General features: G+C 32.4%; 50 protein-coding genes and 1 tRNA gene (1 of these 51 running past the window's edge). 30 read left to right on the top strand and 21 right to left on the bottom strand.

The window, feature by feature from the left end:
* Positions 1-211 carry the final stretch of an oleate hydratase gene (locus tag Q0807_RS16960; RefSeq protein ID WP_299112040.1) on the top strand. It extends 1,364 nt beyond the left edge of the window, so the window shows 211 of its 1,575 coding nt (coding positions 1,365-1,575); its start codon lies off the left edge, out of view; its stop codon occupies positions 209-211.
* 276 nt (positions 212-487) lie between these two features.
* Here Q0807_RS16960 and Q0807_RS16955 read toward each other — a convergent pair whose 3' ends face one another.
* From Q0807_RS16955 to Q0807_RS16940, 4 genes are all read right to left on the bottom strand, one after another.
* Positions 488-1,507, bottom strand: coding sequence for a hypothetical protein (locus Q0807_RS16955; protein WP_299112037.1), 1,020 nt, complete (start codon positions 1,505-1,507; stop codon positions 488-490).
* A 42-nt stretch (positions 1,508-1,549) separates the two neighbouring features.
* Entirely contained in the window at positions 1,550-3,946 is a 2,397-nt protein-coding gene (locus Q0807_RS16950) for a protein-disulfide reductase DsbD (protein WP_299112035.1), read from the bottom strand.
* A gap of 138 nt (positions 3,947-4,084) precedes the next feature.
* A complete protein-coding gene (locus Q0807_RS16945; protein WP_299112033.1) occupies positions 4,085-4,495 on the bottom strand; it encodes a rhodanese-like domain-containing protein in 411 nt (136 codons plus the stop codon).
* 17 nt (positions 4,496-4,512) lie between these two features.
* Positions 4,513-4,830, bottom strand: coding sequence for a rhodanese-like domain-containing protein (locus Q0807_RS16940; protein ID WP_299112031.1), 318 nt, complete (start codon positions 4,828-4,830; stop codon positions 4,513-4,515).
* A 337-nt stretch (positions 4,831-5,167) separates the two neighbouring features.
* On the opposite strand from Q0807_RS16940, the gene Q0807_RS16935 reads away from it, so the two are divergent.
* The 13 genes from Q0807_RS16935 (at position 5,168) to Q0807_RS16870 (ending at position 16,499) form a co-directional block, all read left to right on the top strand.
* Positions 5,168-5,626, top strand: a complete 459-nt coding sequence (locus tag Q0807_RS16935) for a MarR family winged helix-turn-helix transcriptional regulator (RefSeq protein WP_299112029.1) — start codon at positions 5,168-5,170, stop codon at positions 5,624-5,626.
* 2 nt (positions 5,627-5,628) lie between these two features.
* Positions 5,629-6,198 carry a YceI family protein gene (locus Q0807_RS16930; RefSeq protein WP_299112028.1) on the top strand — a complete coding sequence of 190 codons (570 nt, stop codon included), beginning with the start codon at positions 5,629-5,631 and terminating at the stop codon, positions 6,196-6,198.
* Between the two features lie 269 nt (positions 6,199-6,467).
* Positions 6,468-7,868, top strand: coding sequence for an anthranilate synthase component I family protein (locus Q0807_RS16925; RefSeq protein WP_299112026.1), 1,401 nt, complete (start codon positions 6,468-6,470; stop codon positions 7,866-7,868).
* Between the two features lie 340 nt (positions 7,869-8,208).
* Complete coding sequence (locus tag Q0807_RS16920; protein ID WP_299112214.1) at positions 8,209-8,775, top strand: aminodeoxychorismate/anthranilate synthase component II; 567 nt, start codon at positions 8,209-8,211, stop codon at positions 8,773-8,775.
* A gap of 277 nt (positions 8,776-9,052) precedes the next feature.
* Complete coding sequence (gene trpD, locus Q0807_RS16915; protein WP_299112024.1) at positions 9,053-10,045, top strand: anthranilate phosphoribosyltransferase; 993 nt, start codon at positions 9,053-9,055, stop codon at positions 10,043-10,045.
* Positions 10,042-10,827 carry an indole-3-glycerol phosphate synthase TrpC gene (gene trpC, locus Q0807_RS16910; RefSeq protein WP_299112022.1) on the top strand — a complete coding sequence of 262 codons (786 nt, stop codon included), beginning with the start codon at positions 10,042-10,044 and terminating at the stop codon, positions 10,825-10,827. Before trpD ends, trpC begins: the two co-directional genes overlap by 4 nt.
* 106 nt (positions 10,828-10,933) lie before the next feature.
* Positions 10,934-11,554 carry a phosphoribosylanthranilate isomerase gene (locus Q0807_RS16905; protein ID WP_299112212.1) on the top strand — a complete coding sequence of 207 codons (621 nt, stop codon included), beginning with the start codon at positions 10,934-10,936 and terminating at the stop codon, positions 11,552-11,554.
* 308 nt (positions 11,555-11,862) lie between these two features.
* Complete coding sequence (gene trpB, locus Q0807_RS16900) at positions 11,863-13,044, top strand: tryptophan synthase subunit beta (protein WP_299112020.1); 1,182 nt, start codon at positions 11,863-11,865, stop codon at positions 13,042-13,044.
* A gap of 1 nt (position 13,045) precedes the next feature.
* Positions 13,046-13,807, top strand: a complete 762-nt coding sequence (gene trpA / locus Q0807_RS16895; protein ID WP_299112018.1) for a tryptophan synthase subunit alpha — start codon at positions 13,046-13,048, stop codon at positions 13,805-13,807.
* Between the two features lie 313 nt (positions 13,808-14,120).
* Complete coding sequence (locus tag Q0807_RS16885; protein WP_299112016.1) at positions 14,121-14,507, top strand: DUF805 domain-containing protein; 387 nt, start codon at positions 14,121-14,123, stop codon at positions 14,505-14,507.
* Positions 14,508-14,594: 87 nt separating this feature from the next.
* Positions 14,595-15,047, top strand: coding sequence for a tRNA (cytidine(34)-2'-O)-methyltransferase (locus Q0807_RS16880; protein ID WP_299112014.1), 453 nt, complete (start codon positions 14,595-14,597; stop codon positions 15,045-15,047).
* A gap of 83 nt (positions 15,048-15,130) precedes the next feature.
* Positions 15,131-15,475: an EF-hand domain-containing protein gene (locus tag Q0807_RS16875; RefSeq protein WP_299112012.1), complete on the top strand. Its 345-nt coding sequence runs from the start codon at positions 15,131-15,133 to the stop codon at positions 15,473-15,475.
* Positions 15,476-15,608: 133 nt separating this feature from the next.
* The gene (locus tag Q0807_RS16870; RefSeq protein WP_299112009.1) at positions 15,609-16,499 is read left to right on the top strand and encodes a YitT family protein; all 891 of its coding nucleotides are present in this window, start codon (positions 15,609-15,611) and stop codon (positions 16,497-16,499) included.
* A 19-nt stretch (positions 16,500-16,518) separates the two neighbouring features.
* Here Q0807_RS16870 and Q0807_RS16865 read toward each other — a convergent pair whose 3' ends face one another.
* From Q0807_RS16865 to Q0807_RS16850, 4 genes are all read right to left on the bottom strand, one after another.
* Positions 16,519-16,752 (bottom strand): VF530 family protein, encoded by a 234-nt coding sequence (locus tag Q0807_RS16865; protein WP_299112006.1) that lies wholly within the window; start codon positions 16,750-16,752, stop codon positions 16,519-16,521.
* 1 nt (position 16,753) lies between these two features.
* Entirely contained in the window at positions 16,754-16,969 is a 216-nt protein-coding gene (locus Q0807_RS16860) for a DUF6500 family protein (protein WP_299112004.1), read from the bottom strand.
* Between the two features lie 47 nt (positions 16,970-17,016).
* On the bottom strand, positions 17,017-18,309 hold the full coding sequence (locus Q0807_RS16855; protein ID WP_299112001.1) for a DEAD/DEAH box helicase: 1,293 nt from the start codon (positions 18,307-18,309) through the stop codon (positions 17,017-17,019).
* Between the two features lie 102 nt (positions 18,310-18,411).
* Entirely contained in the window at positions 18,412-19,218 is an 807-nt protein-coding gene (locus Q0807_RS16850; RefSeq protein ID WP_299111998.1) for a tryptophan-rich sensory protein, read from the bottom strand.
* Positions 19,219-19,382: 164 nt separating this feature from the next.
* Between Q0807_RS16850 and Q0807_RS16845 the strand changes: the two genes are divergently transcribed.
* Positions 19,383-19,922 carry a GNAT family N-acetyltransferase gene (locus Q0807_RS16845; protein ID WP_299111995.1) on the top strand — a complete coding sequence of 180 codons (540 nt, stop codon included), beginning with the start codon at positions 19,383-19,385 and terminating at the stop codon, positions 19,920-19,922.
* 28 nt (positions 19,923-19,950) lie between these two features.
* On the opposite strand, the gene Q0807_RS16840 is transcribed toward Q0807_RS16845, so the two are convergent.
* The 4 genes from Q0807_RS16840 to Q0807_RS16825 all read right to left on the bottom strand — a co-directional run bounded on the left by Q0807_RS16840 (position 19,951) and on the right by Q0807_RS16825 (position 23,362).
* Positions 19,951-20,673, bottom strand: coding sequence for a hypothetical protein (locus tag Q0807_RS16840; RefSeq protein ID WP_299111992.1), 723 nt, complete (start codon positions 20,671-20,673; stop codon positions 19,951-19,953).
* Positions 20,674-20,703: 30 nt separating this feature from the next.
* Positions 20,704-21,462, bottom strand: a complete 759-nt coding sequence (gene yaaA / locus Q0807_RS16835; protein WP_299111988.1) for a peroxide stress protein YaaA — start codon at positions 21,460-21,462, stop codon at positions 20,704-20,706.
* Positions 21,463-21,766: 304 nt separating this feature from the next.
* A complete protein-coding gene (locus tag Q0807_RS16830) occupies positions 21,767-22,804 on the bottom strand; it encodes an RluA family pseudouridine synthase (RefSeq protein ID WP_299111985.1) in 1,038 nt (345 codons plus the stop codon).
* Positions 22,805-22,813: 9 nt separating this feature from the next.
* Entirely contained in the window at positions 22,814-23,362 is a 549-nt protein-coding gene (locus Q0807_RS16825) for a PASTA domain-containing protein (RefSeq protein ID WP_299111982.1), read from the bottom strand.
* Between the two features lie 162 nt (positions 23,363-23,524).
* On the opposite strand from Q0807_RS16825, the gene Q0807_RS16820 reads away from it, so the two are divergent.
* The 3 genes from Q0807_RS16820 to Q0807_RS16810 all read left to right on the top strand — a co-directional run bounded on the left by Q0807_RS16820 (position 23,525) and on the right by Q0807_RS16810 (position 25,651).
* Positions 23,525-24,502, top strand: a complete 978-nt coding sequence (locus Q0807_RS16820; protein ID WP_299111979.1) for a D-alanine--D-alanine ligase — start codon at positions 23,525-23,527, stop codon at positions 24,500-24,502.
* Positions 24,503-24,586: 84 nt separating this feature from the next.
* Complete coding sequence (coaD, locus tag Q0807_RS16815) at positions 24,587-25,045, top strand: pantetheine-phosphate adenylyltransferase (RefSeq protein ID WP_299111975.1); 459 nt, start codon at positions 24,587-24,589, stop codon at positions 25,043-25,045.
* Between the two features lie 159 nt (positions 25,046-25,204).
* Positions 25,205-25,651, top strand: coding sequence for a HEAT repeat domain-containing protein (locus tag Q0807_RS16810; RefSeq protein ID WP_299111972.1), 447 nt, complete (start codon positions 25,205-25,207; stop codon positions 25,649-25,651).
* A 9-nt stretch (positions 25,652-25,660) separates the two neighbouring features.
* Here Q0807_RS16810 and Q0807_RS16805 read toward each other — a convergent pair whose 3' ends face one another.
* Positions 25,661-26,614 carry a GSCFA domain-containing protein gene (locus Q0807_RS16805; RefSeq protein WP_299111969.1) on the bottom strand — a complete coding sequence of 318 codons (954 nt, stop codon included), beginning with the start codon at positions 26,612-26,614 and terminating at the stop codon, positions 25,661-25,663.
* A gap of 38 nt (positions 26,615-26,652) precedes the next feature.
* Positions 26,653-29,265 carry an alanine--tRNA ligase gene (gene alaS, locus Q0807_RS16800; protein ID WP_299111966.1) on the bottom strand — a complete coding sequence of 871 codons (2,613 nt, stop codon included), beginning with the start codon at positions 29,263-29,265 and terminating at the stop codon, positions 26,653-26,655.
* Positions 29,266-29,396: 131 nt separating this feature from the next.
* Between alaS and Q0807_RS16795 the strand changes: the two genes are divergently transcribed.
* The 5 genes from Q0807_RS16795 to Q0807_RS16775 are packed head-to-tail and all read left to right on the top strand — an operon-like array spanning position 29,397 to position 32,587.
* Positions 29,397-30,368: a M23 family metallopeptidase gene (locus tag Q0807_RS16795; RefSeq protein ID WP_299111963.1), complete on the top strand. Its 972-nt coding sequence runs from the start codon at positions 29,397-29,399 to the stop codon at positions 30,366-30,368.
* Position 30,369: 1 nt separating this feature from the next.
* Complete coding sequence (locus Q0807_RS16790) at positions 30,370-30,699, top strand: MerR family transcriptional regulator (RefSeq protein ID WP_299111961.1); 330 nt, start codon at positions 30,370-30,372, stop codon at positions 30,697-30,699.
* 12 nt (positions 30,700-30,711) lie between these two features.
* The gene (locus tag Q0807_RS16785) at positions 30,712-31,311 is read left to right on the top strand and encodes a LemA family protein (protein WP_299111959.1); all 600 of its coding nucleotides are present in this window, start codon (positions 30,712-30,714) and stop codon (positions 31,309-31,311) included.
* Positions 31,312-31,319: 8 nt separating this feature from the next.
* On the top strand, positions 31,320-31,757 hold the full coding sequence (locus Q0807_RS16780; protein ID WP_299111957.1) for a TPM domain-containing protein: 438 nt from the start codon (positions 31,320-31,322) through the stop codon (positions 31,755-31,757).
* Complete coding sequence (locus tag Q0807_RS16775; RefSeq protein ID WP_299111954.1) at positions 31,757-32,587, top strand: YgcG family protein; 831 nt, start codon at positions 31,757-31,759, stop codon at positions 32,585-32,587. Before Q0807_RS16780 ends, Q0807_RS16775 begins: the two co-directional genes overlap by 1 nt.
* A gap of 29 nt (positions 32,588-32,616) precedes the next feature.
* Here Q0807_RS16775 and Q0807_RS16770 read toward each other — a convergent pair whose 3' ends face one another.
* The 3 genes from Q0807_RS16770 to der form a co-directional block, all read right to left on the bottom strand.
* Complete coding sequence (locus Q0807_RS16770) at positions 32,617-35,394, bottom strand: outer membrane beta-barrel protein (protein ID WP_299111951.1); 2,778 nt, start codon at positions 35,392-35,394, stop codon at positions 32,617-32,619.
* Between the two features lie 86 nt (positions 35,395-35,480).
* On the bottom strand, positions 35,481-37,916 hold the full coding sequence (locus Q0807_RS16765; protein ID WP_299111949.1) for a T9SS type B sorting domain-containing protein: 2,436 nt from the start codon (positions 37,914-37,916) through the stop codon (positions 35,481-35,483).
* A 6-nt stretch (positions 37,917-37,922) separates the two neighbouring features.
* Positions 37,923-39,227, bottom strand: coding sequence for a ribosome biogenesis GTPase Der (der, locus tag Q0807_RS16760; protein ID WP_299111947.1), 1,305 nt, complete (start codon positions 39,225-39,227; stop codon positions 37,923-37,925).
* Between the two features lie 379 nt (positions 39,228-39,606).
* Here der and Q0807_RS16755 point away from each other — a divergent pair, with 379 nt between their 5' ends.
* From Q0807_RS16755 to Q0807_RS16735, 5 genes are all read left to right on the top strand, one after another.
* Positions 39,607-41,712 carry a LysM peptidoglycan-binding domain-containing protein gene (locus Q0807_RS16755; RefSeq protein ID WP_299111945.1) on the top strand — a complete coding sequence of 702 codons (2,106 nt, stop codon included), beginning with the start codon at positions 39,607-39,609 and terminating at the stop codon, positions 41,710-41,712.
* A 192-nt stretch (positions 41,713-41,904) separates the two neighbouring features.
* Positions 41,905-48,051: a gliding motility-associated C-terminal domain-containing protein gene (locus Q0807_RS16750; protein ID WP_299111943.1), complete on the top strand. Its 6,147-nt coding sequence runs from the start codon at positions 41,905-41,907 to the stop codon at positions 48,049-48,051.
* Between the two features lie 5 nt (positions 48,052-48,056).
* On the top strand, positions 48,057-48,995 hold the full coding sequence (locus Q0807_RS16745; protein ID WP_299111941.1) for a type IX secretion system membrane protein PorP/SprF: 939 nt from the start codon (positions 48,057-48,059) through the stop codon (positions 48,993-48,995).
* 10 nt (positions 48,996-49,005) lie between these two features.
* On the top strand, positions 49,006-50,889 hold the full coding sequence (locus Q0807_RS16740) for an OmpA family protein (protein WP_299111939.1): 1,884 nt from the start codon (positions 49,006-49,008) through the stop codon (positions 50,887-50,889).
* 20 nt (positions 50,890-50,909) lie between these two features.
* Positions 50,910-51,413 carry a GTP-binding protein gene (locus Q0807_RS16735; RefSeq protein ID WP_299111938.1) on the top strand — a complete coding sequence of 168 codons (504 nt, stop codon included), beginning with the start codon at positions 50,910-50,912 and terminating at the stop codon, positions 51,411-51,413.
* A 41-nt stretch (positions 51,414-51,454) separates the two neighbouring features.
* Here Q0807_RS16735 and era read toward each other — a convergent pair whose 3' ends face one another.
* The 4 genes from era to proS all read right to left on the bottom strand — a co-directional run bounded on the left by era (position 51,455) and on the right by proS (position 54,549).
* Positions 51,455-52,336 (bottom strand): GTPase Era, encoded by an 882-nt coding sequence (gene era / locus Q0807_RS16730; RefSeq protein WP_299111936.1) that lies wholly within the window; start codon positions 52,334-52,336, stop codon positions 51,455-51,457.
* 276 nt (positions 52,337-52,612) lie between these two features.
* Entirely contained in the window at positions 52,613-52,864 is a 252-nt protein-coding gene (gene rpsT, locus Q0807_RS16725; RefSeq protein ID WP_299111934.1) for a 30S ribosomal protein S20, read from the bottom strand.
* 25 nt (positions 52,865-52,889) lie between these two features.
* A tRNA-Glu gene (locus tag Q0807_RS16720) sits at positions 52,890-52,961 on the bottom strand.
* 109 nt (positions 52,962-53,070) lie between these two features.
* On the bottom strand, positions 53,071-54,549 hold the full coding sequence (gene proS, locus Q0807_RS16715) for a proline--tRNA ligase (protein WP_299111931.1): 1,479 nt from the start codon (positions 54,547-54,549) through the stop codon (positions 53,071-53,073).
* A gap of 100 nt (positions 54,550-54,649) precedes the next feature.
* On the opposite strand from proS, the gene Q0807_RS16710 reads away from it, so the two are divergent.
* Both Q0807_RS16710 and Q0807_RS16705 read left to right on the top strand, forming a co-directional pair.
* Positions 54,650-55,660: a hypothetical protein gene (locus Q0807_RS16710; protein ID WP_299111928.1), complete on the top strand. Its 1,011-nt coding sequence runs from the start codon at positions 54,650-54,652 to the stop codon at positions 55,658-55,660.
* 35 nt (positions 55,661-55,695) lie between these two features.
* A complete protein-coding gene (locus Q0807_RS16705) occupies positions 55,696-57,222 on the top strand; it encodes an OmpP1/FadL family transporter (RefSeq protein ID WP_299111926.1) in 1,527 nt (508 codons plus the stop codon).
* Positions 57,223-57,671: the final 449 nt, after the last annotated feature.

The following is a 57,671-nucleotide window of genomic DNA, read 5'->3' as shown; positions in this document are numbered from 1 at the left end:
ACCAGTACCAGAAAGTTCTAAAAACCTGGCATTTGTAAGTCAGTTTGTAGAACAACCTGATGATGTTGTTTTTACAGTAGAATACTCTGTGAGAGCTGCTCAAACTGCAGTTTATCAATTACTAAACATTGACAAAGACATACCTAAAATTACTAAACACGATAAATCCTTTAAAGTACTTTTAGATTCTGTATTTAAATCTTTTGAGTAGATTATTTTGTACCTAGTAATTTTAAAAAAATCTCAAATAATATGATAACCGAAGTTAATAGCTTCGGTTATTTATTTTTACAAAAAGATGGTTTTCATAAATTTTAAATACCGATATCTTCTTTCCACCAGTTTTATATTTCCATATATATAACAATGGCTATTAAAAGTATTCCTTCATCAAATTACAACGTTTAATTAATTTAGAATTATTGTAAAAAGTGTCGAAAAATTAGGTTCTGTTTTTAATTTGGTGTTTTAGAATACCAACATAGAATTATTTTGCGCCTAATTTTAACTTCTTAACACCTACTAATATTAATTCCCTAATGGTAATTATATTCAGCGGAAACTCCAATACAACATGTAACAAACTTAAAAAGAACAAAGCAGTAAGTCCTGTTACATAATCATAGAAATATAAACCTACAGCAGCTAACCACAAAATGATTATATATTTTATCCTTTTACTTGTTAGACTAGATTTCCAACCAATAATTGAAGTTTTTGAAAACCAATTTAAGTAATGATACGTGTAGGCAAAAGCAATAAAAATCTGAACCTTTATCGCTATAGAAGATAACGAATTAAAATACCCTTCGTTTACTTCTCCAAAGAAATGAGCAATTGTTGTGTTGAGAGATAAAAAGCCACTTCTAGAATACGTATTCTCAATAAAATCCGACAATGAATAAGTTGTGGGTCTTATATCTAAAAAGAGAATAATTAATGGAGCAACTATCAGTAAAATAACACTTACTATTCCTGGATTACTTTTCGCTTTAATCTGTCCATAAATCATAAATAGTAGTGTAAATATATAGACATGAACCAATGTAGGTAGAAAAACACCAATGACTATAACCAACTTTGGGATGTAGAGATTACAAACTATTGAAAATAAAACACTAAAAATTAATGCCATTACCAATTGCCTAATCTTAGTTAAAAAAATCAAACTTACTGAGAACACAAAACCAGATAAAAGGACTATGTTTTTCTGGGAAGTAAGAAAATTAATGACAGTACTAAGACCACTATTAGCTTCTAAATCTAAATATATTAGAAAAGGATAGATGCTTATGATAATAGCCAAAACCACAAATAACTTATAGCCTTGCGTTTTTGATTTTATGAAATTTCTTTTATTATCGAGCCAATTAATTTCTGTTAAATAATGTAGTGGTCCTAAAATAGCATATGAAAACAAAAAAAGCTCAAAAGGCAAGAATATTGCAACTATAAAAGAGATTAGTAACAACCAAATATTTAAGTAATCAACAGACTTACTATTCATATTATAAAGGTAATACCAATTAAGTCAAATAAAACAGAGCAATTAATTTTTCTTAAAATTACCAATGCCTTCTTTAAGCCATTTAATATATTCAATATGATCTGGTGTATATGCTACAGGAACGTTTAAATTCTCTTCATTATGATCCATTAACACATAATAAGGTTGTGTATTGGTTTTATATTTAATGGTTTGCATTTCGCTCCATTTCTGACCTTTGTTTCTCAGTTTTTTTCCTGGTCTTAATTTAGAATCTGGTGCTTCACCTTCAGGAAAATCAATCTGTTCATCTACATACAATGAAATTAAAACAACATCATTCTTCAACTGCAATAAAACCTCTGGCTTTACCCAAACATTTTGTTCCATCTTTCGGCAATTTACACAAGCCCAGCCTGTAAAATCTAACATCACAGGTTTACCAACTTTTTTAGCATAAGCCAAACCTTGGTCATAATCATTAAATGCTAAAATATCGTGAGGCGCTAATAAATGTGCGCCTTCAGGCAACTCTGCATGGCTAGCAGAACTTCCTCCTCCTTTTGCATTACCTACACCATAAGGAGACTCCGAATAATCTAATGGTGGTGGAAATGCGCTGATTAAATTTAAAGGCGCTCCCCAAAGTCCTGGAATCATATAAACCGTAAACGACAAAGTTAACAAGCCTAACAGTAGGCGACCTACTGAAATGTGTTTTAATGGAGAGTCATGAGGTAATTGAATTTTTCCTAAAAGATAAAGGGATAGTGCACCAAAAATAGCAATCCAAATAGCTAAGAAAACTTCACGTTCTAAGAAATGTAATTGTAATACTAAATCCGCCTGAGATAAGAACTTAAATGCTAACGCTAATTCTAAAAATCCTAAAACAACTTTTACAGTATTTAACCAACCTCCAGATTTTGGCAATGAATTTAACCAACCAGGAAATGCTGCAAATAATGCAAATGGTAATGCAATAGCAGATGAAAAGCCCAACATACCAATTACAGGTGCAACGCCTCCCTTAGAAGCGGCTTCAACCAAAATTGTACCAACTATAGGTCCTGTACACGAGAACGAAACAATAGCTAATGCCAAAGCCATAAAAAATATTCCAACAAGTCCTCCTCTATCTGCTTGTTTATCTGCTTTATTTGCCCAAGAGTTTGGTAATACAATTTCAAAAGCTCCTAAGAACGAAATAGCAAATACAACTAGAAGAATAAAAAATATAACATTAAACCATACGTTCGTTGCCAATGCATTTAAAGCATCTGCTCCAAAAATAGCTGTAATAATGGTTCCTAATAAAACATAGATTACAATAATTGATAATCCATAAATAATAGCATTTCTAATTCCTTTTACCTTAGACTGACTTTGTTTTATAAAGAAACTGACCGTCATTGGTATCATAGGAAATACACAAGGTGTTAATAAGGCTACAAACCCAGAAAGGAATGCTACAAGAAAAATTGACCATAAACCTTTACTTCCCTCTTCTTTTTCGGACTGAAACTTATCTTCGTTTTTTTTTACAGCTACACTTTTAGTTAAATCGTAATTTAAATCTAAATAAGTTGGTGCTAAACAGCGTTCATCATCACAAGCCATAAAGCTAACTTCTGATGCTACCGAAGTCGTATTTTTATCTGAAATTTTTATTTTTTGTCTAAACTCAGCACTATTTTTAAAGAATTTAATCTTCATCTCGAAGACCTTATCCATAACTTCCTTTCCTTTTTCTTCTATGGTGTTTCCTATTAACTCAGTACCATTTTCTACTTTATACTCAAATCCTGTTGCTATTGGACCACCTTCTGGTACTTTTTGAGAATACAACTTCCATCCATCATCTATAGTTGCTTTAGAAACAAGAACGTATTCTGTATCGTTAATCTTTTCAACTGAAGTATTCCATTTTACAGGTTCAAATATTTCGGTTTCAGTTGCATTAAAATCTAAAGTAGTAGCTGTTGTTTCTTCTTCAACTTGCTTAGCCTCTTTCAAATTAAAGACAAGGTCAATGTAATTTGGTGGCATACACTTTTCATCATCACAAACCATGAATTCAACTTCACCTTTAACTATGGATAATTCTTTATTTAAAACTTTAATACGTTGCTTGAACTCTGCTTTGTTTTCGAAAAATTTAATTTTCATTTCAAATACAGAATCATCTACAGTATGACCTTCTTCCTCAATGGTTTTAGCAATAAGCTTAGCGTCAGAATCTGTTGTATAAGAAAAACTCGTCGCAACTGGACCACCTTCTGGTACAACTTGAGAATACAAATGCCAACCTGCATCTATTGTTGCGGTTGATATAAGATTATATTCTGTATCAGAAATTTTTTCTGTTTTAGTCTCCCATTTTACGGGATCAAAAACTTGAGCATTTAAATTAAAAGCAAATGCAAAAAGGCAAAGTAGAAGTACTTTATTAAAATTCATAAACAACGCGTTAGTACACAAATATAAATGATGTGCTTTTGTTATTAGTTAACAGTCGTCTAATTTATAAAAACCTTAAGAGTTATGGAAATGAAATAGAGCAATAAAAAAACCGAACGTTAAGTTCGGTTTTAATTATTAAAGACTCTCGTTAATCTCTAGCTTATCAGAATGTTTCCATTTAGAAATTCCACCTTCTAAATCGTATATTTTTTCAAACCCAGCTTCTTTCATTCTTTTTGCACATTTAGCACTTCGTCTGCCAGACTTACAATATAGAATAACTGGTTTATCTTTATTAAGTTTCGTTATATCAACATCAAAGGTTGGTGACATAAAATCGATATTTTGTGAGTTTGCAATATGAATCTCTTTATATTCCTTTGGCGTGCGAACATCTACCAATTGTACATCTTCTAATTCTAAAATAGATTGCATTTCTTCAGCAGTAACTAATTTTACTTCATCACTATCTAGTTTATTATCTATACAGCTTACACTTAAACTAATAGCAACTAAAAGACAACATATTGTAAATATTCTTTTCATAATTATTTAGATTAAAATTAATCTTGGTTGGTAACTTCACCTTGCCATCCCATAATACCACCAACTAAATTATAAGCATTTTTAAAACCTAACTGGTTCATTATTCCACAAGCTTGTCCGCTACGAGCACCAGATCTGCAATACACATAATAGTTTTTAGTTTTATCTAACGCTTCTAGTTCGTAGATAAAACCTTGTCCTTTATGAATATCTATATTAATTGCATTAGGAATAATCCCTTCATCAACTTCATCTTGTGTTCTAACATCTAAAATAACAGCATTATCGTCTGCTTCTAGTTGCTTTTCCCATTCCTCTTGTGATAAATCAGCCATATTATAATTTTAATTTTCGGTAAAATTAACATTTCCTTATGATATAGACGAAAAAAAATCCGAAGTGTTACATTTTGGGTTCAATATTTAACATTTTTATCCGAAATTTCAATTTTAGAGTCTCGTCATTAAGAATTTATATTTACCTTATTATACTACAACTAAACGCTTCAATTGTTGAATTATTTTTACATGACCTTAATTTCAGCATGATAAAAAGCACCAAATACATCCTTGAATAAATGTATTGTTCAAAATTTTCAACGTATAAATTTTAACAAAATATTAATTTAATATTCCAATAAAACACATACATTTGTATATACAACTATTGTACATGAAAGAATTAAACGACATATTAAAAACGAAAGCTAATTTATCCTTACCGCAGGCGACTGTAATTAATATTTTTCATTCAAGTATATGGATTAAAGATGATTTTTTATTACAACTAAAACCTTATGATTTATCCTTAGAACAATTTAATGTTCTTAGAATATTGAGAGGTCAAAAAGGAAATGCCATTAACCTGCAAGACATACAAGAACGTATGATAAGTAAAATGAGTAATACTACTCGGTTAGTAGACAAGCTCATTAAGAAAAAATTTGTAAAACGCACAATTTGTAAAACAAATAGAAGAAAAGTAGAAATTTTGATTACAGATTTGGGGTTAGAAACACTAGAAATAGTAGATCCTATAATTGATGAAACAGAAAAAAATATAACAAAAAATTTAACTCAAGAAGAGTTAACACAATTAAATACCCTATTAATAAAACTAAAAAATAAGTAATTATGAAAAAGAGAAATTCAAAAATCGGAATCCTTTTAATTTTAGCCGTATCACTTATGTCATTTACAGCTTTAACAGAAAAAGAAGTTAATATCGAAAACAGCAAAGTTATCTGGAAAGGTTACAAAGTAACAGGCCAACATGAAGGTACCATAAGCTTAAAAAGTGGCTCATTAACTTTTGATGATGAAACCTTAACGGGTGGATCATTTGTAATGGACATGACCTCAATAAACACTACAGATTTAGAAGGTGAATACAAAGGTAAACTAGATGGACATTTAAAATCCCCAGATTTCTTTGGTGTAGACAAATACCCAACAGCTACACTAGAGTTTATCAACGTTTCAGGAAAAGACGGTTCTTATAAAATCAAAGCGAACTTAACAATTAAAGAAACTACTAAAGCTGTAGAGTTCTCAATGACTATTAAAAATAATATTGCAACAGCTAACTTGGAAGTTGACAGAACAGAATACGATATTAAATATGGTTCTTCTAGCTTTTTTGATGACTTAAAAGACAAAGCTATTTATGACAACTTTGATTTAAATATAACATTAGAGTTTTAATACCCTAAGAACTATTAATAGCAATGTTTAAATTTTGATTCCTGTTTTTGTGAAAATTCACTTTTACAGGAATCTTTTTTTTAAATTTATCTTAATTAATTTGATTTCCAACATTTCATTTCTATATTTGAAAATATTATGAAAACAAATACAAATCATACTTGGTGGTGGAATTTCTCAAACGTTAGTTAGTGAAACCATCCTTGTTATGTAATTATATAAAAAAAGGCTTGTCATTCACGACAAGCCTTTTTTAATTTAAAAATTTTATGAAAACATTTAGTTTATACACACATTATAAAAAAATCTTAGCAGACACCATTACACCTGTTAGCATCTATCTTAAAATTAGAGATAAATTTCCTAACAGTATTTTATTAGAAAGTAGTGACTACCATGCTAATGATAATAGTTTCTCTTACATCTGCTGTAATCCTATTGCTTCTATTAAGGTTGAGGGCGATACTATTCACCAAACCTATCCAGATGGTAGTTCTAAAACTAATTTTATAGAAACTGTTGGTGTTGTTGAAGAAATTCACAAATTCACGCAACGTTTTAAAGTCGAAACACATGAGGAATTCAAATTTATAAACAATGGTATTTTTGGTTACACATCTTATGATGCTGTAAAGTATTTTGAAGATATAGAGATATCTAAAAAGGAAAAATCTGTTAATATTCCAGATGTGTATTATGCGGTTTACCAAAACATAATTGCTATAAATCACTTTAAAAACGAAGCTTATATTTTTGCGCATTGCTTTGATACGGATAATAATATTGATGATATTCTGCAGTTAATTCAGACCAGACAATATGCCTCATACGACTTTAACACCAATGGTGATATTGATTCTAATCTTACAGATGAAGAGTACAAAGAACATGTAGAGTTAGCAAAAAAACATTGTGGCAGAGGTGACGTTTTTCAATTGGTTTTGTCTAAACAATTCTCACAAGGTTTTAGTGGAGACGAATTTAATGTTTACAGGGCTTTAAGAAGTATTAACCCTTCACCCTACTTGTTCTATTTCGATTACGGAAATTTTAAAATATTTGGAAGTTCTCCAGAAGCACAACTCGTTGTTAGCGATGGAAAAGCCGAAATACACCCAATTGCAGGCACATTTAAACGAAGCGGAAATGACCTTAAAGATGCAGAACTTGCTGAAGAATTAATAAAAGACGACAAAGAAAATAGCGAACATGTAATGTTAGTTGATTTAGCCCGAAACGACTTAAGTAGAAATGGTAGTAATGTTACTGTAGAGAATTATAGAGAAGTTCAATTTTTCTCTCATGTTATCCATTTAGTGAGTAAAGTGACCGGAACCATTCATAAAAACACAGATACCATGCAAGTTGTTGCAGATACTTTTCCGGCAGGTACATTGAGTGGTGCGCCAAAACATAAAGCGATGCAACTGATTGAGAAATATGAAAAAACCAGTAGAGGTTATTATGGTGGAGCCATTGGTTTTATGGATTTCAATGGTAATTTTAATCATGCCATTATGATTAGAACATTTTTAAGTCAGAATCATAAATTATTCTGGCAAGCTGGAGCTGGATTGGTGGCTAAATCAAATCCTGAAAGTGAATTACAAGAAGTATATAATAAACTTGGAGCCTTAACAAATGCAATAGAACTGGCAAAAGACATATGAGTTAGCAGTTAGCAGTTAGCAGTTAGCAGTTAGCAGTTAGCAGTTAGCAGTTAGCAAAAAATGAAAAACAAATTGGGATAAAAACAAAATTTAGCAAATATGAATGTCCCAAATTTCGACATAGTCGGAAGTAACGATTTTTAGAAATAATGAGCGAAAAAGCGGAACTGCGAAGCGAAGCTTCAAGCATGTAGCTTTGATAGCGAATGGTGCTTTAGCAATTTCATAATAAATCGTTTTGAATTTTTGGTTCGTTTTGTTTCAAGACAAAATGAACGTAGAAGAATTTAGAAACAAAAAGAAGTTTAACAATTATATCCCTGTTTCCACAGGCATTGAGATGAAAAAAGTATTAGTAATAGACAATTACGACAGTTTCACATACAATTTAGTCCATTATTTAGAAGATTTAAATTGTGAAGTCATTGTAAAACGAAACGATAAGTTGACACTAGACGAAGTAGACGCATTTGAAAAAATTGTATTATCACCAGGACCAGGAGTACCTGATGAAGCCGGTTTATTAAAACAAATTATTGAGACTTACGCACCAACAAAAAGTATCTTAGGCGTGTGTTTAGGACAACAAGCCATTGGAGAAGTCTTTGGTGGAACACTAGAAAATTTAGACAATGTTTATCATGGTGTTGCTACCGAAATCACACTATCAGTTGATGATGAATCTTTATTTGATGGACTTGGTAAGACCTTTGAAGTTGGCAGATATCATTCTTGGGTCGTTAACGCTAACCTACCAGAAAGTTTAGAGGCTACCTCGTTTGACGAAAATGGACAAATAATGTCACTTAGACATAGAGTTTATGATGTTAAAGGCGTACAATATCATCCTGAATCTGTTTTAACACCAAATGGGAAAAAGATTCTAAAGAATTGGATTAATGAGTAAAAAACTGTTAGCAAAACATAAAATAACTTGGGAAGAAAACATAATTAGTAAAAGTTAATGTCCCAAATTCCGACAGAGTCGGAAACATCAAAATTCAGAAATAATGAACGAAAGAACGAAGATACGAGGTGCAGCCTCAAGCACGAAGTTCTGGAAGAGAATGTTGATTTAGCAATTTCCTAATTTTGATTGTGATTTTTGGTTCGTTTGCATCAAGGCAAATGAACAGAGAAAGAAAGATAAACGAAAAACAGATTCCTGATTAAACAGGCATTATATGAAACAATTACTAAACAGACTAATCAACCAAGAAAGCATCTCAAGTGAAGAAGCTAAAAAGGTCTTGGTTAATATTTCAGCTGGTCAATATAACCAAAGCCAAATTGCATCTTTCTTAACCGTTTACATGATGAGAAGCATCACTTTAGATGAGCTAAGAGGATTTAGAGATGCATTGTTAGAACTTTGTGTTCCTGTAGATTTGGACGATTACAATACTATAGATTTATGCGGAACAGGAGGCGACGGAAAAGACACATTTAATATTTCAACCTTATCCTCTTTTGTAACAGCTGGTGCAGGAGTCCACGTTACAAAACATGGCAATTATGGTGTATCATCAGCTTGTGGTTCTTCTAATGTTATGGAAAGCTTAGGTATTAAATTCACTAATGATATTGATTTTTTAAAACGAAGTATAGACGAAGCTGGCATTTGTGTTTTACATGCACCTTTATTTCATCCAGCTATGAAAAACGTAGCACCAATTAGAAAAGAATTAGGTGTAAAAACATTTTTTAATATGTTAGGACCAATGGTAAATCCTGCATTTCCAAAAAACCAAATGGTAGGTGTTTTTAATCTCGAATTATTAAGACTTTACGGTTATCTATACCAAGAAACAGATAAAAACTATGCTGTAGTCCATGCTTTAGATGGTTATGATGAAATTTCTTTAACAGGAAAAACAAAAGTAATCACCAACACATCAGAAACATTATTTGAACCCTATGAACTTGGTGTTGATACGATAGAACAATCAGCTATTTTTGGAGGAAACACAGTAGACGAAGCTACACAACTTTTTACAAAAATAATAAGTGGTAATGGTTCTAAAGCACAAAATAATGTGATTTGTGCCAATGCTGGTTTAGCCATTGCAACAGCAAAACAGATTACACATAAAGAAGGATTTCAACTAGCAAAGGAATCTTTGATGAGTAAAAAAGGAAAAGAAGCTTTAGATAAACTTATTGAACTTAGTAAATGAACATATTAGACAAAATAGTAATAGACAAACGTAAAGAAGTTGATTTACGTAAATCTTTAATTCCGGTGCGTCAATTAGAGCAATCTGTTTTATTTGAGCGTCCTTCAAACTCTTTAGCTCAAAACTTAAGAGTAAGCACCTCTGGCATTATAGCAGAGCACAAAAGACGCTCACCATCAAAATCCGTAATTAATCAAGATTTAAATGTTCAAGATGTGGCTAGCGGTTATGAAAACGCAGGAGTCTGTGGCATGTCTGTTTTAACAGATGTAAAATATTTTGGAGGAGCTATTGACGATTTATTAATAGCAAGAGCAAGTTCTAACTTACCGCTTTTAAGAAAAGAATTTATAATAGATGAATATCAAATCTTAGAAGCTAAAGCTTATGGCGCAGATGTGATTTTACTAATTGCAGCCATATTAACTAGAGAAGAAATAAAACGATTTTCCGAATTAGCAAAAAGCTTTAACCTCGATGTTTTATTAGAAGTACACAACGAAGAAGAATTACAAAAATCCATTATGCCTTCATTAGATATGTTAGGTGTAAACAACAGAAATTTAAAAACTTTTGAAGTCAGTTTAGAAACTTCAAAACAATTGAGTCAACTTATTCCTAATGATTTTGTAAAAGTATCGGAAAGTGGCATCAGTTCAATTGAAGCGATTAAAGAATTACAACCATTTGGATACAAAGGATTTTTAATAGGTGAAAACTTTATGAAAACAGAAAATCCTGGTGAGAGTGCTAAGCAGTTTATTATTCAATTAAAAAAATAAGTTTAAATGACCTCTAAAATTTCAATAAAACTAGAGGGCTTAACTTAAAATTATATAATTAAAAAAGTCGAATGCGTGATGAGATTCCCGCTTTCGCGAGAATATGATGAAACTAAAAGTCTGCGGAATGAAATATAAAGATAATATAGAAGCTGTTGCAAAACTGCAGCCAGACTATTTGGGCTTTATTTTCTACGATAAATCTGCGAGATATTTTGAATCAACAATACCAGAAACACCAAAATCAATAAAAAAGGTTGGAGTTTTTGTAGATGAAACAATAGAAATTGTAAACGAAACAATTAAGACATTTAATTTGCAAGCCGTTCAACTTCATGGAAATGAATCACCAGAATATTGTGGAGAAATAAACAATGTTGAAGTGATTAAAGTATTCAGTATTAAAGATGAATTTAATTTTGATGTACTTCAACCTTATGAAACAGTTTGCGATTATTACCTGTTTGACACCAAAGGAAAGTTGCCAGGAGGAAATGGCTATACTTTTAATTGGAATGTACTTAAAAACTACCCTTCAACTAAACCCTATTTTTTAAGTGGAGGAATTGGGATAGATGCTATTGAAAAAATAAAAGAATTCAAAAAAAGTTCAGCTTCAAAATATTGTTACGCATTAGACGTGAACAGTAAATTTGAAATAGAACCTGGATTAAAAAATATAGATGAATTGGAAACGTTTAAAAACAAATTAGCAGTTAGCAGTTAGCAGTTAGCAGTTAGCAGTTAGCAGTTAGCAGTTAGCAGTTAGCAGTTAGCAGTTAGCAAAAAATGAAAAACAAATTGGGATAAAAACAAGGTTTAGTAAATATGAATGTCCCAAATTTCGACATAGTCGGAAAACATCAAAATTCAGAAATAATGAACGAAAGAACGAAGATGCGAGGCGAAGCCTTAAGCACGAAGTTCTGAAAGAGAATGTTGCTTTAGCAATTTCCTAATTTTGATTGTGATTTTTTGGTTCGTTTTGTATCAAGACAAAATGAACAAAGAATAGAAAACAATAAACAAAAAACAATGAGTTATAACATTAACGAAAAAGGCTATTACGGAGAATTTGGAGGCGCATACATACCAGAAATGCTCTATCCAAACGTAGAAGAATTACGTCATAACTATCTAAAAATAATGGCAGAACCTTCGTTTCAAGAAGAGTTTAATGCATTATTAAAAGATTATGTAGGTAGACCTTCACCACTCTATTTTGCCAAACGTCTTTCAGAAAAATACAACACAAAAATTTATCTAAAGCGCGAAGACCTCAACCATACAGGAGCACACAAAATCAATAATACAATTGGTCAAATCCTTATGGCAAAACGTCTTGGTAAAAATAGGATTATTGCCGAAACAGGAGCAGGACAACATGGAGTTGCAACAGCTACTGTTTGTGCGTTAATGGGAATTGAATGCATCGTTTACATGGGTGAAATTGACATTGCAAGACAAGCACCAAATGTTGCTAGAATGAAAATGTTAGGAGCAACAGTGATTCCTGCTTTGTCAGGCAGTAGAACTTTAAAAGATGCTACTAATGAAGCTATTCGCGATTGGATTAATAATCCTGTAGACACGCATTACATTATTGGTAGTGTGGTTGGTCCTCATCCTTATCCTGATATGGTAGCTAAATTTCAGGCTGTAGTTTCAGAAGAAATAAAAAGTCAACTTTTAGAAAAAGAAGGTACAGAAGACCCAACTTATTTGGTGGCTTGTGTAGGTGGAGGCAGTAATGCTGCAGGCACTTATTATCATTATTTAGATAATGAAGCAGTTAATATAATTGCAGTAGAAGCTGCTGGATTAGGTGTTGATTCTGGAGAAAGCGCAGCGACTTCCGTTTTAGGAAAAGAAGGAATTATTCATGGCAGTAAAACCTTATTAATGCAAACCAACGACGGACAAATTACAGAACCGTATTCAATATCGGCAGGTTTAGATTATCCTGGTGTTGGCCCAATGCATGCTAATTTATATAAAACTGGTCGTGCAGAATTTATTGCCATTACGGATGACGATGCTATGAAAGCGGGTTTAGATTTATGTAAATTAGAAGGTATTATTCCTGCAATAGAAAGCTCACATGCCTTAGCTGTATTTGAGCATAAGACATTCAAACCAGATGATATCGTTGTTCTAAATTTATCCGGACGAGGCGACAAAGATTTACAGAATTATATCGATTATTTTAAATTATAAAATGAACAGAATAAACCAAAAACTACAAGAAGACAAAAAGCTATTATCTATATATTTCACAGCTGGATACCCTAATATTAATGACACAGTCACTGTAATTCAAAATCTTGAAAAAAGTGGTGTAGATATGATAGAAATAGGATTACCATTTAGTGACCCTTTAGCTGATGGTCCAACTATACAAGCAAGTTCTACAAAAGCATTGCATAATGGCATGACAAGCGAACGCCTTTTTGAACAATTAAAAGACGTGCGTAAAACGGTTTCTATTCCATTGATAATTATGGGGTATTTTAATCCTATGTTACAATATGGTGTAGAGGAGTTTTGCAAAAAATGTCAAGAAGTCGGTATCGATGGACTTATTATTCCGGATTTACCAGTAGATGTTTATCATGATAATTACCAATCCATATTTGAAAAATACGGCTTAATCAATGTATTTTTAATTACACCTCAAACTTCAGACGAACGTATTAGATATATAGATTCTGTTTCAAACGGATTCATTTATATGGTAAGTTCTGCAAGTGTAACAGGAAGTCAGTCTGGATTTGGAGATGTTCAAACAGACTATTTTGAACGCATTGCTAATATGAATTTAGACAATCCGCAAGTTGTAGGATTTGGAATTTCAAATAACGAAACATTTACACAAGCTACCAAGCATGCTAAAGGCGCTATTATTGGCAGTGCTTTTGTAAAACACTTAACCAACACTGGAGTTGACTCAATTGATGAATTTGTAAAAAACATTTTATAACATGAAGCTTTTAAATGACTGGAAACTTATAGTTCTGCTATGCCTAACTTTAGGTTTAGCACCATTTTTTTCCTGAACCACACATTTTAGGCAAAATAAGATGGATTGCAGGTGGTGCAAACGGCATGACATTTAAAGACTGGTTTGATGTTGTTTTTCACGGGTTTCCTTTTGTATTATTGCTTCGTTTAATTGTTTTAAAATTTATAAATATCAAATAAGGAGATTCACATTTTCAGACGTCTTAACCACAATTTTAAATTAAAGTTTATATTTGGTGGCTATTAACCTTAATCAACTAAAACCAAATTTTATGGAATGGTATTTAAAAGTCGTAAGAGATAATTACGCAAATTTTTCAGGTAGAGCAAGACGACAAGAGTATTGGATGTTTGTATTATTTAATCTAATATTTGCATTTGGTATTGCTTTTGTAGCAGGATTATTAGGACAAATGACCGATACTCCTGCATTTATGGGCCTTTATATGATTTACATTTTAGGTATAATTATACCTAGTATAGCAGTTGCTGTAAGACGTTTACATGATGTTGGTAAAAGCGGATGGTTTTACTTAATAGCTTTAATTCCCCTAATTGGAGGTATTTGGCTAATTGTATTATTTGCAACAGAAGGAGACAGAGGACAAAATATGTATGGACCTGACCCAAAAGAAACTAAAACTAATGTTACAGTTTAAGTATTAAACTCACAGTTATAAATCTTATATTTAATGCCTATTCTAATTTAATGAATAGGCATTTTTCATACTCAAATTATTACAACAATGTCACTAAATATTGTACTCATAGAACCCGAAATTCCAAACAATACCGGTAACATTGGTCGCCTAGCATTAGCATCTGGTTCTACTTTACATTTAGTAAAACCATTTGGGTTTGAAATCGATGACAAGCGTCTGAAACGCGCAGGATTAGATTACTGGCAACATTTAAATGTTATCTATTATGAAAATATTGATGATTTTTTTGAAAAGAACCGTGATACAAAAATGGTATTTCTATCAAGTCATGGTACAAAGAACCATTGGGATATTAACTTCGTTGAAAACATGTTTCTAGTATTTGGTAAAGAATCTGTTGGTTTACCTAAAACAATAATAGAAAAGCACAATTCTGATCTTTTTAAAATCCCACTTTATAATGAATCTATAAGAAGTTTAAATTTAGCTAATGCTGTCGGCATAATTGTATATGAAGGCTTGCGTCAATTAAACTAACATACGTCTTAAAAATATATCGATATTAAACCTTTTTCGCTTATATTAGTCTTATTAAAAAACAATGTTAAAATTTTAATACAATGATGACAAAAACAATAAAAACTGGTTTAATATTATTAGCAATCGCATCTTTCTCTTTTGCAAGTGCACAAGAAAGAGTTGAAGTTAAAAATGAGAAAGCATTAAAAGCTTTCAAAAAATTTGATGCTAATTTTGACGAAGCAATAACATTAGATGAGTTTAAAGCCGTGCGAATGAATGATGCATCTAAAGAAGAGCAAATTGAAAAACGTTTTTTAAAAATGGACAAAGATAAAAATGGCTCTGTTAATTTAGATGAGTTTACCTATGCTTATGAAAGCAGAAAAAAAACTATGAAAAAGAAAAAAACAAAAAATACGGAAGCCGATATAAAAAAGGATTAATTATTTGAGTTCAATAGCTCTTAATTAAAATTCAAAAAAAACCTCTATTACTATAGAGGATTTTTTTTACTTTAGAATTAATATTAACCTTTTCATTAATTTATCATGTAATAACCTAATAAAAAAGTAACCTTTGAAACACTCTAAAACTTACAATTATCTCACCGAATACGTACAAATTGCAATTGGTATTATCCTTGCTAGCGTTGGTTTAAAAGCATTTTTATTGCCAAACGGATTTATGGATGGAGGCGTTACAGGCATTGCACTCTTGGTTAATAGAGTTATTGGTATTGATATTTCATTATTACTAGTCATTTTTAGCTTACCATTTTTAGTTTTGGGATATTATACAGTTTCAATTAGAATTGTAATAAAATCAATTCTGAGTATTATCAGTTTTGCCTTATTAATTCATTTTGGAGATTATGGTATTATCACTGAAGACAAACTCCTTATTTCTATTTTTGGAGGTTTATGTTTAGGAGGCGGAATTGGTATTGCCATTAGAAATGGTTCTGTACTAGACGGCTCAGAAATATTAGGTATCTATCTCAATGACAAATTTGGGCTTAGTATAGGAAGAGTAATACTGATGTTTAATATTGTATTATTTAGTATTACAGCCATGGTTGTTTCTATTGAAGTTGCCCTCTACTCTATTCTTACCTATATAGTAACAGCAAAAGTTACAGATTTGACCATTGAAGGTTTTGAAGATTTTATTGGTGTAACTATTGTATCTAATGATTATGCCAAAATAAAACATGCTATAATGACTAATTTGGGTGTAGGCTTAACAACTTACAAAGGTTCTAAAGGATTTGGAAGCAAAGGCTCACAGCAAGATTTTGATATTATTCACACCATTATTAATCGTATTGACATAAAAAAAATGCATCGTATTATAGAGGAGATTGACGAAAATGCTTTTATTGTTGAATTTGATGTTAACAATGTAAAAGGTGGAGTTTTACGTCATTATATTGATAAGAAGAAAAACAAACATTTACCAAAAATGTAAGTTTAAAAAGCTTAAATACCTATTTCACCTTTTGATTCTTTTTTAAATACTCTAAATACATACGCTCAACTTTTGTTCTTGCCCAAGGTGTACGTCTTAAGAACTTTAAGCTCGATTTTACCGAAGGATTATCTGTAAAACAACGAATATTAATTTGGTAACCCATATACTCCCAGCCATAATGCGCTTCCAAATCTGTGATAATTTGTGCTAATTTTACACCATGTAATGGATTATTAGGTTGCGTAGACATATTACAAACTATTAACTAATGCTTTAATTTTAACCGCTTTTTCAAAATGATCTAATTGATGTGTTTTTATCCACCAAGTTGCGGCTTCCATTAACAATTCTGGATTATCATTTTTATTTTTAAAAAATGCGTAAAATGAAATCCCAACATTAGTCCCTTTCTGAGCAATTTTTTTATCGCAAACCTCAAGAATCTTTTGTTTTAAAACTGTCGTCATAAAATTGGTGCTTAAAAAAGTATTCTACTGTACACAATAGAAATCAATTAACGTCTGCTATCGTTATTTCTACTACGGTTGCGGCTATTACTTTTATTAGAACTTTTATTATTTCCAGAATTTCTACTGCTAGAATTTCTATTATTACTTCGACCTCTATTTTGATTTCTGTTCTGACCAGGTTTTATTGGCTCTGTTGATGCATTTGGATCTGGCTCGAAACCTTCAACAATAGTCACGTCAATTTTCATGTTAATCAACTTCTCAATATCTCTTAAATAAGTTGTCTCATCAGCACTTACTAATGAAATGGCTTCACCACTGGCTCCTGCTCTACCTGTTCTACCTATTCTATGAACGTAATCTTCAGAAATATTAGGTAGTTCAAAATTTATAACGTGAGGTAATAACGGAATATCCAATCCTCTAGCTGCAATATCTGTTGCTACTAATACTCTAACAGAACCATTTTTAAAGCCAGCTAAAGCTTTGGTTCTTGCACCTTGACTTTTATTTCCATGAATTGCTGCAGCTGTAATACCTGAGCTAATCATTTTTTTACAGAGTTTGTTGGCTCCATGTTTAGTCCTTGTAAATACTAAAACTTGTTTCCAATTTCCATCTGATATTAACTTTATAATTAAGTCAGTTTTTTTGCCTTTAGCAACTCTATAAACTTTCTGGTCAATAACTTCAACAGCTGTATTCTCTGGAGTCGCTTCTACTTGTACCGGATTATTAAGAATAGAATACGCTAGTTTCTTAATGTCTTTAGAAAACGTTGCTGAAAACATTAAGTTCTGACGTTTACTTGGCATTAATTTCATAACGCGTTCTATATCACGTAAAAAACCCATATCTAACATACGGTCAGCTTCATCTAAAACAAATATTTCAACACGTTTTAATGATAATAAACCTTGACTTTCTAAATCTATTAACCGTCCTGGAGTAGCCACCAAAACATCAACACCTTGTCTAATGGTTGCCGCTTGTGGCTTCTGGTTTACACCTCCAAAAATAACAGCACCTCTAATATTTAAAAATTCGCTATATTCTTTAACGTTTGCATAAACTTGCGCAGCCAACTCACGTGTTGGTGTTAAAATTAAAGCTCTTATTGGTCTATACTTCTCTTTAGGATTTTCAGATAAAAGATGAAGTAATGGTAATGTAAAACCTGCAGTTTTGCCTGTTCCAGTTTGCGCAGAGGCTAAAACATCTTTCCCTTCTAAAACAGGAGGTATAGCTTTGGCTTGTATAGGTGAAGGTGTTTCGTATCCTTTTTTACTGATTGCTTTTAATATTGGCTCAGATAGGCCTAGTGATTTAAATGACATATATAGTGTTTATGAAGCAAACTCTATTTTATTTAGGTCACTCCTTTAATTTGGCGCGAAGTTACGTCTATTTTTTTGTTGGATTAACTTATTGCCTCCTTATTATGAAATTCTTGAACCTTTCCATTCTTGGAATTTCACAAAAGGGTTAGTCGCTCTATTTCTATAACTATGGATTGAAGCATTGATTAATAAAACAGCAGCAGCTAAAAATGCAACAAATGCTATTGTATTATTCTCAATTTTATTTGCTATTCCAATACCAATTAATGCCCAAGCACCAACAATTGCAAATTCGCGCATATTACGTTTCCAAATCATATATTGATTAATAAGTAATGCTATTGTAATTAAAATGATGGTCCAAATGGTTTCGGATAATCCAAATCCGTCCCAACCTATTTTAGTTAAATATGTCGAAACATTTGCTATAGTAGCTACAGTAACCCAACCTGAATAAATTACAAACGGCCACCAAATAAACACAATGATGGGAAATGGTTTATCATCGAGTTCCATTCGGTTATTAATGACAATTTTTAATATGGAGAATAATAATAAAAAGATAAATAAGCACGATAGACCTGTATATTCATAAATCCATGCAAAAACCCAAAGCGAATTAAATACACAAGAGGCAACAAACCACCAACCAGTTTTTAAAACAAAATCGTCATTTTTTGACTTAACAAATAAACTTCTTCCTTGATAAATAGCAAATGCTAACAACAAAAGATATATAATTCCCCAAATTGAAAACGTATAACCTGCAGGAGTAAACAGTGATCTATAGTTATTAGACACTTCACCAATTGTAGTATTGTTCATGAAGCCTGTATTAGAGAGGTAGTTTATAAATATGGTAGAACCCAATGCTAACCCATTACAGATTTGAAGCGCTTTTTTCATTTCGTCTGTTTATTAGATTGTAAGTTAGTAAAAATCAGAAAAACAAATAGATTGCGTTTACTATAAACCTGACTTTACATTTTTTTGTCTAAATTCACCTTAATACCAATAATATAAAGAATTCTAATAAACATAAATAATAAGATAACTTAACTCTTCAAAAATTGAACTTTCATCCTTTTCCCATACAAACTTCAAAACGTCTTTTCCTTAGAAACATTAAAGCATCTGATGCTGAAACCATATTTTTCTTACGCTCTGACAAAACAGTAAATCAGTTTATTAAAAGACCTAAACACAGACAAACCAAATCTATTGAAGATGCTTTTAGTTTTATAGAAAAGCAACATAAAAACATTGAGAATAATGTATCCATTGTTTGGGGAATTACTTTAAAAAACGACCCTCAACTTATAGGTACTATTTGTTTATGGAATTTCTCTGAAAACAGAGATGTTGCGGAAGTTGGCTATGATTTAAATCCAGAATTTCATAATAAAGGCATAATGAGCGAAGCGCTTAATATGATTATTGACTTTGGTTTCAAGGAATTAAAACTTCATAAAATTGAAGCTTTTACAGATTGTAAAAATGAGAGCTCAAAAAGACTTTTAACTAAGAACGGCTTTCATTTAAATGCATCTAGAAAAGACACTGATAATGCTTCAAATCTAATTTTTGAAATTGATAACAACCTAATCTAATTTTATTGAAATTTTCAGCTAAAGCAATCTATAGTGTTTTTAACAACCGTTCTACCTCAGCAATTGTAGTTCTGTAAATACGACGATTAGGTTTGGTCATATGTTGTGATTCTGTAGAAATCTCACTTAACAATTCCTTTCCCTCTGTTGTTCTATTATTTTCTATATAGAATTTTGCTAACTCTAGTCGTTCAGTATAGTTAGAATAAGGTCTATCTATTTGTTTTAATTCTGATTCGGCCTTTTCTAATTCTCCTAATTCTTTTAAAGCTAAACCATAACAAAATTGTTGCTTAGAGCCTTTAAATTCTGATTTCGTTTTTATTAGTTCAGAACTATCTAAAACACCTACAAAGTCTTTCAGTTGAAAATAGCATAAAATGAGTTGCTGATGTGCGTACAAATTATTTTGAGCAGTATCTTTTAGTGTTTCCTTATAATTTAAAATAGCATTTGGAAAATCACCATTGGATAAATAAGCATCTGCTAATTCAATTCTGTTGGAGTACGTATCTGAAAATTCTAGCTTCTTCTCTAAATCCTTTATTTTCTTAGTTGGATTGATAATTGAAGTTAATTCACTTTGAATTTTATCTGCATCACTCTTGTTATAGACTTGCGTAATAATATAAATAAGCGAACCTAAAACAGGAATAAAAAATATTAAGAAAAACCAGTAATAGGGTTTGTGATTTTTATAAGCATGATAAATGCAATACGCTTGTAGTGCAATAATTAAATAGTAATGCATATATTTTAATTAGGCATATAAAGATAGTAACTATCTTGTAAACACCAATTCATTTTCCGACGATAATTCTTCACTAAAACCATAATTTTCAAGATTAAAACCTTTAACATCATCAATAGTTTTAGCATCTGTATCAATAATATATCTTGTCATTAATCCTCTCGCCAATTTTGCAAATATGGCAACGATTTTATATTGTCCGTTTTTAAATTCTTTAAAAGCAACATTAACAACAGGCACTTTTAAGGCTTTAGTGTCAATGGCTTTAAAATACTCGTTACTTGCTAGGTTAAGAAAAAGTTCGTCATCCTCTAAGTCATCATTTAAAGCTTCTGTTACTTTCTTTTTCCAGAACTCATATAAATTTTTGTTTTTACCAACTGGCATTTTAGTGCCCATTTCTAATCGGTAAGGCTGAATTAAATCTAATGGTTTTAAAACACCATATAAACCAGATAAAATTCTAACCGTGTCTTCAACTTTATCTAATTTTTTAGTTTCAATTGTATAAGCATCTAATCCTCTATAGACATCACCACTGAATGCATAAATGGCTTGTCTTGCATTATCTTTTGTAAATGGCAATTCCCAATCTTGATTACGCTCGTAATTTAATTGACCTAAATTATCTGAAATATGCATTAGTTTAGATAAACTCTTAGCAGACTTCTTTTTTAATAATTTATTTAGGCGCTCTGATTCCGCTAAAAAAGAACTTTCCGTCGTTTTAGTGGTTGGTAATTTAGTTTCGTAATCTAAAGATTTTGCTGGTGATAGTACTAGTTTCATAATAAAAAAGCCACTTTTAATATCCTATAAAAGGAAAAATTGAACACTCAAAAATACGTGGTTTAAGGCTTAATATGAAATTGAATTAAGAGGATTTTTTGATATCGATATAACCTAAATCTATATAGACTTAGGTTATACAACTATTCTTTATGAAAGCTATAATTTAGTCTTTTATCAATACCCTTTAAAAAGTGCTTTAAGGATGGAAATGGCATCCTTTTTTTGAGGAACGATAAAAAAGATATAATGAATAGCCTGACTCTACGCAGCCTTTGCGAAGTAGAGAAATGCCCAAAAACAATTAATCATTAGCATGCTTAGCATAGTGTCTCCACTTCTCAATACATTGCGCGATATCTTCAGGAATTTCTGACTGAAACCTCATAAACTCTCCTGTTGTTGGGTGCACAAAACCTAAAGTTTTAGCATGTAAGGCTTGCCTTGGTAAAATCTTAAAACAGTTATCTACAAATTGCTTATATTTTGTAAATGTTGTCCCTTTTAAGATGCGTTCGCCTCCATAGCGTTCGTCATTAAATAAGGTGTGACCAATGTGTTTCATATGAACACGGATTTGGTGTGTACGCCCTGTTTCGAGTTTACAACTCACTAACGTAACATAACCCAAACGTTCAATAACCTTATAATGTGTAACGGCTGGTTTACCTTGTTCGTCTTCATCATCTAAGAAAACGGTGTTTTGTAATCTGTTTTTAGGGTGACGACCAATATTACCTTCAATTATACCTTCGTCCTCTTCAACATTTCCCCAAACAAGAGCGACATATTCGCGCTCACTGGTTTTTTTAGCAAACTGATTAGAGAGATGTGCCATAGCTTGTTCCGTTTTGGCAACTACTAATAACCCACTCGTATCTTTGTCAATTCTATGAACCAAACCTGGCCTTTCGCTTGAGTTATTTGGTAAATTATCTATATGAAAAATTAAAGCATTTATTAAGGTACCAGAATAGTTTCCGTGTCCTGGATGCACTACCATACCAGCTGGTTTATTAACCACTAGTAAATCATCGTCTTCGTAAACAACATCTATTGGAATGTCTTCTGCAATTAAGAGGTTTTCGTGAGGTGGATGCGCAAACTTTACAGTAATGTAATCGTTAGGTTTTACCTTGTAATTAGATTTTACAGGTTCATTATTCACAAAAATACTTCCGTCTTTTGCTGCTGCTTGAATTTTATTACGCGTTGCGTTTTCAATAAAATTCATTAAGTATTTATCTATACGCAATGGCTGTTGACCAGCTACAACTCTAAAAGCATGATGCTCATAAAGTTCGTTTTCTTCTGCGTCTGAAATATCTGGGATATTTGGCATTATTTTATTTTATAATTTACCGTTTCCTAACACCAAGTCGATCTTAGATGTTAAAGGTAATAATGTGCCAGCTTTTAAAGGTTTGCCTTTGTGAGACATAGACATTACGCCTTCTCCAATAGCATCTTTATAAGTGATTTTACCAATTGTAAAGCCTAAAGCTTCTAATTGGGGTTTTGCTTGTCTGAATGTGAATTTTAAGATATTTGGCACTTCTACTTTTCGGTAACCTGAAGGATTTAATATTAAATAAATCTTTCTGTTTTCCTTTACCTGAGAACCCGCTGTTGGCTTTTGCTCTATAACAGAATACTTAGGATATTTAGGATTGTAGTTTGCCGAATCTTGAATTTTTAAATCCAAGTCCAAATCTTTCAATTCTATGCCTACAGTTTCTAAAGATTTCCCTTTTAAATCTGGTACTATTACAAACTCTCCATGGTTGGTAGAGACATTTAACCATTTTAACGCAATAAAACATAAAACAACAATAGCAACAATGGCCAATGCTACTTGTTTAAAAAACACTTTACTAGTAAGAAACTTAACTAAACTCATAAGCTATATAATTGTTGACAAAACTAAGAAATTCTTGCGTTAAATTAACACCTCGCTAATAAAATACGTATGAACAACCGATTTAGTTTATAAAAAATAAATTATACATTTACGGTATCGCTTATTTAAACTAAAATACACCCACGCTATTGGGTACAAAAGATGAAAAAAAATATTGCAATAATAATGGGTGGTTATTCTAGCGAATACAAAATTTCCCTAAAAAGTGGTAACGTGGTTTTTGATAAACTAGACAAAAACAAATACAATGCTTACCGTATACATATTTTTAAAAACAAATGGGTTTTTGTTAATGACCAAGACGAAGAATTTGCAGTTGACAAAAATGATTTTTCTGTTTTAGTAAATGAAACTAAAATTACGTTCGATTGCGTTTTTAATGCTATACATGGTTCGCCTGGCGAAGATGGTTATATGCAAGCTTATTTTGAACTGTTAAGCATTCCGCAAACTAGTTGCCACATGTATCAAGCAGCATTAACATATAACAAGCGCGATTTACTAGCGACCTTGAAACCTTACGGTATTAAAACTGCTGAAAGTTACCCGCTTAATTTAGGTGATCAGATTAATGAAGATGCCATTATCGCTAAAGTAGGTTTACCTTGTTTTGTAAAAGCTAATAAAGCTGGTAGTAGTTTTGGGATTTCTAAAGTATATAAAAAGGACGAATTACAAACTGCTATTGATAACTCTTTTAAAGAGGATAATGAAATCATTATTGAGCAATTTTTAGATGGTGTTGAAGTTTCTGTTGGTGTCATTTCATATAAAGGTGAAACACTTGTTTTACCTATTACGGAAATTGTATCTGAAAACGACTTCTTTGATTACCAAGCTAAATACGAAGGGAAATCTCAAGAAATAACGCCTGCTCGTATTTCTGAAGATTATGCCAATAAAGTGAACATAGAAGCAAAAAGGATTTATGAAATCTTAAAGATGAAAGGTTTCTCAAGAAGTGAATTTATCTTTAAAAACGACGAACCTTACTTGCTTGAAGTAAATACTGTACCTGGTTTAACTAACGAAAGTATTTTGCCTCAGCAAGCCGCCAAAGCGGGTATTAGCATGAAAGATTTGTTTGAAAATGCTATTGAAGACGCATTGACTAGCTAAAGGTTTTCAATGAATTATCACTTATATTTGTTGTATAGTTAAACTAATTTGTTTTAAAATAAAAAGAACAAGAAAACTTTGTCAATGAAAAGAGCAATATTCCCTGGGTCATTTGATCCTATCACAAATGGACACTTTGATATTATAAAACGTGGCATTAAACTATTTGACGAAGTAGTTGTGGCTATTGGTATCAATGCCGATAAAAAATATATGTTCTCTTTAGAAGAACGAAAAGCTTTTATAGAAAAGTCTTTTGAAAATGAACCTAAAGTAAAAGTTGTTACCTACACTGGATTAACTATTGATTTCTGTGAAAAAATTGATGCCGAATTTATTTTGAGAGGCTTAAGAAATCCTGCAGATTTTGAATTCGAAAAAGCGATTGCACACACTAACAGAAGACTTTCTAAAATTGAAACAGTATTTTTATTAACTGCAGCTAAAACGTCTTTTATTTCTTCTTCTATAGTAAGAGATGTTATAAGAAATAATGGTGACTACACGGTTTTGGTACCAGATAGTGTTAGAGTAAATCGATAAAAACTTCCTTCTTTAAAAAAATAACAAAACTCAATTCTTATAGATTTGAGTTTTTTTTTGTTTTGAAAATAATCATTTGAATGTCAAATTTATCAACCCAAAAAAGTGTAACAAAAAGACATATTTAACTACATATAATTAATAAATCATTTTAATTTCATGTTACATCAACTTACATATACGCTTTTCAAATTGAGGTTAACTCAACCTTCAGAGCGCACTATTAAGTTATGGATTAAAGCTCATGCTGTATTAAAATTAGAGTATGCTCTTAAACATGGAAATTATAAAACACGTCAATTAGCTGCAGAAGGGTTAGAACACGTTGGCAAACCTTCATCAATTCCTGTATTACTTAATGCTATTAATGATAAAATTCAAAATGTATCTATTGCTGCATTAAATGCTTTAGAGGCGTTGGGCTGCACAGATGATTTGGTTATCTCCATTACAAACAAACGTTTTAATTGGGTTAAAACAATTAGAGATAAAGAAGAAAAACGACACGTAAAAAAAGATAAAAAATACAATATTTATCGTTGGGAGCGTGCAAGTAAAAAATCGTTTGACCTCGTAAAAGCTAGACTTAATAAACCTATTCGTTAACCGTTACTTCTAGTCGAAATTAAAAAAAGGAAATTCTGATTGTAGATTTTGAATATCTGATTGAAGTTTTAAAATAAATTTTTGATGTGCCTCAGATTTCGGATTAAAAGGACGATGTGATTTTCTAGTTTGTATTGAAGATACCTTTTCTAATGTTTTAATAGAATCATCAGTTAACCAAACTGTTTTAAATTTTTTCCAAATATAATCTACAGCAATATTACTTGGATGCAACATATCTGGTTTATAAAATCGATAATCCCTTAATTCATCCATCATAATTTCATATGAAGGAAAATAATAAAGTTGCACCCTAGGTTCTACAACCAGATGGATTGCTGCTAATAAATGAGATTTACTTTGTGTGTTTTCAACAAAACCATCTTTAATATGCCTAACGGGAGACACTGTAAATAAAAATGAAATGTTAGAATTAATGCTCTTAACTAAACTAATAATAGCTTCAAGTGATTCTGCAATTTGCTCAACAGAAAGTAGTTCTTTTAAAAACTGTTTCTGAGGTAACTTATGACAATTAGCTACTATTTTATCAGATTCTATTAGTCTATAAACCCAACTTGTCCCTAATGTTATAACGACATGGCTTGCGCTTTTTAATTGGTTGTAAGTTTCATCAATTTGAGAATTAAGAAGTGCTAACAATTCTACTTGTGTAGTTTGATTTAATTTAGAATGTGCCTCTAAACAACACCACTGCTCATTCTGAAAATGTAAGTCTTCCTTAGAGTAATAATCCTTATTAATTACTTTTGTAATGAGGTTTTCAATCGCTAAAGGGTGGAATAAAATACCAAAAGGATTAATTGTAGTTTGAAACTTATAATACTTAAATTTCTCACCTATATGCTCTGAAAAGCATGAACCAAAAAGCATAATCTTAGAGTTGTAATCTAATTGATTATGCTGTTGTTTTTTTAGTGGTATTATAGTTTGTAAATTCATTTACTAACGATTCTAAATCAAGTTCAGAATATAAATTCTTATAAATAACCTTTAGCAGCTTCCAAAGCAGCTTCAATGCCTGCAGGATTTTTACCACCAGCAGTTGCAAAGAAAGGTTGTCCTCCACCTCCACCTTGGATGTGTTTTCCTAGTTCTCTAACAATAGTACCAGCATTTAAACCTTTACTCGCTACTAACTCTTTAGATATATAACAAGATAGAATGGCTTTCCCATCATTCTCGGCACCAAATAATAAAACTAAATTATCAAACTGACTTCCTAAATCAAAGCATACATCTTTAATTCCTGATGCGTCTAAATCTAGTTTTTTAGCTAAAAAGTGAACACCATTAATTTCGGTTAATTCGTTTTTAAGTTCACCTATGATATTTTTAGCTTTATCTTTTAAAAGGCCTTCAATTTGCTTTTTTAAATCGTTGTTTTCATCTTGAAGATTCTCTAATGCTTTTACTGGTTCTTTTGCATTATTTAAAAGTCCTTTCATTTCAAGGTAAGCAGCGTTATTTTCAGAGAAATAATCTTTAACAGCTTTATTGGTAATTCCTTCAATTCGTCTTATTCCTGCTGCAACAGCACCTTCTGATACAATTTTAAAATGCCATATATCTGATGTGTTTTCTACATGAATTCCACCACATAATTCAATAGAATTACCAAAACGAATCGTCCTAACTGTATCACCATATTTCTCTCCAAATAATGCCATAGCACCTTCTTCAATAGCTTTTTCCATCGGAATATTTCTTTCTTCTTCTAATGGTAATTTACCTTCAATTCTTGCATTTACAAAATCTTCAATCTCTTGTAATTGCTCTGGTGTTACTTTTGAAAAATGCGAAAAATCAAATCTTAACGATTTTGGTTTTACCAGCGACCCTTTTTGCTCAACATGCTCTCCTAATATTGTTCTTAAAGCTTGGTGTAATAAATGTGTTGCTGTATGATTACTAGACGATAATGCTCTATGCTCATTATTTACAACAGCTTTAAAGCTCTCATTAATGTGCTCTGGCAATTCTTTAGTAAAATGAATGATAACGTTATTTTCTTTCTTTGTATCTAATATATAAACAACATTACCACTAATATCTTCTAAAAACCCTTTGTCTCCAATTTGTCCACCGCCTTCAGCATAAAATGGTGTTAAGTTGAAAACCAACTGATACATTTCTCCATCTTTTTTAGAAGTCACTTTTCTATATCTTGTTATTCTAACATTCGCTTCTAACGTATCGTAACCAATAAACTCTTCTACATCATCTTCAATTAAAATCGTCCAATCTTCAGTTGATGTTTCACTTGCTGAACGCGACCTTTTTTTCTGCTTTTCTAATTCTTCTTTAAAACCTTTTTCATCAAGCTTTAAATTCTTTTCAGATAAAATTAATGCCGTTAAATCAATAGGAAATCCATAAGTATCATACAACTCAAAGGCTTTTTCACCAGACACAGTATCGCCTTTTGTTTCCTCAACAATACGATTTAATAATACTAAACCTTGATCTAAAGTTCTTAAAAAAGACGCTTCTTCTTCTTTAATTACATTTTCAATTAATTGTTTCTGTGCTTTCAATTCTGGGAATGCATCACCCATTTTTTTACTCAACACATCAACTAAACGATATATTAAAGGTTCTTTTTTATCTAAAAAAGTAAACCCATATCTCACTGCTCTTCGTAAAATTCTTCGAATAACATAACCAGCACCTGTATTACTTGGTAACTGACCATCTGCTATTGAAAAAGCAACAGCTCTTACGTGATCTGAAATAACACGAATTGCAACATCAACCTCCTCATTTTTACCATATTTTTTATCCGTAATAGTTTCTATTTCGCGTATAATTGGTGTAAAAACATCAGTATCATAATTAGATTGTACACCTTGTAAAACCATACATAAACGCTCAAATCCCATACCTGTATCAATATGCTTATTTGGCAAAGCTTCTAAAGACCCATTTGCTCTTCGGTTATATTCCATAAAAACCAAATTCCAAACTTCAACTACATGCGGATGATCCATATTAATCAACGTCTTTCCATCTACCTTAGCTCTTTCTTCTTTAGACCTAATATCTACATGGATTTCACTACAAGGTCCACAAGGTCCTTGATCACCCATTTCCCAGAAATTATCTTTCTTATTACCTTTTAAAATTCGGTCTTCAGAGATGTACTGCTTCCAAATATCATAAGCCTCTGTATCCATTTTAAGCTTATCAGCATCATCACTACCTTCAAAAACAGTGACATATAAAATATCTTTATCAATGCCATAAACCTCTGTTAAAAGTTCCCATGCCCAAGCAATCGCTTCCTTTTTAAAGTAATCACCAAAACTCCAGTTACCCAACATTTCGAATAAAGTATGATGATATGTATCATACCCAACCTCCTCTAAATCATTATGTTTCCCAGAAACACGTAGACATTTTTGAGAATCTGAAATTCTATTCTTCTTTGGTTCTGCGTTGCCTAAAAAGTATTCTTTAAAAGGTGCCATTCCTGAATTAACAAACATTAATGTTGGATCATCTTTTAATACCATTGGAGCAGAAGGAACAATGAGATGTTGTTTTCCTTCAAAGAAACTTAAAAATTTCGAACGGATTTCTTGAGACTTCATATATTTAAATTAGAGCTTGTTTTTAATTAATTAGCGTAAATGAAAAACATTTTTTTATATTTGAACGTTACGCTAATATAAGATGCTTGCTTTGCGCGCTTATTAACTGCAAAAATAGTATAAATTCAAACATGGCTAAAGTAAAATATTATTATGATTCTGAAACCCTTTCTTACCGCAAAATAAAGCGTAAGAAAAGAACAACTTTTAAGTATGCAATGGTATTTTTAACTGCTGCAGCACTTTTTGGTTTTTTGTCATTCTTTATTGCAAGTCAATATATAGAGTCTCCTAAAGAGCGACAAATGGCAAGAGAATTGCAAAATATGGAATTGCAATTTGAATTATTAAACAAACGTACCGATGATGCATTTGCTGCATTAGAAAATGTTGAAGAACGTGACAATGCTATTTACAGACTTTATTTTGAAGCAAATCCGATTCCAACTGAACAACGACGAGCAGGATTTGGAGGTATTAACCGTTATAAAAAATACGAAGGCTATAACAATTCGCAATTAATTGCAGAAAGCAATAAACGCCTAGATATTTTAGAAAAAGCAATTGTTGTGCAGTCCAAATCTTTAGATGAAATTGCAAAACTAGCAGAAGACAAAGAAAAATTTTTAGAAGCGATACCAGCTATACAACCTATTAACAATGTTAACCTAACACGTATGGCATCTGGTTATGGTTATAGAACTGACCCTTTTACTAAGGTTAGAAAATTTCATTTTGGTATGGATTTTACAGCACCAAGAGGCACACCAATTTATGCTTCTGGAAATGGAATTATTAAACGAGCAGATAATAATTCTACAGGTTACGGAAACCATATTAGAATAGACCATGGTTATGGTTATGTTTCTTTATATGCACACATGTACAAGTATAATGTAAAAGTTAATCAACGTGTAAAACGTGGCGATTTAATAGGTTTTGTAGGTAGTACAGGACGTTCTGAAGCTCCTCACTTACATTACGAAGTTTTTAAAGATGGTGAACGTATTAACCCAATCAACTTTTACTACGGTAACTTATCTGCTGAAGAATACGATATATTGCTTAAAAAAGCGTCATTAGAAAACCAATCTTTAGATTAAGATGCACATAGAATTACCAGAGAAACGATATTACGGAATTGGTGAAGTCGCCAAGGCTTTTAAAGTTAATGCATCATTAATTAGATTTTGGGAAAAAGAATTTGATGTATTAAAGCCGAAGAAGAATGCTAAAGGCAATCGAAAATTCACACCAGAAGACATAAAGAATCTAAAATTTATTTACCACTTGGTAAAAGAAAGAGGATTTACACTTGAAGGTGCAAAAACGCATCTTAAAGAAGAAAAGAAACAAGCTCTAGATAAATTTGATATCATTGAAAAGCTTGAAGGCATAAAAGCACAACTAAATAAAATTAAAACTCAACTTTAAAACTAAACTATTATGAAAAAATGGCTAATTCCTGTAATTATAATTGGACTTCTAGGATTTGCACTATATTCTTGGGGAAAAAACTTTAATAATGATGCTGTTACATTAAATGAAAATGTAAAAGAAGCATGGGGAAATGTACAAACCTCTTACCAAAGACGTAATGACCTTATTGGTAATTTAGTTAAAACGGTACAAGGTGCTGCAGATTTTGAAAAAGGAACTTTAGAAGCTGTAATTAAAGCGCGTTCTGAAGCTACAAAAACAACAATTGACCCTTCTAATATTACGCCAGAACAATTAAAAGCTTTCAACCAAGCACAGGGTGGTTTAAGTAGTGCGTTATCTAGATTACTTGTTACTGTAGAGAAGTATCCTGATTTAAAAACAAATCAGAATTTCTTAAAGCTTCAAGATGAATTAACGAGTACAGAAAACACTATTCAAACTGCAAGAACACGTTATAACGAAAAGATAAAGCCTTATAACATTCATGTTAATACATTTCCAAATAGTATACTCGCAGGTTTTTTAAATTTTGATGAGAAGCCATATTTTGATGCAGAAGCAGGTGCTGAAAAACCAGTGGATGTCGAATTCGATTTTAAATAAAATTTAAGATGTCTAAACTTGAAGATTTTCTTAGTTCTAAAGACGAAGAGAGAATCGTTGAAGCTATACGTAATGCCGAAAAAAGCACGTCTGGTGAAATCCGTGTACATATAGAAAAGAATTGCACAACTGATATTTTTGAGCATACAATGGAAATTTTTCATTACCTCAAAATGGATAACACCAAACAACAAAATGGCGTATTAATATATGTTGCTGTAGAAAACAAATCATTTGTTATCTATGGAGACAAAGGTATTAATGACGTTGTGGATGAAAATTTTTGGAATTCTACGAGAGACATCATTACATCACATTTTAAAACTGGAAACTTTGCAGAAGGTTTGATTGAAGGTATTGACAAAGCAGGAAAAGAACTCTCTACTCATTTCCCTTGGAAGTATGGAGACACTAATGAACTTGATAATACAATCTCTAAAGGCTAATGTATAACTTCAAGAATCTATTTTTAACTACCATATTAAGCATTTTTGCAGGATTATTTTTTACTGTAAATGCGCAATACAACATACCTAATAAACCAAAATATATTCCACCTGTTATTGACAGTACAGGTACATTACAGCAATATCAATTTAATGCATTAACTCAAAAATTAAGACATTATAGTGATAGTACTTCTACAGAAGTCATAGTAGTAATTATCCCAACAACTAAAGGAGAAAATATTGGATTATTAACTCCAAAATGGGGACAAAAATGGGGAATTGGTCAAACTGAAGAAGACAATGGTGTTTTTATTTTGCTAGCTATAAATGACCGTGACATTTGGATTTCTCCTGGTTACGGTGTAGAAGATAGATTAACAGCTGGTATTGTTGGAGAACTAACAAGAAATGTCATCATCCCAGAATTTAAAAGAGGTGATTATTATAGTGGTTTAGATAAAGGTACAGATGCTATTATTGCTGTATTAAGTGGTGCCTACAAAAACAATCGAACCAAAGAATCTAGTAGTGGCATTCCTTTTGAAGTCATTATCTTTTTATTCATCATATTTATCATATTCGTTATAGCTATTTCTAAAACTCGAGGTGGAGGAAATGGCGGAAACCGAGGAAATCGTTCAGATAGCAGAAGTATTCTCGAAGCTATTATTCTTAGTAATATGGGACGAGGAAGCTATTCTGGTGGTTCTTCTACTGGTGGTTTTGGAGGCGGATTTGGTGGCAGCTCTGGAGGCGGAAGCTTCGGAGGAGGAGGCTTTGGCGGTGGAGGCGGTTTCTCTGGTGGAGGTGCTGGCGGAAGTTGGTAGTTATTCTTAACCATTCATATCACAATCCCTTAATCAAAAAAGAAAACATCATCACTAGTTTCTCCTTTACTTCCTAAACTATTAAACTTGTAACTTAAGCTTAGCATAAAATACTGCCTTAAAACAGTACTTTGACTGTCTTCTATGTAATCTTGCGTCGCAACGCGTCTCGCATTAGTATTCTGATTTAATAAATCATACACTTTTAAAGTTAACAAAGCTTTGTCTTTAAACAAGCTGTAAGCTAATGTAGAATTCCAAAACCATGCGCTTTTCTGAAAACCATCCGCTACATTAGGATTGTAATTAAAGTTAATATCATTTCGCCATTCAAAATTCTTAGGCAAAAAAGTTGCTGTTCTTAAACCTGCTGTATGACTTGTAAATTCCCTATCTTCAAATGCTACAATATCATAAGCATTAATAGTATAGCTCAATTGATAATAAGGTTTAAATTCCATAACCTTATCCCAAATAAAATCTGCGCCAAGTCTTGGTGAAATACTTTGCACCTGACTTGCATATTTTACATCATTATTAAAATTAATACGTTCAGAATAACTATAACGTGTTCTCAATTTCAACTTTATTCTTCTTAAAGTATCCAACTTTATATCCTTGGTATAATTACCAGAAATACCATAATTATAATTCCCATCTACATTTTCGTAAGTCGTGGTTCTCTTTAACGTTTCTGGATCCACAACTGTTTTAGAAACCACTTGATTATTTGTAAATCTACCGTTTACGTTACCATAGAAACCAGACCCTTTTTGCCAGTCGAATGCATTATAGCCAGCATAAAAACTATGACCATTAGCAGGCTCTAAATTAGGATTACCAATTACAGTATTTAAAGGATCCGAAACATCTTCAAAAGCTTGCAACTGTCTTAAGCCAGGTGGATTATTACTAAGTCTATAATTGGCGTAAACAGATGCTTTAGGACTAAATCTATAATTAAACCTATAATTGGCTTCAAAATTTTTAAACTGTCGCTCTACATTAAATTGTGGTCTTAATAAATCTTCATTTTGTAAAGTCCGTATATTATATCCTATTTTAAAATTAGTAGATAATTTTTTATCTCTATAATTAATTCCTATTGTTGGGATACTTCTAGAATCTGTATACTCAAAATCGGTACTTAAGTCTGTGCTAAAATCTGTAAAGTCTTGAGTTAAATCATTAAAATCGAAAGTACTCTCAATATTGTAATTTTTGTCCTTAGCATATTCATATTCTAAATTCAAAAACATTTTTTTTGCTATTAATGGGAATCGGTATGAAATTTCTGTGGAAACCGCAAAACTATGTTTATCTCCATCTGTAAACTGATTTCGGTCTATAGTTTCTGGAGAAGTCCCAAAAAATTCCGTGTTAGAATTTAAAAAGTCATCATTTTCTTGATCATTAACACGTGTCTCTAATTCAAATTTTAAATAGCCACCTTTACTCCCAAATCGTTTTGTTAATGAAAACATATTTGAAAACTGTTTAGCATAACTTTCTACATCAGAGTTTACCTCAGATTGATTAGTTAGCAAAAAATCTTCATCTAAAGTTTCCTCATCACTATAATAGGTTGTTCTAGATTTTGAATAACTAAAGGAAGGTTCTATACTTATTTGAAATGTAGAATCTGTTTCAATTTCAAATTCTAAATTAAAGGAATGATTATCTGTTTCATTATTTGATCTAGAGTTCGAATTAGTAAAAAACCTAGAATCGGATAAAATAGTTTCTCTTTGAGATGATGATTCATTTTCAGATTCACTAGACGTAAAAAAATAATCTGCTGCAACATCTGTATTTTCACCTATAACATCTGCATAGTTCACTCCTGCATTTTGCGATGTAGTAATACCTTGACCTCCTCCAAAAGAACGTCCACCAATTGCAAATGAACCATTACTATTAAAACTGATTCCGCCTCCAGTACCAAACATTTTAGAAATCTCCCCAAAACTAAAACCAGGAGAGTTTGTATTATTTCCTCCTACCAAAACACTAACGCGTCTGTCATTATCAAATAGATTAACCATACCAGAAAACTCATAACGTTCATCTGTTCCTGCACCAGCAGCTACTCTGCCAAAAACACCTTTATTATTTTCTTCTTTAATAGTTAAATTGATGGTTTTATTCTCCTTATCCCCTTCTTCACCTGTAAAAGCTTCAGACTTTGTTTTTGTATCAACAACCTGGATTTTTTCAATAATATCTTTGGTTAAATTTTTAGTTGTAATTGTTGGGTCATCACCAAAAAAGGGTTTTCCATTAACTAATATTTTATTTACAGGTTTGCCATTTACTTTAATGTTGCCTTCTTCATCGACTTCTACTCCTGGTAATTGCTTTAATAAATCTTCAACATTGGCATCCTTTTTTGTCTTAAAAGATTTTACATTAAACTCTAAAGTGTCCTTTTTAATAGTAATAGGCGCTGTAGATTTTATAAAAACCTCTCCTAACTGATTTTCTAATTTTAATGAAATTGTTTTTAAGTCAATCTTATTTTTATCAATAATTAGTTTTTTAAAATAGGTACCATAACCCACATAAGAGACATAGAAATTAAGGGCTTTATCGTAGGTTGAACTTTCAATTTTAAATTTTCCATCTTTATCCGATATCGTATAAGATACAATTGTACTGTCCTTTATACGCTCCACAAAAACGGTAGCAGATTCTAAAGGACTGGTTGTATCTTCAGCTTTAAGAATTCCGGTAATTTCGAATGATTTTTCTTGAGAAAATGAATGTATTGCAAATAGCAGAGTAAAAACTAAAAATAGTTTACGCATAATGAATTGATTGACTGAAGATTGATGATTTATCTTAAAACGTACTAAATTAAGAAATCGTGTGAAATTTCCTAGAATTATTTCAACTATCGTTTTAAAGTAAAATGACCTTTATGCATTCTGCCATCATTTAACTCAGCTATAAACCAATAATCATCTGTTGGCATAAGCTGTCCATTATGAGTACCATCCCAAGATTGAGTTTGTGAGTTTAAAGTCGCCATTAATTTACCATATCGATTGAAGATATTTACAACAACAGGAATATCAATAGCAGAAGCAAACCCTTTTATCTGCCAAGTATCGTTATTTGTATCTCCATTTGGAGTAAAGAATTTTGGAAACCCTAAAACAGAAATATATTCTAAAATAATTCCACAATTGGCTTTTATATCTTTAACGTAAACGGCATGAATTCCTGCAGGCACATCATTAAATGTACTGGATTCTTGATAAATACCATTCTCGTCATCTAAAGCATACAGATATTCTCCATCGCCAGACACAACTATAGAAATCCTATTATTCTCCGATAAATCTATAATATCAACCGTTTCAACATTAGCTGTACTAGATTGTAATACTGTAATCGCTCTTTTATTAGTACAACCTAAAGGTTTTGTAACAAATACTTCATAAGTACCTATTTCATTAACATCGATAGAAATTGTTGTTTCTCCTGTAGACCATAAATAAGCGTAGTTGTTTGGAACGTCATCTACAATTCCTCCATACAAAGAGATAGTTTCCGGAAAACTATTTAAACAATAGTATACTGTTTCATCCTCTAAAAGAGCTGGAATATGCTCAACAACTAAATTTATATCGGCAATACTATAACAACTGCCATTTTGTTCTAACCTAGCAAATATGGTTTGATTGTAAGGCTCTGTATTAGTATAGTTGTTATTTAATTCATTAATTTGAAGCAAAGCATTATTGTAAGAATCATAATAACCTAAAATTGTAATATCAGATGATTCGCCATTTAAAATCTGGCTTTCTGCTAAGGTTAAATCGAAATTAACAATACCTGATTCTTCGTAATCATCACAAACATTTAAGGTTGCTGTATTTGCAATAGCTGTGTTAACAGACAAAATAACTTCTGCGGTATTGTTGCAGTTAGTAATTGTATTTGTTACAAGCGCATAAACTGTTTGATTATTAGAAATGTTAGTGTAATTTTCTGCATTTATTAGGTTTGTTAAATCTATAGATTCAAAAAATTCAACTTGGATATTAGTTAACCCGCTAACAACGATAGAATCATTGTAATCACTTAAATTAAAATTTGAAATACCGTCCATTACACTGTCCTCACATTGTGTAATTGTAATGCTAGAAACGTTAGGTATTGGATTTATAGTTATTGTAAAAGGAGTTCTTGTGGAATTTGCTGTACAACCCTGAACAATTGGTGCCAACCAAAAGCTGGTTGAAGTATTTATATTTACATCATAACTTAAGCCTGAATGGATAGGTGTTGTTGATGTTTCTGATTCAAACCACCATACATCTGCAGCATTAGTTTCAACTAAAAGCGAAAAATGCCCTTCGCCACAAAGTGTAATATTCTCACTTGCTACGCGTGGCATAATTAAATTACTACTTGCAGATAAATTAATTTCAGGTTCATTTGGCATACCTCCAAATTCTACAATATAGCCTTGTGGATGATATGGCGAATTTATATTAGTATCACCTGTGTTTCCTAAATCATTCCATGAACCTAAAGTACCAATAGATGGATCTGTTATATGTGCATAATGCTCTTGATTAAAATTATTTGGCTCGTTAGCGTTCCAAAAAGCAAACATACCATTTGGCGCATTTCCATTTGAAACACCTTGCCAAAAAACTTGTCCGGCTTCTGGTCCTGTCATCCATTTCCATGTTCCTTCCATTTCTTCGTCTGAACCACCAATCCAACCAGCTCCTGCACTTTGTGCTCCTGCTAATTGGGATTCTTCTTCTGTTGTTATGGTAGCTAAATAGCCTTGTAAACCAAAATAATCTTGCGAAGCTGCAGCATCTCTGGCTTGCGTCCAAGTAATACTAGTTGCAGCAACATAAAAATAATAATGACCAGTGCTAGGTAGGAAATTGGCATTTCCTAAATTAACAGAAAACTGCCTATCTTGTGTAAATACGGTTTGAGTAGTCTGAAATACTATACTTTCTATTGCGGCTTCAAATTCATCAAAAGTAGCTGGTCCTATAAGAACTAATATACCTTCAGTTGCATTCCAACTTGAAGATATATTAGGATGACTACCATCTAAACTTATATTATCTTGACCAACTTCATAGCCTTCAGAAATTTGGACAAAAACCTCAGTTAACGTTGTGTCCTCTGGGTTTTGATCTGTTATTGAAACTGACGTCGCAATTGATACAGAGCTCTCTTGACAATACATTTGATTACCAATTATCGTAATCTCAGGCGGAAAATTTTGTGAGTAAGCATGAAAACTAAACGACAATAATATTAAAACAATATAAGCGTAATTAATTTTCATTCAAATTTATTTTTTCCTCATGTATACACTTACAGGTACGCCATTAAAATCAAACTGATCACGTAATTTATTTTCTAAGAAACGCTTATAAGGATCTTTTACATATTGTGGTAAGTTACAGAAAAATGCAAACTGAGGTTGTGGTGTTGGCAACTGCATAATGTATTTAATCTTAACAAACTTCCCTTTGTAAGCAGGTGGTGGCTGACGTTCTATTATTGGTAGAAGCGCCTCATTAAGCACACTTGTCTTAATACGTTTTGCTCTATTTTTATAAACTTCAACTGCCGTTTCAATTGCTTTAAATATTCGTTGTTTATTTAACACCGAAATAAATACAATTGGGACATCTGTAAAAGGTGCAATCTGACTTCTTATGTGTTGCTCAAACTCTTTAGCTGTCTTAGTATTTTTCTCAATTAAATCCCACTTGTTAACTAAAATAACGATACCCTTTCTGTTACGTTCTGCTAACCAAAATATATTCTGTACTTGACCATCAAAACCACGAGTTGCATCTAATACAACCAAACAAACATCGCAATGTTCAATAGCTCTTACACTTCGCATTACAGAGTAAAATTCTAAATCCTCTTTCACTTTAGCTTTACGACGTATACCAGCTGTATCCACTAAATTAAACTCAAATCCAAAACGATTATACTTTGTATCTATAGAATCTCTAGTTGTACCAGCAATATCGGTTACAATGTATCGCTCCTCGCCTATTAAGGCATTAATAAAAGATGATTTCCCTGCATTTGGTCTTCCTACTACTGCAAAACGTGGTAACTCATCTTCTTCAATTTCTTCTTTTTCTGGCAAAGCCTCTACAACAGCATCTAATAAATCTCCCGTTCCACTTCCGTTTATACTGGCAATTGCATAATACTCACCTAACCCAAGTGAATAGAATTCTACAGCGTCTTCTAAACGTTTATTATTATCAACTTTATTGACAACTAAAAAAACTGGCTTTTTTATTTTACGTAATAATTTAGCCACATCTTCATCCATACCTGTAACGCCAGACTCAACATCTACCATAAAAATAATAGCATCAGCTTCATCAATTGCTAATTCTACTTGTTTATCGATTTCGGCTTCAAAAACATCATCACTTCCAACAACATAACCACCAGTATCAATTAATGAAAATTCTTTTCCGTTCCAATCTGTTTTACCGTAATGCCTATCTCGTGTTACTCCACTCACTGCATCAACAATAGCTTCTCGTCTTTTTATAAGACGATTAAAAAATGTGGATTTCCCAACATTTGGGCGACCTACTACAGCTACTATATTACTCATTTATTTTTATTTAAGACGACAAAGATAATACATAAGCATTAGTATTAGCTAACTATTAATTGTCTTTTAACTAGCCAGAACAAAAAACCAATTTAACATTGAAAAATTAGGCTATATAACGACAAAAAAATTGTTAATATCCTGTTGATAACAAGTATTAAATTAAAATATGGAGCCTTTATTTTTAGTAATTTTATCTATTGTATTAAACAAGGTTTTTATTTACATCCATCTTAAGGCAACAACTCCTATGGTTACTCAAGAATTAGCCCCTTTTCTTGAAACTTATTATGATGAAAATAAGCCAAAATTGTATTTGTTTACTTGCTACAAATACTATTAAATAATTAAATTAAAATTAAGAATGGGGAAATGTTTTATGCTTATCATAGTTTTGGTCTTTGGCTTTAACCTTGCAATTGCTCAACAAGATAACATAGTGCATTCTATTCAAAAAGGCGAAAGTGTTTATCAAATTTCTAGACAATATGGCGTTTCTGTAAATGCTATTTTTGACCTTAACCCTGGATCTAGAGACGTTATTTATGCAGGCAGAACGCTTTTAATTCCAAATACTTCAAATAGCAGTACACCAACCACCACTTCACAAGTAAACTCAAACGGTGTTTCTAATTACGAAGTACAACGTGGCGAAACAAAATCTGGACTTTCGAGACGATTTGGTGTAAGCATTGCTATGCTAGAGCAGCAAAACCCACATATTGTTAACATGCTACAAGCTGGCCATATCATTAATGTAGACAAATCTATTACGGAAGTAAAACGTGCAGCTCAACCAGGTGAACACATTGTTGTAAAAGGTGAAACACTTTGGGGAATTGCACGACAAAACGGAATCAGTTTAGCACAGTTAGAAGCTGCAAACTCTAGTCAGCTTTCTGAATTTTTACAAATAGGTCAAACATTAATTATTCCTGATAAGAATTCTGTAACCACTAACCCTGATGAATATCTAGTTCAACGAGGTGACACAAAATTTGAACTTGCTAGACGTTTTAACATGACTATAGCGGAACTTGAAGCAAAAAACCCTCAAATAGTAGAGATGTTAATGGCAGGTCATCGTCTTGATGTTAGCAAATCTGCAGTAATCACAACAATAACAACACCAAGTGACAACAATGTAGAAACGACATCTATTGAAACGAACAACCAGACTTCTTCAGATGGTGATTACATAGAATACACCATTCAACCACAAGAAACACTTTATGGTTTATCTAGAAAAGCAGGAATATCTATGGAAGACTTATTGGTTTTAAACCCTTCTTTAAGAGTTGCTGTTAACAAAGGAGATGTTATTAAAATGCCGAGAGACCCAAATCAGGCTTCTACATTTACTGAGACTACTTTTGATAATTCAACTAATGAAATAGAGATAAATACAAGTAACAGAAATGCACCTTTATATGCTAATTTAAATTCAGAATCTGCAACAGGCCTGTATTTTTACACGCCTTTTTCTAGCCAAGAATTAAGTTCTCCTGAAGAGAGACAGAATATGGTAAATGCAGATCCAGACAAACAATTTTATATTGATTTTTTCCAGGGCGCGCAAATTGCAATTGATTCTGCAAAAGCATTAAATTTAGATTTCGATGTAACACTTATTAAGAAAAATATTGCAAAATCTAAATTAGAAATAACTAGCACACATCAAAAGAATGCGCTCCTTATTCCATTTTTAGAAAATGCATCACATTACCCTGTAGTTGTTTCAAATGAAAATATTTCCGTTATAGATATTGAATCTAACATCACTTCAACAGACAGTACTAAAGTTTACAAGTCTATTCCTTCTGATGAATTTCAAAAAATAAAAACTTTAAATTATTTAGCATTGCAAAACGCACGTGTAATTGTGGTGAGTAATTTAGAAGAAGCAAAAAATAAAACTTTAATACAAAGTATAATTCCTGATGCTAAATTTTTAAAAGTTGACAATTCTGGTAACTTTAGCCAGAATGCTCTGGATAACACCTTAAGCACAAACAAACCTAATTTTGTAATTTTAGATAGCGAAAAAACAAGTGTGTTTTTAAATTCAACAACTGCATTAATGAGTAAGTTATCAACTTATAATGTACAACTCGTTTTACTAGAATCTGCCTTATTACCAAAACAAAATCAAGTTTCAGATATGAGGTTTCGTGTTTTAAAACTAATATTCCCTTCAGTTTTAGACCCTCAGAACAAAAAAGACATAAATGAGTTTGAAAGAAGTTATGATGACGTTTTTGGTATAAAACCATCAAAACATGCCATTTTAGGTTTTGATATTACCTTAGATGTTCTACTGAGACTTTCACAAGACTCTTCTTTTGAAAACACAGTAAACAATATAGTTTCAGAGCATCCCCACCTTAGATTTGAATACAAAAAATCTGACGAATCTAATTACTCAAATACAGGTCTTCACCTTTTACAGTATAACTCAAATGAAGGCTTAATAGAAATTGATTAATCCATAAAACCCTCTAAATTAAAAAATACTATAAAACTGTCATATTTTAATTTTGCTAAGTAAATGCTATTTACATATATTTGTTTCCCCCTTAATCTGACAAATTAGCAAGACGACGATTTTATTTTGAACTTGCTGTTCTTAATCCATGGCATCGATTTCAACTAAAAGTAATTATTTTAAATTTTTTTAATGAAAGCCAACAAGTACAGTTTTAAAAGTCATTCTATACTATTAGCGTTTCTTCTTTTATCAACACTAAGCCTATTAACAAAAGTTAATGCTCAATGTCCTACAGTAACGAACAGTGCACAATCATTATGTAATGTACAGTCGCTTTTAGTTGGTGATTTAATAGCTACAGATAATGGAGGAGGTATTGTATGGTATGACACAGCAATATCTACAACACCATTATCTAATTCAGAAAACCTTATTGATGGTGAAGATTACTATGCAGATGACAGCACAGGCACTTGTGGTGCAAGATCGCGAGTAGATGTCACAATTTTTGTCGCACCAACAGGTGATAATTTTCAAGGGTTTTGTGTAGTATCTTCTTCTTTAGCAACCGTTGGAGATTTAGTTGCAGTTGGAAATGATGTACAATGGTATTTATCACCAACTGGAGGTATAGCTTTAAATAATGCGACAGCATTAATTGATGGTGCGATATATTATGCAGATCAAGCAAGTGCCGACGGAAGTTGTAGAACATCTCGACTAGCAGTTTTAGTTAATGTTGGTTTAAATCCTACACCAACTGGAGACCTAATTCAAGAATTTTGTGCTTCACCAGGCGTTACACCATCAGTAGGTGACCTAGATGCAAGCGGCAATAACAATTGGTATATATCATTATTTTCGGCTTTTCCATTACCAAATAGTACACCTTTAATAAACGGACAAACATATTATGCAACAACCGTAGATCCTCCATGTGAAAGTGTTGGAAGACTACCTGTTTTAGCTGTTTTAGTTACAGGTCCTGACCCTGGCGAGGATGGAATATTAGAGATTTGCGAAAATGATACAACTTCAACTTTTGACCTATTTACCTCATTACAAGGTACTCCAGAAACTGGAGGAACTTGGTCACCTACATTAAATAGTGGTACCGGAATTTTTGACCCAAACATTGATGCTCCTGGAGACTATATTTATATTGTTGCTTCAGGAAATAGTTGTCCAGATGAATCCGCAACCGTTACAGTCAATATAATAGTAGAACCAAATGCTGGAACTAACGGATCGGAGACTTTATGTAATATTAATGACCCAATCGATTTATTTCTAAGCTTAGGTGGTACGCCAGAAACAGGTGGTGTTTGGACACCAGCTCTTAATAGTGGCACAGGTATATTCGACCCTACTATTGATACTGCAGGAATTTACACTTATACAGTAAGTGGAACTGCTCCATGTATTGATGCAACAGCAACTATAGAAATAATAGTTAACGAGTATAAAGATGCAGGTGAAAATGGAACTGTTGATATTTGTGATAATAATGGAACTATAGATTTATTTAACAGCTTAGGTGGCTCTCCAGATACAGGAGGAACATGGTCTCCTACACTTACTAGTGGAACTGGAGTCTTTGACCCTTTATTAGATGCCGCTATAACCTACACGTATTCTTTTCCAGAAAACGCACCTTGTCCTGGTGACTCAGCAACTGTAGATGTTGTTGTAAACCCATTACCTAATGCTGGATTAAATTCCATGCTAGAACTTTGCAGCAATGATTTAGCAACTGTAGACTTATTCGATAGTCTAGATGGTACTCCTGAAATTGGAGGAACATGGTCTCCTGCTTTAACTAGTGGAACTGGTGTTTATGATCCGTCACTTGATACTCCTGGCATTTATACTTATACATTAATAGGAATAACGCCTTGTCCAAATGTGTCTGCAGATGTCAATGTTATTGTTATACAAGAACCAGATGCAGGAACCAATGCAACAGTTAACATCTGTGATAATGATGGAACGATAGATTTATTTAACAACTTAGGAGGTACGCCAGATGTTGGTGGAACTTGGTCACCATCGCTTAACAGTGGCACCAATATTTTTGATCCATTAATCGATGCCGTAGGCACCTATACATATACAGTTACAGGAACAAGTCCTTGTGCAGACGCATCGTCAACAGTTACTATTTCAGTATCTCCATTTTTAAACGCAGGTTCAGATGGTTCTGTTATAGCATGTACTGCTGATGGTACTATTGATCTATTTGATAGCCTTGGAGGAACACCTGAAGTTGGAGGGACATGGTCTCCTGCTTTAAACAGCGGAACAGGAATATTTGACCCATTAATTGATGCCGAAGACACTTATACTTATACTACAACAGGAACTGGCCCTTGTTCTAATGATACTGCTACAGTTGAAGTTACAATTGAAATTTCTCCTGATGCAGGACTTGATAATACTTTAAACCTTTGTAGTTTATCTAATACTGTAGATTTATTTGATAGTTTACTAGGCACACCACAACTTGGAGGTACTTGGTTACCCGCGCTTACAAGCGGAACAGGAATATTTGATCCTAATGTAGATACGGATGGTATTTATACATATACTGTAAATTCAATTAACTGTGGCAATAGTATTGCTAACATTACTGTTACCGTTGAAGATGCAAATAATGCAGGGTCTAATACTGCTATTGATATTTGTGCTACAGATTCAGCAATAGACTTATTCGATAGTTTGGGTGGCACACCAGATGTTGGTGGAACTTGGTCACCAACCTTATCTAGTGGAACTGGAGTTTTTGACCCAGCAATTGATGCCGCTGCTGTTTATACTTATACAGTTGCGAATAGCTCAAGCTGTCCAACGGAAACTGCAAATGTAGCCGTAAATATTTTACAAGAGCCAAATGCAGGAAACAATGGCATTCTAGATTTATGTACCTCAATAGGTACCGTTGACTTATTCGATTATCTTACTAATTCTCCTCAAGTTGGAGGAACTTGGTCTCCTGCACTAGCAAGTGGTACAGGTATATTTGACCCAAATATTGATTCAGAAGGCACCTATACATATACAATTAGTAACTTATGTGGGACAAATTCTGCAAAAGTTACGGTAACATTTTCAGACCCAAATGATGCTGGTCTAAATGGTTCAGAGATATTTTGTGTTACAGATTCTTCTGTGAATTTATTTAATAGTTTAGGAGGAACACCTCAAGTAGGTGGCACTTGGTCACCTACTCTTGCAAGTGGCTCAGGAATTTTTAACCCTTCAGTTGATACTGCAGGCACATATACTTACACTGTTGCTAACGCTGCCTCTAGTTGTCCTAGTGCAACTGCAGACGTTATAGTAACCATAGATCAGTTAGCAAATGCTGGAAATAACGGCACACTTAATTTATGTAATAGTACTGCAGCTCAAGATTTATTTAATAGTCTTAGTGGAACACCTCAGATTGGAGGAGTCTGGTCTCCTACATTAGCTAGTGGAACCGGGATTTTCGACCCAAACATTGATTCTGAAGGTACATATACTTACACTATTTCTAATACATGCGGAACAAGTTCTGCAACAGTAGAAGTATTATTCAATGGTTTAAACGATGCAGGTACTAATGGTTCTATAGAACTTTGTATTAACGATTCACCTGTTGACTTATTCAATAGTTTAGGCGGAACGCCTCAAGCAGGTGGCACATGGTCTCCAACATTATTTAGTGGAACTGGTATTTTTGATCCTGCTACTGATATTGCTGGAATTTATACTTATACAATTTCAAGTAGCTCTGCTAACTGTCCTAATGCAACCGCTGAAGTTGAAGTAACTTTTATTGATGCGCCAAATGCAGGAAACAACGGAATTCTTGATTTATGTACATCAGTAGGTAACGTTGACTTATTTGATAGTCTTACAGGAACTCCTGACGTTGGAGGTACTTGGTCTCCTGCATTAACGAGTGGAACTGGAATTTTTGACCCAGCAGCTGATACAGAAGGAGCTTATACATACACTATTAGTAATTCATGTGGGACAAATTCTGCTGAAGTAACAGTAACATTTTCTGACCCAAACGATGCTGGATTAAATAGCGCAATAACATTTTGTAATTCTGATGCATCTGTTGACTTATTTAATAGCTTGGGCGGAACTCCTCAAACTGGAGGAACATGGTCTCCTGCCCTTACCAGTGGTTCTGGAATTTTTGACCCATTAACTGATACAGCTGGAACATATACTTATACAATATCAAACAACGCATCTTCTTGCCCTTCGGCAACTGCTGAGATTATTGTAACGGTTGACCAATTAGCAGATGCAGGAAATAATGGGTCCCTTAACTTTTGTAATAGTTCTTCCACTGAAGATTTATTTAATAGCCTAACAGGAACTCCACAAACAGGTGGAACTTGGTCTCCTGCTCTCGCAAGTGGAACTGGTGTTTTTGATCCAAATACAGATTTAGAAGGTATTTACACCTACACGGTCACTACTGTATGTGGTACAAGTTCGGCCACTGTTACTGTAACTTTGTCAGCATTAAACGATGCTGGTACAGATGGAGCAATAGAATTCTGTGCTTCTGATGCTCCTATCGATTTATTTAATAGTTTAGGAGGAACGCCACAAACGGGTGGAACTTGGTCACCTCCACTTACAAGTGGAACTGGTGTTTTTGACCCAGCAACTGACCCAGCAGACACATATGTTTATACCATTTCTAGTACCTCTGCAAGTTGTCCCGATGCAACTGCTAACGTTGTAGTTACTTTTACACAAGAACCAGATGCTGGTAATAATGGTACTCTAGATTTATGTACTTCTATAAGTTCTATTGATTTATTTGATAGCTTAACTGGCACTCCAGAATTAGGTGGAACATGGTCTCCTGCATTAACTAGTGGTTCTGGGATGTTTGACCCAAACACAGATTTAGAAGGCATTTATACCTATACATTGACCAATTCTTGTGGTTCAAGTTCTGCAACCGTTGAAGTCTCTTTTTCTGAAGAAAATAATGCTGGAACAAATGGTTCAATTCAATTTTGTTTTAATGATGTAGCCACCGATTTATTTGCCAGCTTAGGAGGAACACCAGAAACAGGTGGTACTTGGTCACCAACTCTTGCAAGTGGAACAGGAATGTTTGACCCAACATTAGATATAGCAGGAACATATACGTATACCGTTTCAAACAATGCTTCTTCTTGTCCACCTGCAACTGCAGAAGTTATGGTGACAGTAATAACACTCCCAAATGCCGGTACCGATAGTATTCTTAATATTTGTATAGATAACACAAACCAAGTTGATTTATTTGATAGTCTAGGAGGCACGCCTGATACAGGTGGAACATGGTTTCCTGCCCTCGCAAGCGGTACTGGAATTTTTGACCCTTTAACTGACCCTACTGGAGTTTACACCTATTCAATCGTAACTTTAGAATGTAGCACAACTAGTTTAGCTACAGTAACTGTGAATATTGTAGATTTCCCTGATGCAACTGGTCTAACGATGGATGTAGAAGACGGTAATATTGTATGTTTTGGTTTAGAAGACGCTGTAATTAATATTTCAGGTGCAACGCTATTAGATGATGGAAACTATATTATAGTTTATCAATTGAGTCTTGCCAATTCGTCTACAAATACTGTTGAAATTTCAGTAACTGGAGGAAATGCAACATTCACTATTCCCCAAGCATTATTGCAAAACCCTGGAGAAACAGAAGTAGCATTAACAGATTTGTTTTTACAAAATCAAACTTGTAACGCAGACACAAGTTCTATTGAGCCTATCAAAATTTTAGTTGAAGAAATACCAACACCGACGCTTGTTGAAAATGGTTCTGAATTTTGTATCGAAGACAACTCTACAATTTTAGATTTATCAAATAACATAGTTGAATCTGGCACTATTACATGGTATGATGACGCAATAAATGGTATCGCTTATTCAGATTCAGAAGAATTACAAGAAGGAACCGTTTATTACGGAACTATCTTATCAGAAAATGATTGTGAGAGCAACGTTAGATTAGAAGTTACAATAACTTTTATTGAGTGTGTAGGCGATTTATTAATACCAGATGGTTTTTCACCTAATGATGATAATGTTAATGATGTATTCGATATCTTATTTCTAAACGAATTATATCCTAATTTCAAACTAAGCATCTTCAATAGATATGGTAACATATTATATGAAGGTGATATTAATTCGCCTAAATGGGACGGTACATGGAAAAATAGCAACACGCCTTTACCAGTTGGTGTATATTTTTACATTTTAGAATTCAATGATAACATAACCGAACCAGTACAAGGTAGAGTCTATTTAAGTAGATAATTATAATGATTAGTAAAATAACAACATATAGTATTACGATTTTAACCTTATTTTTAGGGGTATTTTCACATGCTCAGCAAGACCCTCAGTACACACAATACATGTATAACATGAGTGTATTAAATCCTGCTTATGCTACCGATGATGAGTCTGTTATGAATTTAGGAGTCCTATACAGAACACAATGGGCCAGATCTATTGGTGGACCTACAACAGGAACCTTATTTGCACACTCCGTAATTGCGGATAGATTAGAAGGGGGAATATCTTTCGTTCATGATGAAATTGGTGATGTCGTAAAACAAACTAATGCATATGCAGATATTGCATATGTACTTCCGATTGGTCAAACAAATAGACTGTCTTTCGGTATTAAAGCAGGTGCAACATTTTTCAGTACTAATTTTGATGGATTTGTTTATTCCGACCCTTTACCCGATTCTGCTTTTGAGGAAAATATTAATCAAACATTGCCAAATATTGGAGCTGGTGTATTCTTTTTCTCAGAACATTATTATTTAGGATTATCAGCACCAAATTTATTAGAAACAAAATATTTACAAGAAGATAGTGGTGTGGTGACACAAGGTGTAGATAAAGTGCACGTATTTTTTACTGGTGGATATGTTCTAGATATTGGTGAGAACTATAAATTTAAACCTGCCTTTATGACTAAGTATGTAAACGGAGCGCAGTTATCTGTAGATTTAACAGCAAATGTTTTAGTATATGATAAAGTGGAATTTGGTGTAGGCTATCGTTTTGAAGATTCAATAAATGGAATGATGAATTTTAAAATGTCAAATGCTATGCGAATAGGTTATGCATACGACCATACCTTATCTAATTTAGGTCGATTTAATTCTGGTTCACACGAAATATTTTTATTATTTAATATTGGTAAACTCGGTAAAGGCTACGATAAATCTCCAAGATTTTTCTAATTAATAACAAATGAAAACGTTTAAACTATATATTCTAATTGCGACCTTAACACTTGGTACTTTTTGCTTTTCTCAATCCAAGAGCAAAGCAGATGCCTTGTTTGAAAATAGAGCTTACGTAGATGCAGCTGAAATATTTGCTAGTCTCCCTAAGACAGCTTCTAATTTAGAAAAGTTAGGGGATTGCTATTACTACAATACAGAATTTGATAAAGCTTACAAGGCTTACAAACAAGTTTACGATTTAAAAGACAGCGCAGATTTATCAGAAGACTTCTACTTTAAATATTTTGATGTTTTAAAAGGAATTAAAAAATATGAAGAAGCTGATGAAATTACAACCAACTATTTAGATAATCCATTCGATACTAGAAATTTTAAATCTTTACTAAAACGTATAATACCGTATGAGTACGAATTATACAACCTCACTTCAGACGTTGGTGGATCTAGTTTTGGAGTTGGTCTTAAAGGAGACAAAATTGTTTTTGCTTCTACAAAGAATATTAAAAACCCAAATTACCAATGGAATGGTAAACCTTATTTGGATTTATATGAAGCTAAAGTTACTATTGGTGACACCATTACTTTAGATAGTATTCAACCTTTAGGTAAAAAAATAAACACCGTTAAACAACACGAGAGTAATGCTGTATTTACTGAGGATGGTAAAACGATGTATTTCTCAAGGAATCTAAAAAAACGAATTGATTTAGATTCTACTAAAATTGCAGTTGTAAGTATATTTAAAGCTGAATTTGTTGATGATGAATGGAAACATATTGAACCTGTTTCTTTTTCGAGCAATGAATATTCTACCATGCATCCTGCTTTAAACAATGATGAAACACGTTTATATTTTTCAAGTGACATGCCAAATTCACTAGGATCATTTGATATATTCTACGTAGATATTTTAGGACCGAATTCTTTTAGTGAACCTATAAACGTAGGAGCTAATATAAACACTGTAAGACGTGAGCAGTTCCCGTTTATTGCAAAGGATAGTACACTTTATTTTGCTTCGAATGGAAAACATGGTTTTGGAGGTTTAGATTTGTTTTCTAGTTCCATGAGTAATGATAAATATTTAGATGCACTTAATTTAGGCGAATCTATTAACAGCGAAAAAGATGATTTCGCATTTGTTGTGATAGATTCAATTAATACAGGTTATTTGTCATCTAATCGATCTGGACTAGATAATATTTATACTTTTAAAAGAATAGACACAGATAGAAAATACTTTATCGAAGGTTTAGTTACCGATAAAGTAACTGGCGAGATTTTACCGAATACAACTGTGACATTGTTTGACAAAGATGGAAATGTTGTAGCTGAACAAATTGTAGGTGCAGATGGAAAATATAAACTTTCAACTTTACCAAATCAACATTACTCGGTTGAAGGATTTCAACCTAAATACATTCCTCAATTAGAGTATTTTGATACCAATGACAAAGGAAACATTGAATTTAATATTGAGCTCGAAATAGAGTCATATAAAGATGCTGAAGACATTGTCACAGATGATGATTTTGGTAACACATTTATTCAGTTAGAAAATATATATTTCGATTTTGCGAAATGGGATATAAAACCCCAGGCAGCAAATACTCTAGATGTCTTAGTAGCCTTACTAGTTAAATATCCTAGAATGGAAATTCAACTTGGAGCACATACAGATTCTAGAGCAAGTTTTGACTTTAACTTAGACCTATCAGACAAACGTGCTAAATCGGCATTAGAGTACCTTGTACAAAATGGTATAACTAGAGAGCGTCTAACATCAATTGGATACGGAGAAACTAAACCATTGGTTCCTTGTGGAGATAATTGTACAGAAACAGAACATTCTATTAACAGACGTGTTGAGTTCCTTATTTTAAAATAAATTCTAAGTCATTAATTATTATGACGCTTTCAAATAAAATTGTTCTAAGACCACGCTTTAAATTTGAAGTGCAACAAAGTAATGAAACAATTTTAAAAGAGTTTGAACAGTTTAAAACAACCCAAACAGACTTCGTTTTAAGTAGAATTGATGATCATGTATTTATTAAGTTCCCTAAAAAAGACCAACACTTCTGGTCACCACAGTTACATTTAGAGATTAATGAAGATGGCGAAAACAAAGCCATAGTTAATGGCTTATTTGGGCCAAATCCAACCGTATGGACACTATTTATGTTTTTACATTTTATAGTGGCAGGTCTATTTTTCGGATTCGGAATTTGGACATATACCAATATAACCTTAAATAATAATTATACTATTCAGTTATTTTTAACCTTTCTAATGATTATAATTTGGTTCGTTTTGTATTTTGCTGGCCGAATTGGTCGATCTAAAGGAATGCAAGAAATGCATCAGTTAAATGACTTTATGAATACTATCTTAAAGGCTCATCGTGTTTAATTAGAAGTCTTTATGGTAATTAGACAAGAGAAAAATAAAATCTATTTTTGATTGTACCCAAAACGCTTCAACTGCTTCTGATTACTTCTCCAATTTTTGTTTACCTTAACATATAGTTCTAGGTGTACTTGTTTGCCAAAGAATTTTTCTAAATCCTTACGTGCTTCTACTCCCACTCGTTTTAGTGCAGAACCTTTATGACCAATAATAATTCCTTTTTGAGTCTCACGCTCTACCATAATAACTGAACGCATCCTAATAATATCATCTTCTTCAAAAAACTCCTCAGTATCCACTTCTACAGCATAAGGAATCTCTTTCTTGTAATGCATTAAGATTTTCTCTCTTATAGCTTCATTTACAAAAAAACGCTCTGGTTTATCAGTTAATTGATCCTTTGGATAATAAGCAGGAGAATCAGGAAGCAACTCAATAATTCTATCAAATACATTCTGAACATTGAACCCTTGTAATGCAGAAATAGGAAAAAACTCGGCATTAGGCACTTTTTGTTGCCATAACTCAGCTTGCTCTTCTAGTTGCTCTTGATTAGAGTTATCAATTTTATTCAACAATAATAAAACAGGTATTTTAGAATTGGTGATTTTATTAAAGAAAGCTTCATCTTTAAGTTCCTTCTCTCCTATTTCTACCATGTAAATTAGTACGTCAGCATCATCGAAAGCAGACTTTACAAAATCCATCATTGACGATTGAAGCTCGTATGCTGGTTTTATAATTCCAGGTGTATCACTCAGAATAACCTGAAAATCTTCACCATTTACAATCCCTAAAATTCTGTGTCTAGTTGTTTGAGCTTTAGATGTGATGATGGAGAGTTTTTCACCAATAAACGCATTCATAAGTGTAGACTTCCCAACATTAGGATTTCCTATAATATTTACAAAACCTGCTTTGTGCATTGTTAAAAATTTACTGCAAAGGTAATATTAATTTAATGACATTTTTAAAAAGTCTTGATAAGTAGTAAACATTGTATTGTAAACCACACATGTAAAGATTCAGCTAGTTTAATCTAATTAAATACCTAGTACACATACAACGAACGTTATCCGATAATTTATTGCAATGCATTAAAACTCTTATTAGTCTTTTTTGTTAAGAATAAAATAAGGTCTAAAACAAAAAAAGTCTTTCCAAAAAGGAAAGACTTTTAATTATCTTAGTATTAACTACAATTACATTGCAGATACGTACTTAGTTAACTGAGACTTTAAGTTACCGGCCTTGTTAGAATGAATCACATTCTTCTTAGCTAACTTATCGACCATACTAATAACTGACGGTAACATTTTTTGTGCCTCTGCAGCATCAGTAATTTCACGTAACTTCTTAATAGCGTTACGAGTCGTTTTATGATGATACTTGTTAAGTACACGTCTTTTTTCGTTACTTCTAATTCTTTTTAAAGCTGACTTATGATTTGCCATTATATTTCTCTTCTTATTAAAATTGTAGCCCGTAGGGGAATCGAACCCCTCTTACATGGATGAAAACCATGCGTCCTAGCCGATAGACGAACGGGCCATTTTGGTTATTATATTATTTAAATGAACCTACAACGTTTCCATTGCGGATGCAAAAATACAACTATTTTTAAATTCTGCAACAACTAACCAAAATTTTTTAAAAAAAATTAATAAGCCTTAGCAAAAAGTACACGTTGAGTTGATGGTTCACCACTATAAACGCATACACCTTCTTCCAATTCATTATCTAAAGGAATGCAACGTATAGTTGCCTTTGTGAGCTCTTTTATCTTTTGTTCAGACTCAGAAGTACCATCCCAATGCGCAGAAATAAATCCTGTTTTATTTTCTAAAACTTTTTTGAAAGTTTCAAAATCATCAACCTTAGTTATGTGTTCATCTCTATAATTTAGAGCTTTATTATATAACTCATCTTGAATAACCTCTAACAAATCTTTTATTGTATGAGCAAGTCCACCCATTTGCACAATTTCTTTGGTCAAAGTATCTCTTCGTGCTAGTTCAATAGTATTATTTTCTATATCTTTTGGTCCTATAGCAATTCTTAATGGTACCCCTTGCAATTCATGCTGCGCAAATTTTGCACCTGGTCTATGGGTTGTTCTTTTATCAAATTTACAGCTTACTCCTAGATCTTTTAAATCTTTTATAATTCCTTCTGCTTTTTCTGTAATAGCATCAAATTGTTCATCATTCTTATATATAGGAACAATTACGACCTGCGATGGCGCTAAATTAGGTGGTAATACCAAACCTTTATCATCACTATGCGTCATTATCAAAGCTCCCATTAAACGTGTAGAAACACCCCAAGAAGTTGCCCAAACATAATCTAGCTTTCCTTCATTGTTGGTAAACTTAACATCGAACGCTTTAGCAAAATTCTGACCTAAAAAGTGAGAAGTACCTGCTTGTAAAGCTTTTCCGTCTTGCATTAATGCTTCTATACAATAAGTTTCTACTGCACCGGCAAAACGTTCACTTTCAGTTTTCACACCTTGAATAACAGGAATAGCCATAAAGTTCTCAGCAAACTCAGCATAAACATTATTCATTTGTTCTGCCTCCACTAATGCTTCTGCTTTTGTTGCATGTGCCGTGTGCCCTTCTTGCCATAAGAATTCGGCTGTACGTAAAAATAGTCGTGTTCGCATTTCCCAACGTACAACGTTTGCCCATTGATTAATTAGAATTGGTAAATCTCTATAACTTTGAATCCACCCTCTATAAGTATTCCAAATTATTGCTTCACTTGTAGGTCTTACTATAAGTTCTTCTTCTAATTTTGCTTCAGGATCAACTCTTAATTTACCTTCGTTATCTGGGTCATTTTGTAATCTGTAATGTGTAACAACTGCACATTCTTTTGCAAAACCCTCTGCATTCTTCTCCTCTGCTTCAAACAAACTTTTAGGAACAAATAATGGGAAATATGCATTTTGATGTCCTGTTTCTTTAAACATTCGATCCAATTCAGCTTGCATTTTTTCCCAAATAGCATAACCATATGGTTTAATAACCATACAACCTCTAACGGCTGAATTTTCAGCTAAATCTGCTTTTACAACCAGTTCGTTGTACCATTTTGAATAATCTTCGGCTCTACTAGTAAGATTTTTACTCATTTTTAGTGTTTTGGCACAAATATTGCGCTTATGTTAAATATTAAAATAGTTCAGCAAAACTAACTATTTTTACATTGTTCAACAATTAAATAAAAAAGATATGCAAACCAAAACTACTACACTCGAAAAATTACCTCTTATTGTTGTACTCGGTTTAGTTACAATGCTAACTTCTTGTGGTTCGTTTCAATATGCAGGTTATGACAATGACGGCATCTATTCTAATGAAGAAAATGAACCTGAAGAAACTGTTGTAAGTACATCTACTAATAACTCTAATTACTATAAAAATTATTTTGCTGAAAATTCAGCAGAAATGGATGCTATAAGTGAAGAAAGCGAAATATTTACAGATATTGACTCTTATGAAGGTAACTACGTTGAAACTGCCCAAGACACTTTAGAGCAGCAAATGCCTTATGGTGGATGGGGACAAAACAGTAATTCTGTTACTATTAATTATATCGACAATGGTTGGTATGGCTATAATAATCCTTGGATGTGGAATGGAGGATTTGGATATGGATATTATGACTGGGGAAACCCATGGAGATGGAATCGTTGGGGATGGAACAACAATTGGGCTTATGGAGGATATTACGGTTATGGATTTAACTCACCATGGAATTATGGCTACGGATACGGTTACAATAATTGGGGATATCACAATGAATACTACGGTAATCGAAATAGATATGCCTATAGCCACTCTAGAAGAGGATTATTATACAACAACAATTTAAGCAGAAGAAGTAATTCTGCATTATCTAATAGAAATTATTCTACAAGAAGATTATCTAACTCTGCTACAACAAGCAGAACTAGAAATACAGGTGTAAGGAGTTCAAATCCTACAAGATCAGTTGGCACATCAAGAACTGTAAGACCTAGTACTAGATCGACAAGAACAAGTACTAGAACATCACAACCTAATACAAGATCTTCAAGATCAACATCACCTTCTAGAACTAGTAGATCATCAGGTACAACAAGATCATCAAGAAGTAGTTCTTCGTCAAGTAGTACAAGATCATCATCAAGTTCACGATCTAGCAGTGGTAGTTCATCTCGCAGTAGTTCTTCTAGTAGTAGCAGAAGAGGAAGAGGATAGACTTAACTTAAATTGCAAATTTTAAAAAATTTATTATGAAAAAATTACTTATGTTAAGCATAGGCTTGTTGAGCTCGTCCTATATTTTAGCGCAAGACATTACTGACGCAGTAAGATATTCTATGGACGAAATACAAGGTACTGCTCGCTTTAGAGCTATGAGTGGTGCATTTGGTGCCTTAGGAGGAGACCTTTCTAGTATTAATATTAATCCTGCTAGTTCTGCAATTTTTAATAACAGTGAAGCTTCTTTGTCTTTAGGTTTATTCAATAAAAAAAATGATATTACCTATTTCAATGGACAAAATTCATCTTCAAATTCAAATGTTGACTTAAATCAATTAGGCGCTGCTTTTGTTTTTAAAAATGTAAATTCTAATTCCAAATGGAAAAAATTCTCATTGAGTATTGCATACGATCGTTCGGCAGATTTTGATGATGAATGGGTTGCAAATGGAACGAATACAAATTCGATAGATAGTTATTTTTTGACATACGCAAATAATAGTGATATTCAATTTAGTACTTTAAAGCTTTTTCCTGGAGAAAATATAGAAGATGCTTATGCTGATATTGGGTCTCTACAAAACGGATATTCAATTCAACAAGCATTTTTAGGATATTGGTCTGGAATTTTAGACCCTGAAAATTTAGATGATGACACAAATGATGATGAAACAAACTATATATCAAACGTAGCATCCGGAAATTTTAATCAAAATTACCTATATGCATCAAACGGTTACAATGGTAAATTGGCATTCAATTTTGCAGCAGATTATGATGACAAGCTATTTTTTGGTATTAATTTGAACAGTCACTTTATTAACTATGAAAAATTCACACGATTACGTGAAACAAATACTAATAGTGGCTCTGTAGTAAATAATATTGGCTTTGAGAATCTATTATTAACAACAGGAAGCGGTTTTTCTTTTCAACTTGGTACAATTGCGAAAATCACTAATGATTTTCGAGTTGGTCTTTCTTATAATTCACCAACATGGTACAGAATAAGTGATGAATTAACGCAAGGTATTAATTCTAATAACGCAGACCCAGAAATAAATTACATTAGTAGCATCACTAATATTTATGAAGAATACAAATTACAAACTCCTGGCAAAGTAACCGGTAGTATTGCCTATATATTTGGCAAAAATGGATTGATAAGTTTTGACTATTCGGTAAAAGATTATACCAATTCAAAATTTAAACCTACGACTGACGTATTTTTCTCTAGTTTAAACAATCAAATTAGTAATGAATTAACTTCTTCAGCATCTTATAAATTAGGAGGAGAATACCGTTATAAGCAAGTTAGCTTTAGAGGCGGTTACCATTTTGAGGAAAGCCCATATAAAAATAATGATTTCTATGGCGATTTAGATGGCTATTCATTTGGTTTAGGATACAACTTTGGTAATTTCAATTTAGATTTAGCCTATAGCCAATCACAACGAGATATTAATCACCAACTTTATAACGTTGGTTTAACTGATACAGCTTCTGTACAATCAAAATATTCAGATTTTATACTAACCCTTGGATTTGATATCTAAGTAAGTTTAAAAACATTAAACTACAACCAGAGGACATATGTTCTCTGGTTTTTTTTATTTTATATAGTTTAAATTAATATTTGTTTTAATTCCTTTTCTTATATTATTGATGAAATTCATTTAAGCATGACACCACCATGCATTAAATAGATATATAATGCTATTAAACAGCTTTTAAAATTTAACCATTATTTCGAAGTATTTAATTTTAATATACTGCTATAAAACAACACCCAATCTTAATCATTTTAATTCATTATACCTATTATATTCCTGCTCAGGACAAATCTATTATAACTCTATAACAATTGATAGATATAAAAAAAAAGCCTAAACATATTGTTTAGGCTTTTTTTATAATGAGATTTTACACTTATCGTTTCAAGGTAAAATGGGCTTTAAATTCTTTACGTATATCTGTTCCTGGTTCGTCGTACTCTACTGTAAAC

This window comes from uncultured Winogradskyella sp. (genome assembly GCF_947495255.1).
GTDB lineage: Bacteria > Bacteroidota > Bacteroidia > Flavobacteriales > Flavobacteriaceae > Winogradskyella.
The sequence above is the reverse complement of the archived record's forward strand: the minus strand, read 5'-3'. Positions and strand labels throughout refer to the sequence as shown.

What these genes read in the sequence shown, in the direction of transcription:
- Q0807_RS16955 (WP_299112037.1), bottom strand. Translation starts at nt 1,507, where the DNA reads ATGAATAGTAAGTCTGTTGATTACTTAAATATTTGGTTGTTACTAATC.
- Q0807_RS16950 (WP_299112035.1), bottom strand. Translation starts at nt 3,946, where the DNA reads ATGAATTTTAATAAAGTACTTCTACTTTGCCTTTTTGCATTTGCTTTT.
- Q0807_RS16945 (WP_299112033.1), bottom strand. Translation starts at nt 4,495, where the DNA reads ATGAAAAGAATATTTACAATATGTTGTCTTTTAGTTGCTATTAGTTTA.
- Q0807_RS16940 (WP_299112031.1), bottom strand. Translation starts at nt 4,830, where the DNA reads ATGGCTGATTTATCACAAGAGGAATGGGAAAAGCAACTAGAAGCAGAC.
- Q0807_RS16935 (WP_299112029.1), top strand. Translation starts at nt 5,168, where the DNA reads ATGAAAGAATTAAACGACATATTAAAAACGAAAGCTAATTTATCCTTA.
- Q0807_RS16930 (WP_299112028.1), top strand. Translation starts at nt 5,629, where the DNA reads ATGAAAAAGAGAAATTCAAAAATCGGAATCCTTTTAATTTTAGCCGTA.
- Q0807_RS16925 (WP_299112026.1), top strand. Translation starts at nt 6,468, where the DNA reads ATGAAAACATTTAGTTTATACACACATTATAAAAAAATCTTAGCAGAC.
- Q0807_RS16920 (WP_299112214.1), top strand. Translation starts at nt 8,209, where the DNA reads ATGAAAAAAGTATTAGTAATAGACAATTACGACAGTTTCACATACAAT.
- trpD (WP_299112024.1), top strand. Translation starts at nt 9,053, where the DNA reads ATGAAACAATTACTAAACAGACTAATCAACCAAGAAAGCATCTCAAGT.
- trpC (WP_299112022.1), top strand. Translation starts at nt 10,042, where the DNA reads ATGAACATATTAGACAAAATAGTAATAGACAAACGTAAAGAAGTTGAT.
- Q0807_RS16905 (WP_299112212.1), top strand. Translation starts at nt 10,934, where the DNA reads ATGAAACTAAAAGTCTGCGGAATGAAATATAAAGATAATATAGAAGCT.
- trpB (WP_299112020.1), top strand. Translation starts at nt 11,863, where the DNA reads ATGAGTTATAACATTAACGAAAAAGGCTATTACGGAGAATTTGGAGGC.
- trpA (WP_299112018.1), top strand. Translation starts at nt 13,046, where the DNA reads ATGAACAGAATAAACCAAAAACTACAAGAAGACAAAAAGCTATTATCT.
- Q0807_RS16885 (WP_299112016.1), top strand. Translation starts at nt 14,121, where the DNA reads ATGGAATGGTATTTAAAAGTCGTAAGAGATAATTACGCAAATTTTTCA.
- Q0807_RS16880 (WP_299112014.1), top strand. Translation starts at nt 14,595, where the DNA reads ATGTCACTAAATATTGTACTCATAGAACCCGAAATTCCAAACAATACC.
- Q0807_RS16875 (WP_299112012.1), top strand. Translation starts at nt 15,131, where the DNA reads ATGATGACAAAAACAATAAAAACTGGTTTAATATTATTAGCAATCGCA.
- Q0807_RS16865 (WP_299112006.1), bottom strand. Translation starts at nt 16,752, where the DNA reads ATGTCTACGCAACCTAATAATCCATTACATGGTGTAAAATTAGCACAA.
- Q0807_RS16860 (WP_299112004.1), bottom strand. Translation starts at nt 16,969, where the DNA reads ATGACGACAGTTTTAAAACAAAAGATTCTTGAGGTTTGCGATAAAAAA.
- Q0807_RS16855 (WP_299112001.1), bottom strand. Translation starts at nt 18,309, where the DNA reads ATGTCATTTAAATCACTAGGCCTATCTGAGCCAATATTAAAAGCAATC.
- Q0807_RS16850 (WP_299111998.1), bottom strand. Translation starts at nt 19,218, where the DNA reads ATGAAAAAAGCGCTTCAAATCTGTAATGGGTTAGCATTGGGTTCTACC.
- Q0807_RS16840 (WP_299111992.1), bottom strand. Translation starts at nt 20,673, where the DNA reads ATGCATTACTATTTAATTATTGCACTACAAGCGTATTGCATTTATCAT.
- yaaA (WP_299111988.1), bottom strand. Translation starts at nt 21,462, where the DNA reads ATGAAACTAGTACTATCACCAGCAAAATCTTTAGATTACGAAACTAAA.
- Q0807_RS16830 (WP_299111985.1), bottom strand. Translation starts at nt 22,804, where the DNA reads ATGCCAAATATCCCAGATATTTCAGACGCAGAAGAAAACGAACTTTAT.
- Q0807_RS16825 (WP_299111982.1), bottom strand. Translation starts at nt 23,362, where the DNA reads ATGAGTTTAGTTAAGTTTCTTACTAGTAAAGTGTTTTTTAAACAAGTA.
- Q0807_RS16820 (WP_299111979.1), top strand. Translation starts at nt 23,525, where the DNA reads ATGAAAAAAAATATTGCAATAATAATGGGTGGTTATTCTAGCGAATAC.
- coaD (WP_299111975.1), top strand. Translation starts at nt 24,587, where the DNA reads ATGAAAAGAGCAATATTCCCTGGGTCATTTGATCCTATCACAAATGGA.
- Q0807_RS16810 (WP_299111972.1), top strand. Translation starts at nt 25,205, where the DNA reads ATGTTACATCAACTTACATATACGCTTTTCAAATTGAGGTTAACTCAA.
- Q0807_RS16805 (WP_299111969.1), bottom strand. Translation starts at nt 26,614, where the DNA reads ATGAATTTACAAACTATAATACCACTAAAAAAACAACAGCATAATCAA.
- alaS (WP_299111966.1), bottom strand. Translation starts at nt 29,265, where the DNA reads ATGAAGTCTCAAGAAATCCGTTCGAAATTTTTAAGTTTCTTTGAAGGA.
- Q0807_RS16795 (WP_299111963.1), top strand. Translation starts at nt 29,397, where the DNA reads ATGGCTAAAGTAAAATATTATTATGATTCTGAAACCCTTTCTTACCGC.
- Q0807_RS16790 (WP_299111961.1), top strand. Translation starts at nt 30,370, where the DNA reads ATGCACATAGAATTACCAGAGAAACGATATTACGGAATTGGTGAAGTC.
- Q0807_RS16785 (WP_299111959.1), top strand. Translation starts at nt 30,712, where the DNA reads ATGAAAAAATGGCTAATTCCTGTAATTATAATTGGACTTCTAGGATTT.
- Q0807_RS16780 (WP_299111957.1), top strand. Translation starts at nt 31,320, where the DNA reads ATGTCTAAACTTGAAGATTTTCTTAGTTCTAAAGACGAAGAGAGAATC.
- Q0807_RS16775 (WP_299111954.1), top strand. Translation starts at nt 31,757, where the DNA reads ATGTATAACTTCAAGAATCTATTTTTAACTACCATATTAAGCATTTTT.
- Q0807_RS16770 (WP_299111951.1), bottom strand. Translation starts at nt 35,394, where the DNA reads ATGCGTAAACTATTTTTAGTTTTTACTCTGCTATTTGCAATACATTCA.
- Q0807_RS16765 (WP_299111949.1), bottom strand. Translation starts at nt 37,916, where the DNA reads ATGAAAATTAATTACGCTTATATTGTTTTAATATTATTGTCGTTTAGT.
- der (WP_299111947.1), bottom strand. Translation starts at nt 39,227, where the DNA reads ATGAGTAATATAGTAGCTGTAGTAGGTCGCCCAAATGTTGGGAAATCC.
- Q0807_RS16755 (WP_299111945.1), top strand. Translation starts at nt 39,607, where the DNA reads ATGCTTATCATAGTTTTGGTCTTTGGCTTTAACCTTGCAATTGCTCAA.
- Q0807_RS16750 (WP_299111943.1), top strand. Translation starts at nt 41,905, where the DNA reads ATGAAAGCCAACAAGTACAGTTTTAAAAGTCATTCTATACTATTAGCG.
- Q0807_RS16745 (WP_299111941.1), top strand. Translation starts at nt 48,057, where the DNA reads ATGATTAGTAAAATAACAACATATAGTATTACGATTTTAACCTTATTT.
- Q0807_RS16740 (WP_299111939.1), top strand. Translation starts at nt 49,006, where the DNA reads ATGAAAACGTTTAAACTATATATTCTAATTGCGACCTTAACACTTGGT.
- Q0807_RS16735 (WP_299111938.1), top strand. Translation starts at nt 50,910, where the DNA reads ATGACGCTTTCAAATAAAATTGTTCTAAGACCACGCTTTAAATTTGAA.
- era (WP_299111936.1), bottom strand. Translation starts at nt 52,336, where the DNA reads ATGCACAAAGCAGGTTTTGTAAATATTATAGGAAATCCTAATGTTGGG.
- rpsT (WP_299111934.1), bottom strand. Translation starts at nt 52,864, where the DNA reads ATGGCAAATCATAAGTCAGCTTTAAAAAGAATTAGAAGTAACGAAAAA.
- proS (WP_299111931.1), bottom strand. Translation starts at nt 54,549, where the DNA reads ATGAGTAAAAATCTTACTAGTAGAGCCGAAGATTATTCAAAATGGTAC.
- Q0807_RS16710 (WP_299111928.1), top strand. Translation starts at nt 54,650, where the DNA reads ATGCAAACCAAAACTACTACACTCGAAAAATTACCTCTTATTGTTGTA.
- Q0807_RS16705 (WP_299111926.1), top strand. Translation starts at nt 55,696, where the DNA reads ATGAAAAAATTACTTATGTTAAGCATAGGCTTGTTGAGCTCGTCCTAT.